Annotated in this window: 52 protein-coding genes; 34 read left to right on the top strand and 18 right to left on the bottom strand. The window is 70.9% G+C overall.

Annotated elements, in window-relative coordinates; genetic code table 11:
• The 12 genes from HHX31_RS32760 to HHX31_RS32705 all read left to right on the top strand — a co-directional run.
• Positions 1-521, top strand: a 521-nt coding sequence (locus HHX31_RS32760; protein ID WP_169953552.1) for an ATP/GTP-binding protein, incomplete at its 5' end; no start/stop codon positions are given.
• Positions 522-643: 122 nt separating this feature from the next.
• Positions 644-2188, top strand: a complete 1545-nt coding sequence (gene ffh / locus HHX31_RS32755) for a signal recognition particle protein (protein WP_169953550.1) — start codon at positions 644-646, stop codon at positions 2186-2188.
• Positions 2189-2485: 297 nt separating this feature from the next.
• Positions 2486-2941, top strand: a complete 456-nt coding sequence (gene rpsP, locus HHX31_RS32750) for a 30S ribosomal protein S16 (protein WP_169953549.1) — start codon at positions 2486-2488, stop codon at positions 2939-2941.
• Between the two features lies 1 nt (position 2942).
• Complete coding sequence (locus HHX31_RS32745; RefSeq protein ID WP_169953547.1) at positions 2943-3185, top strand: RNA-binding protein; 243 nt, start codon at positions 2943-2945, stop codon at positions 3183-3185.
• Between the two features lie 165 nt (positions 3186-3350).
• Positions 3351-3869 carry a ribosome maturation factor RimM gene (gene rimM / locus HHX31_RS32740; RefSeq protein ID WP_169953545.1) on the top strand — a complete coding sequence of 173 codons (519 nt, stop codon included), beginning with the start codon at positions 3351-3353 and terminating at the stop codon, positions 3867-3869.
• 9 nt (positions 3870-3878) lie between these two features.
• Positions 3879-4736, top strand: a complete 858-nt coding sequence (gene trmD / locus HHX31_RS32735) for a tRNA (guanosine(37)-N1)-methyltransferase TrmD (protein WP_169953544.1) — start codon at positions 3879-3881, stop codon at positions 4734-4736.
• 156 nt (positions 4737-4892) lie between these two features.
• On the top strand, positions 4893-5258 hold the full coding sequence (gene rplS / locus HHX31_RS32730) for a 50S ribosomal protein L19 (protein WP_169953543.1): 366 nt from the start codon (positions 4893-4895) through the stop codon (positions 5256-5258).
• 108 nt (positions 5259-5366) lie between these two features.
• The gene (lepB, locus tag HHX31_RS32725) at positions 5367-6212 is read left to right on the top strand and encodes a signal peptidase I (protein ID WP_169953541.1); all 846 of its coding nucleotides are present in this window, start codon (positions 5367-5369) and stop codon (positions 6210-6212) included.
• Between the two features lie 3 nt (positions 6213-6215).
• Positions 6216-6947, top strand: coding sequence for a signal peptidase I (lepB, locus tag HHX31_RS32720; protein WP_311932484.1), 732 nt, complete (start codon positions 6216-6218; stop codon positions 6945-6947).
• Positions 6948-7025: 78 nt separating this feature from the next.
• Positions 7026-7751: a ribonuclease HII gene (locus tag HHX31_RS32715; RefSeq protein ID WP_169953539.1), complete on the top strand. Its 726-nt coding sequence runs from the start codon at positions 7026-7028 to the stop codon at positions 7749-7751.
• A 54-nt stretch (positions 7752-7805) separates the two neighbouring features.
• A complete protein-coding gene (locus HHX31_RS32710; RefSeq protein WP_030511723.1) occupies positions 7806-8129 on the top strand; it encodes a DUF2469 domain-containing protein in 324 nt (107 codons plus the stop codon).
• A gap of 74 nt (positions 8130-8203) precedes the next feature.
• Positions 8204-9031: a murein hydrolase activator EnvC gene (locus HHX31_RS32705; RefSeq protein WP_249347311.1), complete on the top strand. Its 828-nt coding sequence runs from the start codon at positions 8204-8206 to the stop codon at positions 9029-9031.
• On the opposite strand, the gene HHX31_RS32700 is transcribed toward HHX31_RS32705, so the two are convergent.
• From HHX31_RS32700 to HHX31_RS32685, 4 genes are all read right to left on the bottom strand, one after another.
• Entirely contained in the window at positions 9004-9924 is a 921-nt protein-coding gene (locus HHX31_RS32700) for a tyrosine recombinase XerC (protein ID WP_311932482.1), read from the bottom strand. The genes HHX31_RS32705 and HHX31_RS32700 overlap by 28 nt on opposite strands.
• A 328-nt stretch (positions 9925-10252) precedes the next feature.
• Positions 10253-11617 (bottom strand): DNA-processing protein DprA, encoded by a 1365-nt coding sequence (dprA, locus tag HHX31_RS32695; protein ID WP_249347308.1) that lies wholly within the window; start codon positions 11615-11617, stop codon positions 10253-10255.
• The gene (locus tag HHX31_RS32690) at positions 11617-13173 is read right to left on the bottom strand and encodes a YifB family Mg chelatase-like AAA ATPase (RefSeq protein WP_169953535.1); all 1557 of its coding nucleotides are present in this window, start codon (positions 13171-13173) and stop codon (positions 11617-11619) included. The genes dprA and HHX31_RS32690 overlap by 1 nt, the downstream gene beginning before the upstream one ends.
• Position 13174: 1 nt before the next feature.
• The gene (locus HHX31_RS32685; RefSeq protein WP_169953532.1) at positions 13175-13528 is read right to left on the bottom strand and encodes a YraN family protein; all 354 of its coding nucleotides are present in this window, start codon (positions 13526-13528) and stop codon (positions 13175-13177) included.
• A 316-nt stretch (positions 13529-13844) separates the two neighbouring features.
• On the opposite strand from HHX31_RS32685, the gene HHX31_RS34860 reads away from it, so the two are divergent.
• From HHX31_RS34860 to HHX31_RS32650, 6 genes are all read left to right on the top strand, one after another.
• Positions 13845-15404 carry a CoA transferase gene (locus HHX31_RS34860; RefSeq protein WP_311932480.1) on the top strand — a complete coding sequence of 520 codons (1560 nt, stop codon included), beginning with the start codon at positions 13845-13847 and terminating at the stop codon, positions 15402-15404.
• A gap of 384 nt (positions 15405-15788) precedes the next feature.
• Positions 15789-16709 (top strand): 30S ribosomal protein S2, encoded by a 921-nt coding sequence (gene rpsB, locus HHX31_RS32670; protein ID WP_169953530.1) that lies wholly within the window; start codon positions 15789-15791, stop codon positions 16707-16709.
• 192 nt (positions 16710-16901) lie between these two features.
• Complete coding sequence (gene tsf, locus HHX31_RS32665; protein WP_169953528.1) at positions 16902-17735, top strand: translation elongation factor Ts; 834 nt, start codon at positions 16902-16904, stop codon at positions 17733-17735.
• A 51-nt stretch (positions 17736-17786) separates the two neighbouring features.
• Positions 17787-18557 (top strand): UMP kinase, encoded by a 771-nt coding sequence (gene pyrH / locus HHX31_RS32660; protein WP_169953526.1) that lies wholly within the window; start codon positions 17787-17789, stop codon positions 18555-18557.
• A gap of 9 nt (positions 18558-18566) precedes the next feature.
• Positions 18567-19124, top strand: coding sequence for a ribosome recycling factor (gene frr, locus HHX31_RS32655; protein ID WP_169953524.1), 558 nt, complete (start codon positions 18567-18569; stop codon positions 19122-19124).
• A gap of 105 nt (positions 19125-19229) precedes the next feature.
• Positions 19230-20348 carry a phosphatidate cytidylyltransferase gene (locus HHX31_RS32650; protein WP_311932477.1) on the top strand — a complete coding sequence of 373 codons (1119 nt, stop codon included), beginning with the start codon at positions 19230-19232 and terminating at the stop codon, positions 20346-20348.
• 93 nt (positions 20349-20441) lie between these two features.
• On the opposite strand, the gene HHX31_RS32645 is transcribed toward HHX31_RS32650, so the two are convergent.
• On the bottom strand, positions 20442-21473 hold the full coding sequence (locus tag HHX31_RS32645; protein WP_169953522.1) for a suppressor of fused domain protein: 1032 nt from the start codon (positions 21471-21473) through the stop codon (positions 20442-20444).
• Positions 21474-21577: 104 nt separating this feature from the next.
• On the opposite strand from HHX31_RS32645, the gene rlmN reads away from it, so the two are divergent.
• Positions 21578-22690: a 23S rRNA (adenine(2503)-C(2))-methyltransferase RlmN gene (gene rlmN, locus HHX31_RS32640; protein ID WP_169953520.1), complete on the top strand. Its 1113-nt coding sequence runs from the start codon at positions 21578-21580 to the stop codon at positions 22688-22690.
• 16 nt (positions 22691-22706) lie between these two features.
• Here the strand turns inward: rlmN and HHX31_RS32635 are convergent, their stop codons facing one another.
• A complete protein-coding gene (locus HHX31_RS32635; RefSeq protein WP_169953518.1) occupies positions 22707-23378 on the bottom strand; it encodes a hypothetical protein in 672 nt (223 codons plus the stop codon).
• On the bottom strand, positions 23375-24145 hold the full coding sequence (locus HHX31_RS32630; protein ID WP_169953516.1) for an ATP-binding cassette domain-containing protein: 771 nt from the start codon (positions 24143-24145) through the stop codon (positions 23375-23377). The genes HHX31_RS32635 and HHX31_RS32630 overlap by 4 nt, the downstream gene beginning before the upstream one ends.
• 286 nt (positions 24146-24431) lie before the next feature.
• On the opposite strand from HHX31_RS32630, the gene HHX31_RS35450 reads away from it, so the two are divergent.
• The 4 genes from HHX31_RS35450 (at position 24432) to HHX31_RS32615 (ending at position 29354) form a co-directional block, all read left to right on the top strand.
• Positions 24432-24563 carry a hypothetical protein gene (locus tag HHX31_RS35450; protein ID WP_283244703.1) on the top strand — a complete coding sequence of 44 codons (132 nt, stop codon included), beginning with the start codon at positions 24432-24434 and terminating at the stop codon, positions 24561-24563.
• Positions 24560-25381 carry a nitrilase-related carbon-nitrogen hydrolase gene (locus HHX31_RS32625; protein WP_169953507.1) on the top strand — a complete coding sequence of 274 codons (822 nt, stop codon included), beginning with the start codon at positions 24560-24562 and terminating at the stop codon, positions 25379-25381. The genes HHX31_RS35450 and HHX31_RS32625 overlap by 4 nt, the downstream gene beginning before the upstream one ends.
• A gap of 55 nt (positions 25382-25436) precedes the next feature.
• A complete protein-coding gene (locus HHX31_RS32620; protein WP_169953505.1) occupies positions 25437-26090 on the top strand; it encodes a cyclase family protein in 654 nt (217 codons plus the stop codon).
• Between the two features lie 369 nt (positions 26091-26459).
• A complete protein-coding gene (locus tag HHX31_RS32615) occupies positions 26460-29354 on the top strand; it encodes an immunoglobulin-like domain-containing protein (protein ID WP_169953503.1) in 2895 nt (964 codons plus the stop codon).
• A gap of 77 nt (positions 29355-29431) precedes the next feature.
• Here HHX31_RS32615 and HHX31_RS32610 read toward each other — a convergent pair whose 3' ends face one another.
• Entirely contained in the window at positions 29432-29923 is a 492-nt protein-coding gene (locus tag HHX31_RS32610; protein ID WP_169953501.1) for an Lrp/AsnC family transcriptional regulator, read from the bottom strand.
• 224 nt (positions 29924-30147) lie between these two features.
• On the opposite strand from HHX31_RS32610, the gene HHX31_RS32605 reads away from it, so the two are divergent.
• From HHX31_RS32605 to HHX31_RS32580, 6 genes are all read left to right on the top strand, one after another.
• On the top strand, positions 30148-31581 hold the full coding sequence (locus tag HHX31_RS32605; RefSeq protein ID WP_311932474.1) for a gamma-aminobutyraldehyde dehydrogenase: 1434 nt from the start codon (positions 30148-30150) through the stop codon (positions 31579-31581).
• A gap of 51 nt (positions 31582-31632) precedes the next feature.
• The gene (locus HHX31_RS32600; protein WP_169953497.1) at positions 31633-32781 is read left to right on the top strand and encodes an ABC transporter ATP-binding protein; all 1149 of its coding nucleotides are present in this window, start codon (positions 31633-31635) and stop codon (positions 32779-32781) included.
• Positions 32782-32861: 80 nt separating this feature from the next.
• Positions 32862-34121: a spermidine/putrescine ABC transporter substrate-binding protein gene (locus HHX31_RS32595; RefSeq protein ID WP_169953495.1), complete on the top strand. Its 1260-nt coding sequence runs from the start codon at positions 32862-32864 to the stop codon at positions 34119-34121.
• Positions 34118-34981 carry an ABC transporter permease gene (locus HHX31_RS32590; protein WP_169953493.1) on the top strand — a complete coding sequence of 288 codons (864 nt, stop codon included), beginning with the start codon at positions 34118-34120 and terminating at the stop codon, positions 34979-34981. The genes HHX31_RS32595 and HHX31_RS32590 overlap by 4 nt, the downstream gene beginning before the upstream one ends.
• Entirely contained in the window at positions 34978-35769 is a 792-nt protein-coding gene (locus tag HHX31_RS32585) for an ABC transporter permease (protein WP_169953491.1), read from the top strand. Before HHX31_RS32590 ends, HHX31_RS32585 begins: the two co-directional genes overlap by 4 nt.
• Positions 35770-35820: 51 nt before the next feature.
• Complete coding sequence (locus HHX31_RS32580) at positions 35821-37215, top strand: FAD-binding oxidoreductase (RefSeq protein WP_169953554.1); 1395 nt, start codon at positions 35821-35823, stop codon at positions 37213-37215.
• 87 nt (positions 37216-37302) lie between these two features.
• Here the strand turns inward: HHX31_RS32580 and HHX31_RS32575 are convergent, their stop codons facing one another.
• The 5 genes from HHX31_RS32575 to leuE form a co-directional block, all read right to left on the bottom strand.
• On the bottom strand, positions 37303-38172 hold the full coding sequence (locus tag HHX31_RS32575; RefSeq protein WP_169953489.1) for an alpha/beta fold hydrolase: 870 nt from the start codon (positions 38170-38172) through the stop codon (positions 37303-37305).
• A gap of 33 nt (positions 38173-38205) precedes the next feature.
• Positions 38206-39078: an aryldialkylphosphatase gene (locus HHX31_RS32570; RefSeq protein ID WP_169953487.1), complete on the bottom strand. Its 873-nt coding sequence runs from the start codon at positions 39076-39078 to the stop codon at positions 38206-38208.
• Positions 39079-39154: 76 nt separating this feature from the next.
• Entirely contained in the window at positions 39155-39880 is a 726-nt protein-coding gene (locus HHX31_RS32565; RefSeq protein WP_169953485.1) for an SDR family oxidoreductase, read from the bottom strand.
• Between the two features lie 97 nt (positions 39881-39977).
• Positions 39978-40619 (bottom strand): VC0807 family protein, encoded by a 642-nt coding sequence (locus tag HHX31_RS32560; protein ID WP_169953483.1) that lies wholly within the window; start codon positions 40617-40619, stop codon positions 39978-39980.
• Between the two features lie 274 nt (positions 40620-40893).
• Complete coding sequence (gene leuE, locus HHX31_RS32555; RefSeq protein ID WP_169953481.1) at positions 40894-41568, bottom strand: leucine efflux protein LeuE; 675 nt, start codon at positions 41566-41568, stop codon at positions 40894-40896.
• A 121-nt stretch (positions 41569-41689) separates the two neighbouring features.
• Between leuE and HHX31_RS32550 the strand changes: the two genes are divergently transcribed.
• The 3 genes from HHX31_RS32550 to HHX31_RS32540 all read left to right on the top strand — a co-directional run bounded on the left by HHX31_RS32550 (position 41690) and on the right by HHX31_RS32540 (position 45215).
• On the top strand, positions 41690-43078 hold the full coding sequence (locus HHX31_RS32550; protein WP_169953480.1) for a selenium-binding protein SBP56-related protein: 1389 nt from the start codon (positions 41690-41692) through the stop codon (positions 43076-43078).
• Complete coding sequence (locus tag HHX31_RS32545) at positions 43075-43674, top strand: hypothetical protein (RefSeq protein ID WP_169953478.1); 600 nt, start codon at positions 43075-43077, stop codon at positions 43672-43674. Before HHX31_RS32550 ends, HHX31_RS32545 begins: the two co-directional genes overlap by 4 nt.
• Before the next feature lie 332 nt (positions 43675-44006).
• Positions 44007-45215, top strand: coding sequence for a glycoside hydrolase family 18 protein (locus HHX31_RS32540; RefSeq protein WP_169953474.1), 1209 nt, complete (start codon positions 44007-44009; stop codon positions 45213-45215).
• A 28-nt stretch (positions 45216-45243) separates the two neighbouring features.
• Here HHX31_RS32540 and HHX31_RS32535 read toward each other — a convergent pair whose 3' ends face one another.
• From HHX31_RS32535 to HHX31_RS32525, 3 genes are all read right to left on the bottom strand, one after another.
• Complete coding sequence (locus tag HHX31_RS32535; RefSeq protein ID WP_169953472.1) at positions 45244-45594, bottom strand: hypothetical protein; 351 nt, start codon at positions 45592-45594, stop codon at positions 45244-45246.
• Positions 45595-45674: 80 nt separating this feature from the next.
• Positions 45675-47066: an NAD(P)/FAD-dependent oxidoreductase gene (locus HHX31_RS32530; protein WP_211590644.1), complete on the bottom strand. Its 1392-nt coding sequence runs from the start codon at positions 47064-47066 to the stop codon at positions 45675-45677.
• Positions 47067-47351: 285 nt separating this feature from the next.
• A complete protein-coding gene (locus HHX31_RS32525) occupies positions 47352-50228 on the bottom strand; it encodes a BTAD domain-containing putative transcriptional regulator (protein ID WP_169953470.1) in 2877 nt (958 codons plus the stop codon).
• Positions 50229-51000: 772 nt separating this feature from the next.
• Here HHX31_RS32525 and HHX31_RS32520 point away from each other — a divergent pair.
• Positions 51001-52473 carry a carbohydrate-binding protein gene (locus HHX31_RS32520; RefSeq protein WP_169953468.1) on the top strand — a complete coding sequence of 491 codons (1473 nt, stop codon included), beginning with the start codon at positions 51001-51003 and terminating at the stop codon, positions 52471-52473.
• Between the two features lie 494 nt (positions 52474-52967).
• Positions 52968-54335 carry a hypothetical protein gene (locus HHX31_RS32515; protein ID WP_169953466.1) on the top strand — a complete coding sequence of 456 codons (1368 nt, stop codon included), beginning with the start codon at positions 52968-52970 and terminating at the stop codon, positions 54333-54335.
• Positions 54336-54368: 33 nt separating this feature from the next.
• Here HHX31_RS32515 and HHX31_RS32510 read toward each other — a convergent pair whose 3' ends face one another.
• The gene (locus HHX31_RS32510) at positions 54369-54779 is read right to left on the bottom strand and encodes a hypothetical protein (protein ID WP_169953464.1); all 411 of its coding nucleotides are present in this window, start codon (positions 54777-54779) and stop codon (positions 54369-54371) included.
• Positions 54780-54857: 78 nt separating this feature from the next.
• Positions 54858-55946, bottom strand: a complete 1089-nt coding sequence (locus tag HHX31_RS32505; protein ID WP_169953462.1) for an AI-2E family transporter — start codon at positions 55944-55946, stop codon at positions 54858-54860.
• Positions 55947-56517: the final 571 nt, after the last annotated feature.

Here is a 56517-nt window from a genome sequence, read left to right as displayed (position 1 = left end):
GCTTCGGTGTGGGGAAGACGACCTTTGTGGGGGCGGTTTCCGAGATCGTGCCGTTGACGACCGAGGCGGTGATGACGGACGCGTCGGCGGGTGTGGACGATGTGGGGTTGGTGCCGCACAAGACCACCACGACGGTGGCGATGGATTTCGGGCGGGTGTCGCTGGACCGGGATCTGATTTTGTATCTGTTCGGTACGCCGGGTCAGCATCGGTTCTGGTTCATGTGGGATGACCTGGTGCGGGGGGCGATCGGTGCGGTGGTGCTGGTCGACACCCGGCGGCTGGCCGACAGTTTTCCCGCGGTGGACTATTTCGAGGAGGCCCGCCTGCCGTTCGTCATCGGCGTCAACGGCTTCGACGGGGAGTACACCCACAGCGAGGACGAGCTCCGCGACGCCCTGACGCTGTCGCCGCACACCCCGATCGTCCGCACCGACGCGCGGGACCGGGAATCGGTCAAGAGCACTTTGATCGCGCTCGTCGAGCACGCGCTGACGTCCCGCGTAGGCGCGATCCGGTGAATACGGCCCCTTCGTCCGGGATCTCGTCATCGCGGCGCGGGCGTGAAAGCCGTGCGGGCGGATAGTCTGGGGAGACTGACTGTTCACCGACCCGTCCACTCGCTTCGAGGCTGGCCAAACACGTGTTCGAGACGCTTTCCGACCGGCTGACTTCGGTCTTCTCCTCCCTTCGGTCCAAAGGCAGGCTTTCCGACGCCGACATCGACGCGACCTGCCGCGAGATCCGCATCGCGCTGCTCGAGGCGGACGTCGCTCTGCCGGTCGTGAAGGAATTCGTGGCCCGGGTCAAGGAGCGGGCCCGCGGCGTCGAGGTCTCCCAGGCGCTCAACCCCGCGCAGCAGGTCGTGAAGATCGTCAACGACGAGCTCATCGAGGTGCTGGGCGGCGAGACGCGGCGGCTGCGCCACGCCAAGACCCCGCCGACCGTGATCATGCTCGCGGGTCTCCAGGGCTCGGGTAAGACGACCCTGGCAGGCAAGCTCGCCAAGTGGCTGCGCGACCAGGGGCACGCCCCGCTGCTCGTGGCCTGCGACCTGCAGCGGCCCAACGCGGTGCAGCAGCTCTCCGTCATGGCGGAGCGTGCCGGCGTGGCGGTGTACGCCCCGCAGCCGGGCAACGGCGTCGGCGACCCCGTCGAGGTGGCCCGCGACTCCGTGGACCACGCGCGCCGTCAGCAGCACGACGTGGTCATCGTCGACACCGCCGGCCGCCTGGGCATCGACCAGGAGCTGATGAAGCAGGCCGCCGACATCCGCGACGCGGTCACCCCCGACGAGATCCTGTTCGTCCTCGACGCCATGATCGGCCAGGACGCGGTCAGCACGGCCCGCGCGTTCATGGACGGCGTCGGCTTCGACGGCGTGGTGCTGACCAAGCTCGACGGCGACGCCCGCGGTGGCGCCGCCCTGTCGGTGCGGCACATCACCGGCCGTCCGATCATGTTCGCCAGCACCGGCGAGAAGCTCGAGGACTTCGACGCCTTCCACCCCGACCGCATGGCGGGCCGGATCCTCGACATGGGTGACATCCTCACCCTGATCGAGCAGGCGCAGAAGACGTTCGACGAGCAGGAAGCCGCCAAGATGGCGGGCAAGCTCGTCTCCGGGGACGGCTTCACGCTGGAGGACTTCCTCGAGCAGATGATGATGGTCCGCCGCATGGGGCCCATCAAGAACCTGCTCGGCATGATGCCGGGCATGGGGCAGATGCGCGACCAGCTCAACCAGGTCGACGACCGCGACCTGGACCGCATCGCGGCGATCATCCGCTCGATGACGCCCGGCGAGCGCCAGGACCCGAAGGTCATCAACGGCTCGCGGCGGGCGCGCATCGCCAAGGGATCGGGCGTCACGGTCACCGAGGTGAACAACCTCGTGGTCCGCTTCTTCGAGGCGCAGAAGATGATGAAGCGGATGACCCAGGGCATGGGCATCCCGGGTATGCCCGGCGGGCGTAAGCAGAAGGCGCAGAAGCCCAAGAAGGGCCGTCGCGTCAGCGGCGACCCGCGCAAGGCCGCGCTCGGCAAGGCCGCGAGCGAGCCGTCGCAGGACGCCCCGAAGCTGCCCAAGGGCCTGTTCGGCAACCTCGGCGGCGGCCAGTTGCCGCCCGGCCTGGAACTGCCGCCCGGCTTCGACCCCTCGAAGCTGAAGCTGCCCGGCCAGAACTGACGTACCCGCCGGCCGGCCCGCGCGCCGGACCCGCCTGCCGCTCGCGGCAGGCGGGCGGACGATGTGGTGGCCCGTTCCGGAAACATGGGCACATCGGTGCCCGATCGAGGGCGTCGGCGGACCCGTTGTTGCCGGAGCATGGGGAATCATCTGGCAGAATGTCAGGCTGGAACATCGTGACCAGGCGGGTGCCCTCTCACCCCCGCAGGTCGCGCCTGTCCCTCGGGCGGGCTCCCGTCGTGCCCCACTCGATGAGACACCGCTCACCCACGCTCTAATGCAGGAGAGACCACACCCGTGGCAGTCAAGATCAAGCTCAAGCGGCTCGGTATGATCCGCAACCCGCAGTACCGCATCGTCGTCGCCGACGCCCGGAACAAGCGGGACGGCCGCGCCATCGAGGAGATCGGCCTCTACCACCCGAAGGAGAACCCCTCGCGCATCGAGGTGAACTCCGAGCGGGTGCAGTACTGGCTGGGCGTCGGCGCGCAGCCGACCGACCCGGTCCTGAAGATCTTCAAGCTGACCGGCGACTGGCAGAAGTTCAAGGGCGAGCCCGCCCCCGCCACGCCGCTGCTGGTCGCCGAGCCCAAGCCCGACCGGCACGCGGCGTACGAGGCCGCGGCCAAGGAGTCGCTCTCGGGCGACACCGGCGCCGCCGCCACCACGCCGAAGAAGGCCAAGAAGCCCGTGAAGGCCGAAGAGACCGCCGAGGCCCCGGCCGCGGAGGAGAAGCCGGAAGGCGAGGCCTGAGGTGCTCGAGGAAGTCCTCGAGCACCTGGTTAAGGGCATCGTCGAGCACCCGGACGACGTCCGGGTCCGCGCCCGGCGCATCCGCACCGGGCGCGTTCTGGAGGTCGGGGTTCATCCCGACGACCTCGGCAAGGTCATCGGCCGCGGCGGCCGTACGGCCAAGGCGTTGCGCACCGTCGTCAACGCGTTGGCCAACGGCAAGTTCGTGCGGATCGACCTGGTCGACCTGGAAGAGGCGCGCTGAGCCGAGCTGACGCGTCCGGGGGACCCCGCACCGGGGTCCCCCGGCGTGTTTTACGGCCTCGGACCGGTGGCTTCCAGGGGTTTCTTGTGTCAGTACAGTTCGGCGGCGGCGTTCGAGCCGTCCGTGGAGGAACCGCGGAGAAGCGGTGGCGGAGGTAGGCGACAAGTGCAGTTGGTCGTGGGCAGGATCGGCCGCCCGCACGGTGTGCGGGGCGAGGTCACGGTCGAGGTGCGCACCGACGAGCCGGATCTGCGCTTCGCTCCCGGGTCGGCGCTGGCCACCGACCCGGCGTCCGCCGGTCCGCTGACCGTGGAGCGGGCCCGGTGGCACAAGGGGATCCTGCTGCTGACCCTGGCCGGCGTGGCGGACAGGGAGGCCGCGGAGGCGCTGCGCGGCACGCTGCTCGTCGTGGACTCCGCGGATCTGCCGCCGATCGAGGACCCCGACGAGTTCCACGACCACGAACTGATCGGCCTCACGGTGGTCACCACCGAGGGGGAGCGGGTCGGCGAGGTCAGCGACGTACTCCACCACGGTCAGGACCTGCTCGTGGTGTCCCGTCCATCCCGTGACGCGGCGTACGTCCCCTTCGTCAAGGCGCTCGTGCCCGAGGTCGACCTCGGCAAGGGAATCCTCGTCGTCGACGCGCCGCCCGGCCTGCTCGACGCCGAAGAGGCGGAGTAGGGGCCGCACATGCGCGTCGACATCGTCTCGATCTTCCCCGAGTACTTCGCCCCGCTCGACGTGTCTCTCATGGGCAAGGCCCGGGAGCGCGGCATCCTCGACATCCACCTCCACCAGCTTCGCGACTGGACGCACGACGTCCACAAGACCGTGGACGACACGCCGTACGGCGGGGGTCCCGGCATGGTGATGAAGCCGGAGGTCTGGGGCGAGGCGCTCGACGCCGTGATCGAGGACGGGCGCGCCGCCTCCGGGCCGGACGCGCTGCCCCGGCTGATCGTCCCCACGCCGAGCGGCCGGCCGTTCACGCAGGAAGTGGCGCTGGAGTACGCGGGGGAGCCGTGGCTGCTGTTCGCCCCGGCCAGGTACGAGGGCATCGACTCCCGCGTCGTCGCCGAGTACGGCGAGCGGTTGCGCGCCGACGAGGTGAGCATCGGCGACTACGTCTTAGCCGGAGGCGAGGCGGCGGTGCTGGTCATGGTCGAGGCCGTGGGGAGGCTGCTGCCGGGGGTCCTCGGCAACGCGTGCTCCGTCGCCGACGACTCCTTCGCGCCCGGCGCCATGGCCAACCTGCTGGAAGGCCCCGTCTACACCAAACCGCCGGTCTGGCGGGGACACGAGGTGCCCGAGGTCCTGCTGTCGGGCCATCACGGCAGAATCGCCCGCTGGCGGCGCGACGAGGCCCTGCGGCGCACGCTGGCCAGGCGGCCGGAACTGGCCGCCCGGTTCGACCAGGACGATCTCGACAAGCACGACAGGCGCGTCATCGAGGAGTTCGAGCGGTCCCAGGAGCGCCTTGAGGAGGGCGCTTCCACCGCGGGTTCCGGCACTGCGTTTCGCCCAGGGCCGGATCATATGGCAGACTGAATCGCTGCTGCCTGCTTCGGCATGGCCGGGTGGGTCCCGGTCCCAGGCGCGGCAGACAAGACGTATCGAGCCAAGCACGCGTGTCCCCCTCGTCGCAGGGCCTCCGGGCCGGCCGGGTGGACCTCCGTGTGCTCATGTCAGCGAGGAACCGACGCCATGCACACGCAGATCCAGGAGATCGAGAAGGCTGCGCTTCGCAGCGACGTACCGGCCTTCCGCCCGGGTGACACGCTGGAGGTCCACGTCCGCGTCGTCGAGGGCAACCGGTCCCGCATCCAGGTGTTCAAGGGCTTCGTCCTGCGCCGCCAGGGCGGCGGCATCCGTGAGACGTTCACGGTCCGCAAGGTCAGCTACGGCGTCGGCGTCGAGCGCACCTTCCCGGTCCACAGCCCCGTGATCGAGAAGATCACCGTGGTCACCCGCGGCGACGTCCGCAGGGCCAAGCTGTACTACATGCGTGACCTGCGCGGAAAGGCCGCGCGCATCCGCGAGAAGCGCGAGGCGCAGCCGGTCGCCAAGTAAGGCCGTGAAGACCGTGGTCCGTGCCCCAGGCGCGGGCCACTTTCTTTTTGCCGGTGATCCGGTGTCCCCGGCGCTCGCCGTCGTGGACATCATCTAGGCTCAGCAGCGATGGGTAGCGAGGGACAGGGGCCGGGCACGCGTCGCCCTGCCGAGGACGGGGTGGACGTGGTCGCCGAAGACGTCAAGCAGAACGCCGGGGACGGGAAGAAGAAAGGCTCGTTCTGGCGGGAGTTGCCCGTCCTGATCGTGGTCGCCCTCGCTCTGGCCCTGCTGATCAAGTCTTTCGTGGTCCAGGCGTTCTACATCCCCTCCGAGTCGATGGAGAACACGCTTCTCATCAACGACCGGGTGCTGGTGAACAAGCTTGTCTACCACGTGCGCGACATCGAGCGCGGTGACATCGTCGTGTTCTCCGGGGTGGACTCCTGGGACCCCGAGGTGAAGCTCGAGGAACCGTCCAACCCCATCGCGGCGGGGCTGCGCTGGCTCGGCAACGCGTTCGGGGTCGTACCGGGCGAGAAGGACTACATCAAGCGGGTCATCGGCGTGCCGGGCGACAAGGTCAAGTGCTGCGACGCGCAGGGCCGGGTCACCGTGAACGGCGTGCCGCTCGAAGAGAAGTCGTACCTGTATCCCGGGGACGAGCCGTCCGGGCGCGAGTTCGAGGTCACCGTCCCGCCGGACCGGCTGTGGGTGATGGGCGACCACCGTTCGGTCTCCTGGGACTCCCGCCTGCACATGGGTGACCCGGGTGGCGGCACCATCCCCGCCGACAAGGTGATCGGCCGCGCGTTCGTCATCGTCTGGCCGTTCGACCGGGCCACGATCCTGTCGATCCCGGAGACCTTCGCGCAGCCGGCGCTCCAGGCTGCCCTCGGGGCGGCGCCGTTCGTCGCGGGCCTCGCCGGGGCCGTGCCGCTGGTGGCCCTGCGCAGGCGCCTGGCAAGGAGATAGCGCGTGACAGAGCCGGAGGAGACGGCCGCCGTGGGAAAGCCCGACGAGAGCCGCTTAGGAACCGCAGGACCGGCGAGGGCCGCGAGCGGCGACCCGTCGGACGCGGCGGCACCGGCCGGGAACACGGACGAGCGGACCACCGGCGCCGAGAAGGGCCGGCCCGCGAGGAAGAAGGCGTCCGGCCTTCTGGAGACCTTGCTCTACGTCCTCGGCGGGGTCGCCGTCGCCCTGCTGGCCCACGCGTTCCTGCTGCAGTCGTTCTACATCCCGTCGGAGTCGATGCAGAACACGCTCCTGGTGGACGACTACGTGGCGGTCAACAAGCTGGCGTACAAGCTCGGACCGGTGGAGCGCGGCGACATCGTGGTCTTCAAGGGCTGGGACGGCGAGGACACGATCAAGCGGGTGATCGGCGTCGGCGGTGACCGCGTGAAGTGCTGTGACGCCAAGCGCCGCATCACGGTGAACGGGACGCCGCTGGATGAGGAGGACAAGTACCTCTACCCAGGGGTCTATCCCTCCGGCCGCGAGTTCGAGGTCAAGGTCCCCAAGGGACGCCTGTGGCTGATGGGCGACCACCGGAACAATTCGGCGGACTCGCGATCCAACATGGAGGACGGGCACCAGGGCACGATCTCCGAGGACGACGTGATCGGGCGGGCGTTCCTGCGCTACTGGCCGCTGAACCGGATCTCGATCCTGTCCCGGCCTGAGACTTTCTCCGCCGTACGCTGATCTCACCTGGGGCTTTACAACCGCTGGCGGTTCCGGCCGTATCGCCGGTCCCGAATGGGGCGTAATCTGCTAGTCGTCATGACAGCTGTCTATCGCCCGCGCCCGAGTGTCGTACGACGGGACTCCGGACTTTACGGTTACGAGCGGGCCCTGGCCCGGCGGGGCTTCACGCCGGTCGCCGGGGTGGACGAGGCCGGGCGTGGCGCCTGTGCCGGGCCCCTGGTCGTCGCCGCCGTCGTGCTGGGGCGGGACATCGATGGGCTGGGCGATTCCAAGCTCCTGACCGAGGCCGTCCGCGAACGCCTCTACGAGCGGATCACGGCGACCGCCCGGGCCGTGAACGTGGTCGTCATCCCTCCCGGGGAGATCGACGCGCGCGGCCTGCACAAGTGCAACATCGCGGGGATGCGGCGGGCCGTCGCCGGGCTGGGGCTCGACCCCGGTTACGTCCTCGTGGACGGTTTCCCGGTGGCGGGGCTGCCCGCGCCGTCGCTCGCCGTGTGGAAGGGCGACCAGGTCGCCGCGTGCGTGGCGGCGGCCTCCATCGTGGCGAAGGTGACGAGGGACCGGCTGATGCACGGCCTCGACGAGATCTACCCGCAGTACGGCTTCGCCCTGCACAAGGGGTACGTCACTCCCGGCCATCGGCGGGCCCTGGTCCGGCACGGCCCGAGCCCGCACCATCGGTTCTCGTTCGTGACGGTGGCCAGGGTGACTCGTGAGACACAGTTCCCGGCCGAGAGCCGTTGGACGGGGCAGGATGAGGACATGCGCGAGAATGAGGTCGGGGCCTGTGCCGTCTGAACGAGGCCGGTGCCCACGGGGGATCTCGACGGGGCGTGGAAGAGGAGGACCGGGATGAGCGCGGAAGATCTCGAAAAGTACGAGACCGAGATGGAGCTGCAGCTCTACCGGGAGTACCGCGACGTGGTCGGCCTGTTCACCTATGTGGTCGAGACCGAGCGGCGCTTCTATCTGACCAACTCCGTCGATCTCGACGTACGCACAGCCGAGAACGGTGACGTCTTCTTCGACGTGAAGATGCAGGACGCATGGGTCTGGGACATGTACCGCCCCGCCCGGTTCGTGAAGAACGTTCGGGTTGTGACCTTCAAGGACGTCAACGTCGAGGAATTGGCCAAGCCCGACCTGGAAATGCCCAAGGAAGGCTTCTCGAGCTGACCTGACCGTGCCGTCTATCCCCAGAACGGCGTTCGGCCGCTCGGCGGGGGTGCCCTGGGCGGCATCGTCGTGGCATGCGTCTCGTCGCCCGCGTGCTCGTGCTCTCCATGCTGATGGTGGTCCTCGCCAGTCCCCGCGACAGTCCCCGCGACAGTCCGCTGCCCGTCGCCGCCCGCGTCCCGGTGGGCCCTGAGGGGGTCGTCGCGGCGAGGGTGCCTGGGGGCACTCAGGGTGCGGTCGCCATGGCGGAGGCGCCCGGGGGCATGCGGAGGGTCGTCGCCTCGCCAAGGGCCCCTAGGGCCGAGGAGGTCGCGGCGTCCCGGTCTCACAGGCAGGGCAGGACGGGATCGCCCGAGGTGCCCGGATGGCGGTGGCCGATCTCCGGGCCCGCCCGTCCGGCCAGGCCATTCGATCCGCCCGCGCAGCGGTGGCTGGCCGGTCACCGGGGCGTGGACGTGGCCGCACGGCCCGGCGAGAAGGTCATGGCCGTGGGACCGGGCACCGTCGCCCTGGCCGAGCGCGTCGCGGGCCGAGGGGTCGTGACGATCTCCCATCCCGGTGGCCTGCGCACCACCTACCTGCCGGTCCGCGCCCTGGTCCGGCCTGGTGACGTCGTCGTGGCCGGTCAGGTCATCGGCACCATCGATGAGGGCGGAGTCGAGGAGAGCGCCATCGATGCGGGCGGAGCCGAGGGGAGCGGCGGCGAGGGGAGCGGCGGTGAGGAGGGCGGCGGCGCGGCTCACTGCGCCGCGTCCTGCCTGCACTGGGGGCTGCTGCGTGGCCGCCTCTACCTGGATCCGCTCCTGCTGTTCGGCCGTGGACAGGTCCGCCTCCTGCCCCAGTGGCTCGTCGGCGGAGCCCGTCGAAGCCCGCTTCAGGCCCGGGGATGGGCCTGGCGGTAGGCGGCCCGCAGCCGTTCGATGGACACCTGGGTGTAGATCTGCGTGGTGGCCAGGGACGCGTGCCCGAGCATCTCCTGCACTGATCGCAGGTCCGCCCCGCCTTCGAGCAGGTGGGTGGCGGCGGTGTGGCGCAGCCCGTGCGGGCCCATGTCGGGTGTCCCCTCGACCTGTGACAGACGGGCGTGCACGACGCGCCGGACGGTCCCCTGGTCGATCCGGCCTCCCCGGACGCCGAGGAACAGCGCGGGGCCGCTCCCCTCGCGCACCCACAGCGGTCTGCCCCGCACGCACCAGGCGTCGAGGGCGTGCAGTGCGGGCAGCCCGATCGGCACCGTCCGCTCCTTGCGTCCCTTGCCCAGCACGCGGACCGTGCGGCGTTCCCGGTCCACGTCGTCGACGTCGAGGCCGCACAACTCGCTCACCCGCATGCCGGTCGCGTACAGCAGTTCGAGCAGCGCCCGATCGCGCAGGTCTCTGGGGTCGCCCGGGCCCTGCGCGCCGAGGACGGCCCTGGCCTCCGTCTGGTCCAGCACCTTCGGCAGTCGGCGTTCGGCCTTCGCCGTGCCGAGGAGCAACCCGGGGTCACTCGCCAGCCATCCCCGCCGGTGGCAGAAGGCGGTGAAGACGCGGGCACAGGCGGAGCGGCGGGCGAGTGTCGCCCTCGATCGCCCGGCCTGGTGCTGGTCTCCCAGCCAGTCACGCAGGACGACCACGTCGAGAGTGGACACGGTCTCGTGCCCGGCGGCCTTCATGTGCGTGATCAGCGAGGAGATGTCTCCCAGATATGCCCTGGTCGTGTGCGGCGACAGGTCCCGTTCGAGACGAAGATGCCGCTCGAACCGCTCCAGGACGGCGTCGAACTCCCCGAGGCCCTGCCCTTCGCCCGTTGCCACGACGCGTCCCTTCCTTCGCTTCCCGCCCGACGGGCGCGGTGGCCGCCGCCCCGATGACTCCCGGAGCCGGTCTGGGGAGGGGCGCTCGGCCACGATCCGCATGCTATCCACCGGCTTCGTCGCCGAGTACCTGCCGCTCCGGCGGAGCCGCCGTTCCACCCAGGCGCGACGTCTTCGGGACGAGGCCTCCGCCCGTTGGCTCCCCGAGCGCGGGCGGCGCTGGAGAGCCGTGCCGCCCGCTCATGCCCGAAAGCCCGGGTCATCATCGAGATCACAGGTCGTCATTCCCGCGGGCGCGGGCTGACTCGAGGGGCCGCGCGCCGACGGTTCATCCGCGTGCTTCGGGCCGCAGCCGCCACCCCCGGTCCACGTTCTCGACGAATCCTCCGGCGGCCAGCGCGCCGAGGCAGGCGAGTGCGGTCCCGACGTCCACACCGGCGGCGACGGCGATCGTGGCGGGACCCGCGGCGCCCCGGGCGGGGATCGCTTCGAGCACACGCCTGGTCTCGTCGTTCAGCCCGTCACGGGGCCGCACGGGCCCGCGCCGCTCCGGTGCGAGGTCGTCGCCGATGGAGCCCACCAGTTCGACGATCTCCTCGGCCGAGGTGACGCAGACGGCCTTGCCCTGACGGATCAGCACGTGGCAGCCCGCGGAGACCTCCGTGGTGATGGGGCCGGGAACGGCCATGAGATGCCGGTTCAGCTCCCAGGCGTGGGTCGCGGTGTTGAGCGCGCCGCTGCGCGCCGCCGCCTGGACGACAACCGTTCCCCGGGACAGAGCCGCGATCACCCGGTTGCGGATGAGGAACCGCAACCGGGTGGGGTGAGCGCCCGGAGGCCACTCACTGATCACTACGCCCTGCTCGCGCACGGCACGGAACAGGTCCTCGTGGGCGCTGGGATAACACACGTCCGTCCCGCAGGCGAGCACGACGACGGTCGGCGTCCCGGAGGCCAGCGCGCCCCGGTGGGCGGCGCCGTCGATTCCGTAGGCGCCGCCGCTGATCACGGTCCAGCCGCGTCCGCCGAGGCTCATGGCGAACTCGGCCGCCACGGTGGTGCCGTACGCGGTCGAGGCCCTGGCCCCGACGACGGAGACCGAGCGCAGGCAGGAGAACCGCAGGTTCGCCCGTCCGTCCACCCACAGGCCGAACGGCCTGGCGTCTCCCAGGTCGTCGAGCTGCGTGGGCCATTCGGAGTCGCCCGGCACGACGAGCCGCGCGCCTCGCCGTCGTCCGTGCGCCAGGTCGTCCGCCGGGTCCGAGTAGCGAGCCGCCCAGGCGGCCGCATGCCGACCGAGATCGAGATGACGCCGGGAAGCGCTGGCGCGGTCCCTCTCGTCGCGCGCGAAACCGGGATCCAGCACGCCGCGTCTCGCCTGCCGCATCGCGCCCACCGGACCGCAGCGGGCGATCAACCGGCCCATCACCGCGTCGCCCGCCTCGGCCATGCGCATGATCGCCACCCTGGCCAGCCGGTCGGCCTCGTCCCGCCCGGCCGCGCCATCGGCGTCCAGGCCTACCCCATCCACGTTCCCAGCGGTGTCGTCCACGGGCCCGGCCGGCTCGCCGATGTCCGGGGACGGACCTTCGGCGTTCCTGGCGGTGCCGGGGGCGCTCGCCGCCCGTACGGGGGTGTCATCTGCCCGCGCGCCGCCGTCGCCGCGGAATCCGGTCGCTTCCATTGCTTCCATCAGTCGACTCCCAGCCACAGTGCGAGGGCCGCCGAGGTCTCGGCCGGGCCCGGACGGTCTTTGCCGGCGAGATCCGCGATCGTCCAGGAGACGCGGAGCACACGGTCGAGGCCGCGTGCGCTGAGCGTGCCAACGTCGAGGCCCCGGTGCAGCGGGGCCATCGCGGCGTCGGGCAGGCGCAGGTCGCGATGCAGTGCGGACGAGGACACCTCGGCGTTGGTGCTCCACGGAGTGCCGGACAGTCGCCTGGCGGCCCGCTCACGCGCCAGCCTCACCCGCTCGGCCACGGTCGAGGTCGGCTCCACGAAGTGCCGGTCCGCGAGCAGTTCGGCACGGGTGGCCGGACCGATCTTCATCTTCACGTCGACACGGTCGAGCAGCGGCCCCGAGAGCCGGTCGAGATAGCGCCTGCGTCCGGCGGGGGTGCACCTGCAGGGGCGCCCGACCGTTCCTCGCAGGCCGCAGGGACACGGATTGGCCGCAAGGACCAGCATGAACCTGGCGGGGAAGGTGACCGCGCCGACGGCCCGCGCGATCGTCACCGTCCCGGACTCCAGAGGCTGCCGCAGCGAGTCGAGCACGGTGGTGGCGAACTCCGGAGCCTCGTCGAGGAAGAGCACGCCCCGATGCGCGAGCGACACCGCTCCTGGCCGCACGACGCCTCCGCTCCCGCCGCCGACCACGGCCGCCATCGTCGCGCTGTGGTGCGGAGCCATGAACGGAGGACGGGTGAGCAGCGGACGCCCCGCCGGCAGCGTTCCCGCAACGGAATGAATGGCGGAAACCTCCAGCGCCTTCTCCTGGTCGAGCGGCGGGAGGAGGGGTGGCAGGCGCTCGGCGAGCATGGTTTTGCCGCAACCCGGCGGGCCCAGCATCCACAGGTTGTGCCCGCCGGCCGCGCATACCTCCAGCGCCTTGCGGCCCATCGGCTGCCCGGCCACGTCGCACAGGTCCGGCGCCGGAGCGCCCCCGGCCTCGATGCCCGCGGCGTCCCGCGACAGCGACGCGGTCTCCGCCACCACCGGAAGCCGGTGCAGGTCGTCGTCGGAACGCAGCCACCCCACCAGTTCGCCGAGCGTGGTGACGGGAACCACGGTGAGGCCGGGCACGAGAGATGCCTCGGCGGCGTTGAGCGCGGGCACTACGACCGTGCGCACCCCCGCCTGCGCGGCGGCGAGCGCGGCCGGCAGCACGCCTCGGACCGGGCGGACCCGCCCGTCGAGACCGAGCTCGCCGAGGAACATCGGAGCGGCGACCCGGTGCGCGGGCACGGCGCCGGCCGCGCCCAGCACCGCCATCGCGATGGCCAGATCGAATAGCGACCCCCGTTTCGGCAACGCCGCCGGGGACAGGCTCACGGTGACGCGCGCGTCCGGCCACGCGAACCTGCTGTTGATCAGGGCGGACCTCACGCGGCCCCGGGCTTCGCTGATCGCGGTGTCCAGGAGCCCGATGAAGTGCGTTCCCGCGACGCCGGGGCCGACATCGGCCTCGACCTCGACGAGACGCCCGGTGACGCCCACGAGGCCGACGCAGTGCGTGCGGGCGACGGGCATCTCAGACCACCCCGCGTTCGTGCCTGAGCGAGAAGTCGCCCGCGAACCGCTCGATCGCGATCACGTCGACCCGTATCGTGTCGAAGCGCTCGGTGCGGGTGGCGAGCCATCTGCCGGCCAGCGTCCGCAGGCGCAGCAGTTTCGCGCCGTTGACCGCCTCGAACGCGGTGCCGTGGCTGCGCCCCGAGCGGGTCTTCACCTCCACGATCACCAGCGCGCCGCCGTCACGGGCGACGATGTCGATCTCGCCCTCCGCGCAGCGCCAATTGCGGTCGAGCACGCACATGCCCTTCGCCGTCAGAAAGGTCACGGCGAGCTGTTCGCCATGTCTGCCCAGCCGGTCCTTCGCCGCCATGGGATCACCTCCGGCGCAGACGATCGCCGACGCGGACCCCCGCCCGTGTCACCGAACCTCTTTCTGTGGAAAGCGCGGCACGTGGACTGTGGACAGGCGCGGGCCGTGGAACGGCGGCTGTGGACGGACGGAGGAAAGCGCAGGTGGGCTCGGAGAGGGCATTCCCGCCATCCACAGGCGCGGCCGGGGGCGGAAGCGGGAGGGGAGGCGGAGGGCAGACTGCGATCGGCATGGATACTGGCCCGGGTCCCGAGGCGGGGTGGTGGCTTCGCCTCGACGGAGCACGCCGCCGGGCATCGGAAGCGAGGAGACGGCAGTGATCGCGAAACTGATCGGGGAACTGGGCGCGAGCGCCGGAGTGGCCCTTCCCGAGGTCCGGGTCACCGGAGAGGATCCTGTGCTGCCGTCCGTCTTCCGCATCGGCACGATGGCCGCCGCCTCGGCCGGCGCGCTGACGGCCGCCGTCGCCGTGTACGGCGCCCGAACGACCGCGCGGAGCGAGGGGAGAGGTGAGAAGGGGCCAGGCGGCACGGAAGCCTCTCAGCGCCCTCATCGCGCCCCGGACGTGACCGTCGACGTCGGCCACGCCGCCGTTGCCTTCCAGAGCGAGCGGCATTTCCGCGTCGAGGGGAAGGGCATGGACGTCTGGGCCGCGCTGTCGGGGGACTACCGCGCATCGGACGGCTGGGTGCGGCTCCACTGCAACTTCGACCATCACCGCGACGCCGCCCTGCGCGGGCTCGGGCTGGCCCCGGGTTCAGGTAGGGAGGACGTCGTCAGGGCGTGTGCCGGCCGTGCGGCGGCCGACGTCGAGGAGGCCGTGATCCGTGCGGGTGGCTGCGCCGCCGCGATGCGGAGCAGGGCCGAGTGGCTCGCGCATCCTCAAGCCCGGGCGCTGGCCGGTCTTCCTCTCGTCGGCGTCGCCAGGCTGCCGGAAGGGGCGGCGGGCGATGAGCCGGGCCCTGGGGACATGCACCGTTCGGATACAAGCCATTCGGATACAAGCCATGGGAATACAAGCCGTCGAGACACGCGCGGTGGCGAGCCGGGTCGTGACGAGTCGGGTTGTGGTGACCCGGATTGTGGTGACTCGGCCAGGGGTGGGCCGCGTAGGCCGCTCGGCGGGATACGGGTGCTCGACCTGACCCGCGTGATCGCCGGACCGGTGGCCGCGCGTGCGCTCGCGGCGTTCGGGGCGGACGTGCTGCGGGTGGGCGCCGCGCATGTGCCGGAAGTGCCGGGGCTCGTGGTGGAGACGGCGTTCGGCAAGCGGTCGTGTCACCTCGATCTGCGGTCGGAGGCGGACAAGCTTCGGGAGTTGGTCCGTCGGGCCGACGTGGTCATCCAGGCGTACCGGCCGGGGGCGCTGCGGGCCCGGGGGTTCGGACCGGACGACCTCGCGGCCCTGCGGCCCGGCATCGTGTGCGTCGACGTCTCCGCGTACGGCTCGCGCGGGCCCTGGGCGTCGAGAAGAGGATTCGACAGTCTCGTCCAGATGGCGTGTGGAATCGCCCATGAGAACGGCGACGGCCTGCGGCCCAGTCCGCTTCCCGCGCAGGCACTCGACCACGGCACCGGTTATCTGGCCGCGTTCGGCGCGGTCGCCGCGCTGATCAGGCGGGCGGCGGAGGGAGGCTCCTGGCACGTCGAGGTGTCGCTGGCGAGGACCGCGGCGTGGCTCGACGACCTCGGGAGGGTCGAGCCGGCGGGGGCGCGGCAGCCCCGGATCGAGGAACTGCTGGCGACGATGGACAGCCCTTTCGGCACGCTCACCTATGTGCGGCCGCCCGGCGCCGTGGACGGCGTGCGGCCCGGCTGGACGAGTCCGCCGCCCCGGCAGGGGGAGCACCCCGCCGCCTGGGCCCCGCCCGCCTGAGCTCTGTCGCCCTGAGCTCCGTCGCCCTGAGCTCCGTCGCCCTGAACCCGGTCCTCCTGAACACCGTCCATCCGAGCCCGCGCTCCTGCGCTCTGCCGCGCTCTGTCCTGTTGCTCTCTGGCCTGTCGCTCTCTGTCCTGTTGAGCTCCGTCCTTCCTGAACCTCGGTGTCCCGATCCGGCGCGGGTCAACTGAAGGAGCGGATCCGGGTAGACTGTTCGACGGCCTGCTAGACGGGCCGAATTCGCACGCCCACTCACGAGCCGCCTTCTCGGTCCGGACCCTGTCCGGTGGAAGCGGCCCGGGGCGTCAGGGCGCGGGCAAGCCGCCCGCGTGACCAACCGAGACCGTGCCCAAGGGCACACGACCATGGAGGACCATCACCATGGCCCCTGTCGTCACGATGCGGCAGCTGCTGGAGAGCGGCGTTCACTTCGGCCACCAGACCCGCCGGTGGAACCCGAAGATGAAGCGCTTCATCTTCACGGAGCGCAACGGCATCTACATCATCGACCTGCAGAAGTCGCTGTCGTTCATCGACCGTGCCTACGACTTCGTGAAGGAGACCGTCGCGCACGGCGGCACCATCATGTTCATCGGCACGAAGAAGCAGGCGCAGGAGTCGATCGTCGAGCAGGCGTCGCGCGTCGGCATGCCGTACGTGAACCAGCGCTGGCTGGGCGGCATGCTCACCAACTTCTCCACCGTGCACAAGAGGCTCCAGCGTCTGAAGGAGCTCGAGGAGCTCGACTTCGACAACGTGGCCGGCTCCGGGCTCACCAAGAAGGAGCTCCTGATGCGCCGCCGCGAGAAGGAGAAGCTGGAGCGCACCCTCGGCGGTATCCGTGACATGGCCCGCGTTCCGAGCGCGGTCTGGGTCGTGGACACCAAGAAGGAGCACATCGCGATCAACGAGGCCAAGAAGCTCGGCATCCCGGTCGTCGCGATCCTTGACACCAACTGCGACCCGGACGAGGTCGACTACCCGATCCCGGGCAACGACGACGCGATCCGCGCCGTCAGCCTCCTCACTCGCGTGATCGCCGACGCTGTCGCCGACGGTCTCATGACCCGTGCGGGCGCCGGCCGCGGTGACGAGAAGCCCGCGGGCGTCGCCGCCGCCGAGCCGCTGGCCGAGTGGGAGCGCGAGCTCCTCGAGGGCGGCGAGGCCGCTCCGGCCGCCGAGGCTCCGGCCGCTGAGACCGCCGAGGCGCCCGCCGCCGAGGCTCCGGCCGCCGAGACTGCCGAGGCTCCGGCTGCCGAGGCTCCGGCCGCCGAGCAGCCCGCGCAGGACGAGCAGGCCTGAGGGACGACCATGGGTCCCCGCCGGGCGCGGCGCCTACGGCCGGCCGCGACAGGCGGGGATCTCCAGGCAGCGACCTGGTTCCGGTGCGGTAGGGACGACACCTCGCCGCGCTGAGGGCTTCACCGGGTGGGTGCTCGCCACGGGCGCCCACCCCCCAGACGATTCATCCGGGTCCCGAAGAGGAAATTGGACATGGCTTCCGTAAACATGGCCGACGTCAAGCGCCTTCGTGAGCTGACCGCCGCCGGCATGATGGACTGTAAGAAGGCGCTCGAGGAGTCCGAGGGCGACTTCGACAAGGCCGTCGACATCCTGCGTCTCAAGGGCGCCAAGGACGTCGGCAAGCGCGAGGCCCGCACCGCGTCGAACGGCCTGGTCGCCGTCAAGCACGAGGGCGAGTCGCTCGCGGCGCTGCTGGAGCTCAACTGCGAGACCGACTTCGTCGCCAAGAACGAGCGCTTCCAGGAGCTCGCGGCCGAGATCGTCGCGCACATCGTCGCGACCAAGCCCGGCGACGTGCCGACCCTGCTGGAGTCCCAGCTGAACGGCAAGACCGTCAAGGAGCTGCTCGACGAGGCCAACGCCGCGCTCGGCGAGAAGATCGAGATCCGCCGGTTCTCGGTGCTGGAGGGTGGCTTCATCACCTCCTACATGCACAAGACCGACCCGCAGCTCCCGCCGGCCGTGGGCGTGCTCGTGCAGCTCGACACGCAGAACGCCGAGATCGCCAAGGACATCGCCCAGCACGCCGCGGCGATGGCGCCGAAGTACCTCAGCCCCGCCGAGGTGCCCGCCGAGGTCGTCGAGAAGGAGCGGTCGCTCTTCGAGCAGATGACCCGCGAGGAGGGCAAGCCCGAGGCCGCCATCTCGAAGATCGTCGACGGCCGGGTCAACGGCTGGTACAAGGACTTCACGCTGCTCGAGCAGGCGTTCGTGAAGGACAACAAGAAGACGATCAAGAAGGTCGCGGAGGAGGCCGGCGTCAAGGTCCTGGCCTTCACCCGTTACAAGGTCGGCCAGGCTTAGGCTTACTGCCAGGAGCTTTCGACCGCGCTGACATCCGAGGAGGCCGCCGCCGTGCAGGAGAACACCAGACCCGCCACGCCGGCGGCTTCGTCGTACGACGGGACGCTGCGCTGGAAGCGGGTGATGCTGAAGCTGTCGGGCGAGGCCTTCGCGGGCGGCGAGTCGCTCGGCATCGACCCGCGTGTCGTCGCCCAACTGGCGGACTCGGTCGCCGAAGCGGTCCGTGAGGGCGTGCAGGTCGCGGTCGTCGTCGGCGGCGGCAACATGTTCCGCGGCGCGGCCCTGTCGCAGGGCGGCATGGACCGCGCCCGGGCCGACTACATGGGCATGCTCGGGACCGTCATCAACTGCCTCGCCCTGCAGGACTTCCTGGAGAAGCGAGGCATCGACACCCGCGTACAGACCGCGATCACGATGCAGCAGGTCGCCGAGCCGTTCCTGCCGCGCCGCGCGATCCGCCACCTGGAGAAGGGGCGCGTGGTGATCTTCGGAGCGGGCCTCGGCTCGCCGTTCTTCTCGACCGACACCTGCGCGGCGCAGCGTGCGCTGGAGATCGGCGCCGAGGCACTGCTCAAGGGCACCCAGGTCGACGGCGTCTACGACTCGGACCCGCGCAAGAACCCCGACGCGGTCCGGTTCGACCAGCTTGAGTACGGTGAGGTGCTGACGCGGGGTCTCGGGGTCATGGACGCAACCGCGATCAGCCTGTGCATGGACAACGGCCTGCCCATCGTGGTCTTCGACCTCATGGGAGAGGGCAACATCCTGCGGGCGGTCCGTGGTGAGAAGATCGGCACGCTGGTGAGTCCGGCAGGGAAGTAGGGAGCCGCAGTGATCGACGAAACCCTCCTCGAAGCCGAGGAGAAGATGGACAAAGCGGTGACGGTCGCCAAGGAGGACTTCGCGAGCATCCGCACCGGCCGCGTTACGCCCTCGATGTTCAACAAGATCAGTGTTGAGTACTACGGGTCGATGACGCCGATTCAGCAGCTCGTGTCGTTCCAGGTCCCCGAGGCGCGCATGGTGATCGTGCAGCCGTATGACAAGGGCTCGCTGAACGCGGTCGAGAAGGCCATCCGCGACAGCGACCTCGGCGTCAACCCCAGCAACGACGGCTCCGTGATCCGCGTGGTGTTCCCCGAGCTGTCCGAGGAGCGCCGCAAGGAGTACATCAAGGTAGCCCGCAGCAAGGCGGAGCACGGCCGCGTGTCCGTACGGAACATCCGCCGGCACGCCAAGGAGATCCTCGACAGGCTCGTCAAGGACGGCGAGGCGGGCGAGGACGAGGTCCATCGCGCGGTCAAGGAGCTCGACGACCTCACCCAGAAGCACGTCGCGAAGATCGACGAGTTGCTGAAGCACAAGGAAGCCGAGCTGCTCGAGGTCTGACGACGCGGCCCGGCATCCGGGCCCGTGAGGCAAGATCGTGATCCTTGTGCCGCACCGCGAGGGCGGGCGGCGCAAGGATCACGCGTATATAGAGAGTGGGACGCTGTGGACGGAACTGCTGCCTCCGGCGACCGCAACCCGGCAGGGGGCCCGGCGGGCCCCTCCGGCGCCGGACACGGTCCCGGCACGGGGAATCGCACCGGCGCCGGGCACGCTTCCGCGCCGAACGGCGTCGCCGGCACCGAGACCGGCACCGAAGCCGACACCGAGACCGGTACCGAAAACGGCATCGAGACCAGCGCGGGAACCGGCACCGGGACCGGCGCGGGAACCGGCACCGACACGGGCGCGAAAACCGGCATCGGAGCCGGCGCCGCGACCACCACGCCGGGTGGCGTCGTCACGAAGTCGCCGGGCCGTGCCGGCCGCAACCTTCCGGCCGCGGTGGGGGTCGGCGTCGCGCTGGGCGCGGCCGTCATCGGCTCGCTCTACACCGTGAAGGTCGCCTTCCTCGCCGTCGTCCTCGTGGTTGTCGGCGTCGGGGTGCACGAGCTAGTCAAGGCGTTCGGCGGGTTCGGCATCCGGGTGCCGCTGCCGCCGCTGCTCGCGGGCCTGGCGGCCATGGTGGTCGGGCCCTTCTGGGGTGGCACGTCCTTCCTGGTCGGCGCGTTCGCGGTGACCGTGATGGTGCTGCTGACCTGGCGCATGTTCCAGGGAGCGGAGGGCTTCGTCAGGGACGCGACCGCCGCGTTGTTCGTCGCGGTCTATCCGGCGCTGCTCGCCGGCTTCGTACCGCTGCTGCTCGCTCCCGAGGACGGGCCGGACCGCGTGATCGTCTTCGTCGCGGTGACCGTCTGCAGCGACATCGGCGGCTACGCCGCCGGGATCCTCTTCGGCAAGCACCGGATGTCGCCGCTCATCAGCCCGAAGAAGACCTGGGAGGGCTTCGCCGGGTCCACCCTCGCGTGCGTCGTGGGCGGCGCGTTACTGGTCCACTTCCTGCTCGGGGGCGAATACTGGCAGGGCGCCGTCGTCGGCCTGGCGGGGGTCGTGTGCGCGACGCTCGGCGACCTGGTCGAGTCGGTCATCAAGCGTGACATCGGCGTCAAGGACATGGGCACGCTGCTGCCGGGGCACGGCGGGGCCATGGACCGCCTCGACTCGCTGCTGTTCACGCTCGTCCCCGTGTGGCTGCTGCTCACGCTCCTGGTCCCGGTCGCCTGACGCCGCCGCAGCCCACAACCCGCAGCCCACAACCCGCAGCCCACGATCCGCAGCCCACGATCCGCAGCTCACGATCCGCGGCCCGGTCCCGGCTCAGATCCGGCTGGTCACGGCCAGCCGTTCGGTGATCGCCCGATGACCGTGGTCGGCCACGAGGCGCAACTCGGGCTCGGTGAGCGGCAGCAGCCACAGCCACCGTACGGCGTCGCCGCCAAACACGAATCCCGACATGTCCGGGAGGCCGGGTGGGTCGGTCAGCATGAGCACCCCGTGGTGCCCGTCCAGGGGAAAGGTGCGCGGGCTCTGGAACCAGCGGGCCGTGTGCCCGTGTCCCAGCCACGTCACCGACCGCCACGGATACTGCCCGAGCCAGGCGAACAGCCGTGCGGCGACCCTCGGATCCTGCCTGGTCGCCAGCGCGAGTTCCACCCGGCACGCCGTGTCGTACATCTCCGCGGCGGGCATCCGCTGGCAGCTCATGCCCACGGTGGACAGCACCGTGTAGTCCCGGGTGAACGTGGGCGGCCGCTCGCTGACGCCGACCATGGGGAACCGGCCGCCACCGACGTCCCAGTAACGACCGGGCGTCCCCAGCCTGCCGTCGAGGTGGCCGAGCACGAACTGCTGGTAGGTGGCCCAGCTGCCCTCCGCCTGCCGCCACTGCCAGTACGCGCGGGCCTTCGCCACCCGGGGCGACAGGCCCTCCAGCGCCTCGCCGAGCGGCCAGGCGAACGGCGACTCCCCGAGGGCGTCCCTCGCGTATCCGGGCATGCCGCGCTCCAGGTCGGCCCACGCAGGAATGACCGCCAGGAGCACGTCGTTCTCGTACAGGGCGACGCCGTCGCCCTCCTCGAACCACAGCACCGACAGCGCCTCCGGATCGAGGGGCGGGCGGCCGGAGGGGTGCGCGGTGTGCGCCTCCGGCATCACCGGCGGCAGCCCGGCGCCGGCCCTGGCGAGATCGGCCTCCGCGGGCGCGGGCACGTGGTTGGCCAGCCAGACCGCTCCGTGGACGATCCCCTTCGCGTCGCGAAGGTAAGCTACGGAGGAGGTCCGGTCGGCTTCGATCGTCAGTGTGCGGCTCCCGTAGGGATTGGGGCTGGTGAGCACGACAGTGGTGTCCACACCTCACCTCTCGTACGCCTCCGGGATTCGACCGCCAGACAGAATGTAGAACCGCACACGCCAGTCGTTAAGACCATGGCGGCGGGAGATGGGAAGGGTTTTGCGTGAGCGAGCAGCCGAAGACCGGGCAGCTGACCTTCGTGGCGCCCCGCAGGGCCAAGCCGCAGCGCCACCTGGCCGACCTGACCATGGCGGAGCGCAGGGCGGCGGTGGCGGAGCTGGGGGAGAAGCCGTTCCGCGCCGACCAGCTCTCCCGTCACTACTTCACCCGGCTGACCGGCTCCCCCGAGCAGATGACCGACCTGCCCGAGGCGCTGCGTGAGCGGCTGGTCGAGCGGCTCATGCCCCCGCTGCTGACGCCGGTACGGGAGATCACCTGTGACGGCGGCACGACGCGCAAGACGTTGTGGAAGCTGTTCGACGGCTCGCTGGTCGAGTCGGTGCTGATGCGTTATCCCGACCGGGCCACGATGTGCGTCTCCTCCCAGGCCGGGTGCGGCATGAACTGCCCGTTCTGTGCCACGGGCCAGGCCGGGCTCACCCGCAACATGTCCACCGCCGAGATCGTCGAGCAGGTCGTCGCGGGCGCCCGCGCGCTGGCGCGCGGCGAGGTCCCCGGCGGGCCCGGACGGGTGACCAACGTCGTCTTCATGGGCATGGGCGAGCCGATGGCCAACTACAAGGCCGTCATCGGCGCGGTGCGCCGCCTGGTCGACCCGGCGCCGGAGGGCCTCGGCATCTCGGCGCGCGGGGTCACCGTCTCGACGGTCGGCCTGGTGCCGGCGATCGGCAAGCTCGCCGACGAGGGCCTGCCGGTGACGCTCGCCGTCTCCCTGCACGCGCCGGACGACGAGCTCAGGGACACGCTGGTGCCGATCAACACGCGGTGGAAGGTCGCCGAGGTGCTCGGCGCGGCCTGGGACTACGCGGCGAAGACCAAGCGGCGCGTGTCCATCGAGTACGCCCTGATCAAGGACATCAACGACCAGGAGTGGCGGGCCGACCTGCTCGGCCGCCTGCTCAAGGGCAAGCTGGTCCACGTCAACCTGATCCCGCTCAACCCCACGCCCGGCTCGAAGTGGACGGCCTCGCGCCCCGAGGACGAGCGGGCGTTCGTACGCCGCCTGGAGTCGCACGGTGTGGCCGTCACCGTACGGGACACGCGGGGGCGGGAGATCGACGGGGCGTGCGGGCAACTCGCCGCCGCGCCCCAGTAGCGCCCCCAGTAGCGCCTCAGGGCCGGGTGCGGCGCAGCCACGCGTAGGCGGCCAGGCCGATCGCGGGCCACAGCAGCGACTGCACCGAGATCAGGGCCGCCTCGGACAGCAGCACGCCGTGATGGGCGTCGCGCATCCAGCCCATGACCGGCACGGTGAGCCAGCGGGCCCCGGCCATGCTGAGGATCAGCATCGACAGGTACCCGAAGATCAGGGCGATCGTCGAGACCGCCGGGGAGGGCAGGATGGGGCGGCTCGTCAACGCCCCGAGTGCGAGCCCCGCCGTCGCCGACAGCAGATGCAGCCACACCCCGGTCAGGAGCACGGCGACGGTGGGGGAGGTGGTGAGGCGGAGGAGCAGCATGCCCTCGGCGACCGCGGCCAGGACGAGCAGCGAGGAGAACGCCGCGAGCAGCCCGCTCACCAGTTCTCTCGGTCCCAGCGCCGACAGGGCGATGCCGCGCTGCTCGTCGGGTTCGGTGTCGAGCAGGCCGCGCGCGGCCCAGGCGAGCACCGGCACGAGCATGGCCGCCGAGTCGGCGGTGGCGGCGATCTCCTGACCTGCGGGCACCGCCGTCGCGTAGAGGATGGCCAGCAGCACCAGCAGTCCCATGAGCGGCTGCAGCGCCCGGTGGCCGGCGACGTATCCTGCGACGCGGAATCGCGCCAGCGCGAGCACGGCAGTCATCCCGCCTCCTCCCTGACACGCCCGGTGGCCTGTCCCGGCGCCTGCTGGGTCACCCGTACGGCGCAGCCCTCGGCGCGCAGCCGCGCGGCCAGGTCCGCCGCCCGGGAGGCGGGCACCGCCACCTCCAGTGTGGTCAGGGCCTCCTCGGCGGCCTCCTCCTCGGTCGGCTCCGGTTCCCGTACGACGTGGTCGCGGACCTCGCAGCGGCGCAGGCCGGGAAAGGTGCGCAGATCGCCCTGGTGGTCGCTCAGGAGCACGATCCCGCCGCGTGCGCGGACCTCACCGATGATTTCGGGGAGCTCGGCCCGGGTCGCGGCGTCGAGACCGGCGAAGGGTTCGTCGAGCACGAGCAGCCCCGGATCCGCGAGCAGCGCCTGCGCGAGGCCGACCTTGTGCGCGCTGCCCTTGGACAGGTCGGGCAGGCGCTGCCCGAGCAGGTGGTCCATGCCGAGCCGTTCGCTCCAGTGGCCGATGGCGTCGGTGTTCGTTCTCCTGACCGCCGTCATGTGCCGCAGGTAGGCCGCCACGGTGAACGGCTGGTCGGCGGGGAACCGCTCGGGGGCGTATCCGACGACCCGGGGGCGGTCCTCGACGCTGCCGCGTACGGGCCTGAGCAGCCCGGCGGCCAGCCGCAGCAGGGTCGACTTGCCGGCGCCGTTGGGTCCGGTGACCTCGACCACGTCTCCCGGATCGAGGACCAGACGGGCGTCCCGCAGGACCCAGGGAGCTCGCCGTCCGTACCGGAAGGAGAGGCTGGCGATCCGCATAGTTTCTGGAGCTTATCGGGGCGTTTCGCCGTGCGGGCCGGTATCGGGAGATCGGTGAACGGCTGATTTCCGCTGACGACGACCCGCGTGACAAGGTCACCTTCAGATTCGAGGCCACCTTCAGCTTCGAGGCCACCGTGCCAGAAGGGCTGACGGTCCTGGCCGCGGCGAGCCTGTGCACGCCCGGGCTATGGTCACATTGCCGGTTTTGGCGGCGTCGGGCAGCATGCTGAGGGCGCGAGCGCGGAGTCGCCGCGTCCTGAGCGCCGACGGGGGAGAGGATCGCATGACCACCACCACCCACGCGGCCGTCCCTGTGCCGCGCCACGCGCCCGAGACCGCCGCTCGCCCCGCGCCGCCCGGCGTCCGGCCGCGTACGGGGGTCAGGTCAGGGGCGGACGTGGGAGCGCCGCGGTGACGCGTGTCGCCGTGGCGCAGATTCCGCTGCGGGTGGGCGAGCCGGAGGCCAACCGCGCCGCCGCCGAGGCGGCGATCGTGGAGGCGGCCGAAGCCGGGGCCCGGCTGGTCGTGCTGCCCGAACTCGTCAACAGCGGATACGTCTTCAGCGGCGCCGAGGAGGCCAGGAGCCTCGCCGAGCCGGCCGACGGCCCGACCGTCACCGGCTGGGCCCGCCTGGCCCGCGCCCACGACCTGGTCGTCGTCGGCGGGTTCTGCGAGGTGGCGGACGGCGTCCTGCGCAACAGCCAGGTCATGGTCGACCCCACAGGGACCAGGGCCGTCTACCGCAAGGCCCACCTGTGGCACGACGAGCAGGACGTGTTCACGCCCGGCGACGCCGCGGCTCCCGTGGTGGACACCGCGCTCGGCCGGATCGGCATGATGGTCTGCTACGACCTGGAGTTCCCGGAGTGGGTGCGGGCGGTGGGGCTGGCCGGGGCGGACCTGCTCGCCGTATCCACCAACTGGCCGTTGTCGCCCGTGCCCGCCGGGGAACGCCCGGTGCTGGTGGCGTACGCGCAGGTCGCCGCGGCGGCCAACCGCATGTTCGTCGCCGTGGCCGACCGCTGCGCCGCCGAGCGCGGCGTGGACTGGGTCCGCGGCACGTCGCTGATCGGCCCAGGCGGATACCCGCTGGCGGGGCCCGTGCTCAGGGACGGGCCCGCAGTGCTGGTGGCCGACTGCGACCTGTCCGCCGCCAGGGACAAGGCCACCGGCCCGCGCAACGACGTCCACCGCGACCGGCGGACCGACCTCTACTCGTGGCCTACGATCTGATCGGCCCTTTCACGCTGATCGGCCCGCTCGCGCTCGGAGAGGCAGGGAGAAGCACATGATCGTCGACCTGTCGGTGCCCCTCGTGAGCGGCATGCCCGTCTACCCCGGCGACCCGGAGGTGGAGATCGCCCCCGCCCTCACGGTGGCGGCCGACGGGGTGAACGTGCTGGGCCTGCACCTCGGGTCGCAGTCCGGCACGCACGTGGACGCGCCCTACCACGTCGATGACGCGCTGCCCACGCTCGACGCCCTGCCGCTGGAGCGGTTCCTCGGCGCGGCGGTGGTCCTCGACGCGCGGGGCCTGCCCCCGCGCGCGCCGATCACCCCGGCGATGCTCGGCGCGGTGGCCGGGCGGCTGGGGCAGGGGACCGTCCTGCTGATCGCGACGGGCTGGGACGAGCACTGGGCCACGCCCGGATATCTGGCCCACCCCTTCCTGGAGGTGGAGACGGCCCGGCTGATCGTCGCGGCGGGGGTGCGCACCGTCGGCGTCGACGCCCTCAGCGTCGATCCGACCCCGGCTCCGGCCGCCCTACCCGCGCACCGGGCCCTGTGCGGCGCGCACGCGGTGATCGCCGAGAACCTGCGCAACCTCGGTCCGCTCCTCGCGGCCCAGGCCGCCGGCCGTCCGATCGAGGTCTCCCTGCTGCCGCTGCGTCTTCAGGGCGCCGACGGGTCTCCCGTACGCGCCGTCGCCCGGATCGGCTGACCTCCGGGGCCAGAGCACCGGTCCCACATCCCGTCAATGCGCTGACGCGGGCCTTTATCCACATCTCGCCTAGCTTTCATCGGCTAACACACAAAGTGTGCTTTTGTGAGGCTTTCTTTCGCCGGGACTGGAGGTTAGTGTCGGCTTCAAGATCCAGACACCTGTGACATGCAGACAGCCCATCCCCCCAGTTCACGCCGTCGCCCCAACCCCCCAGCGAGGTGGACCTTTGTCTGTGCTGCCCTCGTCCCGTCCGATCGCCCAACGAGGCCCGTCCACAGCGACCGGAGCAAGGAGGACCAATTGAGACCGCGACAGGGAAGGTCACGTAGCGGGCCGAGTCGCAGGGGCAGAGCTATCGCGGGCCTGGTGCTGGGCGCGCTCGTCTCGGTCTCGTTCGCGGCGACGCCCTCGCAGGCCGCCGAGGATCAGCTAAACGAGGGCCTGGTGCACCACTTCGCCCTCGACGAGACCAGTGGGACGACACTGGTCAACTCGGGTAGCGCGGGCTCGGCGGCGAACGCCACGCTCGTGAATCCGGAGAAGGCGACCTTGACCGGCAATGGGGTCAGGTTCAACCCCGGCTCCTACGAGAGCGCCCTCGACGGTGCGTACGTGGCGCTGCCGGACGACATCACCGCCGGCATGTCGAACCTCACCGTCGACTACGACGTGTGGATCGACCCGGCGAACGTCGGCGAGCACCAGATGTGGAGCTTCGGCGCGAAGTCCGGCTCCTGCGACGTCGACACCGGCGCCCAAGGCTCCATCTTCGCGTCGAACACCCAGCGGTTCCGCGTCGCGGTGGGTTCCGCGAACCTCCAGCAGAACCGGGTCCGCATGACCGAGGGGGCGTGGACGCACGTCACCTACACCCAGTCGCAGAACGCGAACGGCACGAGCTGGACCGGCAGGCTCTACCTCGACGGTGTGCTGCACGCGACGGCGACGAACCTGACCACGGCGCCGTCGGTCAACGCCGCGGGGACCAAGTGCAACTTCCTCGCCCGCTCGCAGACGTCGGGCCACTACTCGTTCCGCGGCACGATCCGCGACTTCCGGGTCTACGACCGGGCGGTGAGCGTCGAAGAGACGCTCGCCCTGGCGGAAAGGACCGTCTCCGACGGCGTCCGCGCCGACGCCGCGGCGATCGATCTCGGCCTGACCAGCGCGATCGTCCACGACATCGTGCTGCCCAAGGTGGGCTCCGTGGCGGGCTCGGCCACCACGTGGACGAGTTCGGATCCGTCGGTCGTCCAGGTCTACACGCCGCCGGCCCTCCCCAGCGCGCGCAAGGTCGCGGTGACCGGCAAGATCACCCGGCCCGCGCAGGGGCAGCCCGACGCGACGGCCACGCTCACGGCGACCGTCCGCAAGGGCGCGCAGGAGGTCACCACGCGGGAGATTCCCATCGTGGTGAAGGCCCAGTTCGACGACGCGCAGGCGGTCGACCGCGACACGCTCGACCTGTCCCTGTACGCCACCGACGACGTGCGCGGGAACATCGCTCTCCCCGCCACGGGCGAGTTCGGGTCCACGATCACCTGGAAGTCGACCAGCGACCTCGTCACCCCGACGGGTGAGGTGACCCGCCCGGCGTTCGGCCGTGCGGATGTCGAGGCCGTCCTGACGGCGACCATCAAGAAGGGCTCGGCCTCGAAGACGAAGTCGTTCCCGGTGAAGATCTCCGCGATGCCCCGCTCCGAGGAGTACGAGCGGTACTTCCTCGGCTACTTCAAGGGCGAGGGGATCGCCGACGGCGAGCAGATCATGTTCGCGACGTCCAACGGGAACACCGCGCTGGACTGGACCGGTCTGACCGGAGGCCGGCCGTCGCTGATCTCCCAACTGGGTGACCAGGGTCTTCGTGACCCGCACATCGTCCGCTCACCCGACGGCGACACGTTCTACATGATCGCCACCGACCTGAACTGGTACGACCAGGGCGGATACGCCATCAACGACACCCAGTACATCGAGGTGTTCGAGTCGCACGACCTGGTGAACTGGACTCCTCAGCGGCACGTGAAGGTCGCGCCCGACGACGCGGGCAACGCCTTCGCGCCCGAGTCGCTGTGGGTCGAGGAGATCGGCGCCTACGCCGTGTTCTGGGCGCAGTCGCTGTGGAACAACCCCGTGAACCGCACCGGTCAGGGGAACGCGCAGATGTGGTACGCCACGACGCGCGACTTCCAGACGTTCTCCGCGCCCAAGGTGTGGCAGAACCCGGCCCCTCTGTCGCGGATCGACACGACCGCGATCCGGGTCGGCGACAACTACTACCGCGTGACGAAGAACGAGGCGGGCAACCAGGGCTCGGACATCTTCTCGGAGAAGCACACCGACTTCCTGGACAGCGACATCGGCAACTGGACGTTGCTCGCTCCGGCGCTGGGACGCACGACGTGGGTCGCCAACCAGGGGTACGAAGGGCCGATCATCTTCAAGGCCAACCCCGGCGACACCTCCTGCCCAGGCCAGTTCTACCTCTGGGGCGATCGGTACACGAACGGTGGTGGATACCAGGCCGCGTGCCACGAGAACATCGAGGCGCCGACCTGGAACGCCAAGGCGATCACGATGACCAACGCGGGCGTCGTCCGTCCGCGTCACGGCACCGTGATCCCGCTCACCCTCCGTGAGTGGAACGACATCCGCAAGATCCCGAACGGCGACGTCACGACCACCACCGAGGTGGCCGTCGAGCCGTACGCGAGCGGGGCCCAGACGACCACGGCCACCGCCACGGTCAAGGCGGCCGACGGGTTCGAGACCGGCGGTCAGGTGCGGTTCGGCGTCGGCTCCTGGTCGAAGGTCGTCTACCTCGAGGACGGCGCGGCCACGGTCACGCTGCCGGAGGGGCTGCCCGCGGGCGCCCGGACGGTCAAGGCCGAGTATCTCGGCGTCGACTACCTGAAGGCGTCGGAAGGCACGGCGACGTTCCAGGTGCCCTCCGGCCCTGACGCCGTCAAGGTCCAGGCGAAGACCGCGCCGGCGTCGGTGGTCCGCGGGGACACGTTCACGCTGAACGTGACCGTCGGGCCGGCGGGCGGCCGCAAGAAGGAGGCTCCGACTCCGACCGGTGAGGTCACCGTCACCTTCGGCGGCACCGAGCAGGTCGTGCCGCTGGCGGACGGCAAGGCCGTCGTCACACTGCGGACCGCCGATCTGCCGCGCGGGACGTACAAGGTCCACGTCGCCTACTCCGGCAACCCGTCCTACCAGCCCCACGCCGCCGACTACCAGAGGTTGACGGTGCGGTAGCCGGCCGGTGGCGGGCCGGCGAGTTCGATCTCGTCCGGCCCGCCACGAGCCGACCGGGCGCCCGGTGCCTTAGGAGGTCAGCGGGTGCCCCAGGAGTAGGTCTGCTTGTGCAGCTTGAGATAGACGAACGTCTCGGTCGCCCGCACGCTGGAGATCGCCCGGATCTTCCCCAGGATCTCCAGCAGGTGGCTGTCGCCCTCGCAGACCACCTCGACCATGATGTCGACCGAGCCCGCCGTCAGCACCACGTAGTCGATCTCGGGAATCTGCGCCAGTTCGCCGGCGACCCGCTCCAGATCGCCCTCGCACTTGATGCCGATCATGGCCTGGCGGGGGAAGCCCAGAGTTAGCGGGTCGGTGACGGCGACGATCTGCATGACGCCGAGGTCGAGCAGGCGCTGCACCCGCTGGCGCACCGCCGCCTCCGACAGCCCCACCGCCTTGCCGATGGCCGCGTACGGCTTCCGCCCGTCCATCTGGAGCTGCTCGATGATCTGCTTGGAGATCTCGTCCAGCACCACCGGCCCGCCCTTGGCGGCAGCCGCGCGAGACCTGGGGGGAGTCGTCATCCTCGGGGGGTGTCCTCTCTGGGCGGGCGCCGGCCGCCCTAGCGACCTGGTGTTACAGCTGCGTTCTTGACATGTTGCGATCGTGGTCCGACATGTTGTCAGCTGAGGTGCTTCTGTCAAGCGATTCCGTAGCAATTTGGTATCTTAGCGACGAAATCCCTTGTCTGTGGCTCCTTGCTCTGTCAGAGTCGCGACAACTCAGCCACCTCACATGGAGGTCAACGGTGACCACCCGTCTCCAGAACTTCGTGAACGGGAAGTTCGTCGACGCCGCGAGCGGCCGTTTCTCCGATGTCGTAGACCCTACGACGGGGGAGATATACGCCCAGGCGCCGGTGTCGGGTCAGGAGGACGTCGACGCCGCCTACGCCGCCGCCGCGGCCGCGTTCGAGACGTGGGGGCAGACGACGCCGGGCGAGCGCGCGGCGCTGCTGCTCAAGGTCGCCGACGCGATCGAGGCACGCGCGGACGAGATCAACGAGGCCGAGTGCCGCAACACCGGCAAGCCGCGTGCCCGCATGGCCGAGGACGAGACCCCGGTCGCCGCCGACCACTTCCGGTTCTTCGCCGGTGCGGCCCGCACGCTGGAGGGCCCCACCGCCGGGGAGTTCCTCGCCGACCACACCTCGGTGATCCGGCACGAGCCGATCGGCGTCATCGGCCAGGTCACGCCGTGGAACTACCCGATGATGATGGCCGTGTGGAAGATCGCCCCCGCGCTCGCGGCCGGCAACACCATCGTGCTCAAGCCGTCCGACACCACCCCGGCCTCCACGCTGAAGCTCGCCGAGATCCTCGGTGACGTCCTGCCGGCCGGCGTCTTCAACGTCGTCACCGGCGACAGGGAGACCGGCGCGCTGGTCGTCGGCCACCCGGCCGCGAGCATGGTCGCGATCACCGGCTCCGTCGGCGCGGGCATGGCGGTCGCCAGGACCGCCGCCGAGGACCTCAAGCGCGTCCACCTGGAACTGGGTGGCAAGGCCCCGGTCGTGGTCTTCGAGGACGTCAAGGACATCAAGGCCGTCGCCGAGGCGATCGCCGGAGCGGGCCTCTACAACGCCGGGCAGGACTGCACCGCCGCCTGCCGCGTGCTGGTGCAGGAGAGCATCCACGACGAGTTCGCCGCGGCGCTGGCCGAGGCCGCCGCCGCCACCAAGATGGGCGGCCTCGACGAGGAGGACGCCTACTTCGGGCCGCTGAACAACCCCAACCAGCTCGCCCGGGTCGAGGGCTTCTTCGAGCGGCTCCCCGAGCACGCGAAGGTCCTCACCGGCGGCGCCCGCGTCGGCGACAAGGGCTTCTTCTTCGCCCCGACCGTCGTGGACGGGCTGAAGCAGGACGACGAGATGGTGCAGGACGAGATCTTCGGTCCCGTCATGACGATCCAGACGTTCACCGACGAGGCCGACGCGCTCGCCAAGGCCAACGGCGTCCGCTACGGCCTGTCCGGTTCCGTGTGGACCTCCGACCACGGCCGCGCGATGCGGATGTCCAAGCGGCTCGACTTCGGCGTGGTATGGGTCAACACCCACATCCCGTTCGTGTCCGAGATGCCGCACGGCGGCTTCAAGCACTCCGGCTACGGCAAGGATCTGTCCGTCTTCGGCCTGCACGACTACACCCGCGTCAAGCACGTGATGCACTACATCGGCGAATAGGTTCCCCGGCGCGAGCCGTACGACCTATTGATAAAGAGGGATAAGCCTGGAATGACAGACATCCAGGCGGGCCCGGGGGCAGCCGTCGCGGCTGCCCCCGTATCAGGAGACGTGCCCGCCATCGAACTCGACAACGTGGTGAAGGAGTACGTCTCGCACGGCGAGGTCGTACGCGCGGTCAAGGGCGTGAGCCTCGCCATCGCGGAGGGGGAGTTCTTCTCTCTCCTCGGCCCATCAGGCTGCGGCAAGACCACCAGCATGCGAATGATCGCCGGGTTCGAGGAGCCCACGCAGGGCGTCGTCAGGCTCCATGGGGAGGACGTCACGAACGTCCCGCCGAACAAGCGTGACATCAACATGGTGTTCCAGTCCTACGCGCTGTTCCCGCACATGAACGTCTGGGACAACGTGGCGTTCGGGCTCAAGCGCAGGAAGGTCCCCGACGCGGAGATCAAGCGCCGCGTCGGCGAGATCCTGGAGGTGGTGGACCTCACCGGCCGCGAGAAGCGCCGGCCGCGAGAGATGTCGGGAGGCCAGCAGCAGCGAGTCGCGCTCGCCCGCGCCCTGGTCAACCGGCCCCGCGCGCTCCTGCTCGACGAGCCGCTCGGCGCGCTCGACCTCAAGCTCCGCCAGGCCATGCAGATCGAGCTCAAGCGCATCCAGCGCGAGGTCGGCATCACGTTCGTCTACGTGACGCACGACCAGAGCGAGGCGCTCACGATGAGCGACCGCATCGCGGTCATGAACGACGGCCTCGTGGAACAGCTCGCGGACCCCCGTGAGATCTACGAGCGGCCCGCCAGCAAGTTCGTGGCCGGGTTCATCGGCACGTCGAACCTGCTGAGCGGCACGGTCCAGCGAGTCGACGGCGACACCGCCGTGCTCGCCTTCGGCGACAGCGATCGGATCCTCGTCCCCTCGGACGGCGCCTTCTCCGCCGGGCAGACCGTCGACCTCACGGTCCGGCCGGAGAAGATCAAGATCGCGAAGACCCAGCCGGAGGGCGACCTCAGCGCCGTACGGGGAACCGTGGCGGAGGTCGTCTACCTCGGCACCTACAACAGCTACGTCGTGGTGCTCGGCGACCGCACGGAGATCACGGTCTTCGAGCAGAACGCGAACGACAGCACGATCACCGCCGAGCGAGGCGACGCGGTCTGGCTTTCCTGGCAGCCCTGGCACTCGTACGCGCTGCGGTAACCCCCCGCGGTACGTCCCCCACGTCGTTCCCCCGCGACGATTCCCCGAACCGGTACAGCGAACCCGGAGCACGAACCCCTATGAACGACCCATACATGCAGGACCCCGTCATCCTCCGCGGCATGACCCAGCGCCGGCTCGCCAGGCGTGACGCCTTCCGGCTCGCGGGTCTGTCGGCCGCCGGGCTCGCCCTCGCGGCCTGCGGCGTGCAGGGCAAGGGCACGGCCAAGCCGACCTCCTCCGCCCAGGCGCAGTCCGAGGTGGAGAAGTTCTGGTCGGGCAAGGTCAAGAACGGCCACGTCGACTTCGCCAACTGGCCGCTCTACATGGACCCCAAGCGGCCCGAGCTCAAGCTGTTCACCGAGCGGACCGGCATCACGGTGAACTACAAAGAGGTCATCCTCGAGATGCCGAGCTGGTTCGCCAAGGTCCAGCCGCTGCTCGCCGCCGGCCAGTCGATCGACTACGACCTCATGGTCGTGACCAACGGCCTGCAGTTCGGCCAGTTCGTCGAGCTCGGCTACCTGGCGCCGCTCGACCACTCCAAGCTGCCGAACTTCGCGGCCAACGCGGGCGCGCAGTACAAGAACGAGTCGTTCGACCCCGGCAACGTCTACAGCATCCCCTGGGCGTCCGGCATGACCGGCATCGCGTACAACCCGAAGTACGTCGACACACCGCCGACCAGCATGGCCGACCTGTGGAACCCCAAGTACAAGGGCAAGGTCGGCATGATGTCCGACTCGCAGGAGATCGCCAACTTCGGCATGTTCGCGCTCGGCATCGACCCGGACAAGTCGACGGAGGCGGACTGGGAGAAGGCCGCGGCCAAGCTCAAGGAGCAGCGCGAATCCGGCATCGTCCGCAAGTACTACGACCAGGGGTACACCGACCCGCTGGCCAAGGGCGACATCTGGCTCACGATGGCCTGGTCGGGCGATGTCTTCCAGAAGAACGTCTCCGACGGCACGGATCTCAAGTTCGTGATCCCGCAGGAGGGCGGGACGATCTGGACCGACAACATGACGATCCCGAAGACGGCGGCGAACCCGGTCGACGCGATCATGCTGATGGACTTCTTCTACGACGTGGACGTGGCGGCGAAGCTCGCGGAGTACATCAACTACGTGACGCCCGTCCCGGCCGCCAAGGACGTCATCGTCGCCGACGCCGCGAAGGCCTCGGGCGACGACAAGAAGCTCCTCGAAGAGATCGCGGCCAGCCCGCTGGTGTTCCCCACCGCTGAGGACTCCGCCCGGCTGCGCAGCTACGTCAAGTTCAAGACGCCGCAGGAGCAGAAGAAGTTCGAGTCCATCTTCCAGGCGATCACGACGTCATGAGCAGGCTCAGGGCTTCGCTGACGCCGTACCTGCTGCTGTTCCCCGGCACGCTCTGGCTGGCGATCTTCTTCGTCGTCCCGACGGTCGTCATGCTGTCGCTGTCGCTCCAGTCGGGCGACGTCGTGAACGGCTACGCGTTCACGTTCAACTGGCACAGCTACGTCGACGGGATCGCGACCTACCACGACCAGATCGTCCGGTCCCTCGTGTACGGCCTGATCTCGACGCTGATCCAGATCGTGATCGGGTTCCCGGTGGCGTACTGGATCGCCTTCAAGGGCGGCAGCCGCAAGTCGGTCTACCTGTTCCTGCTGCTGCTGCCCTTCCTGGTGTCGTTCGTGCTGCGGACCATCTCCTGGCAGTTCTTCCTGTCCGACAACGGCATGCTGCTCGGGCCGCTGAAGTCGCTGGGGCTGCTGCCGGAGGACTTCCACATCCTGGCGACGGGCGCGGCGGTCGTCGGCGGCCTGGCCTACAACTTCCTGCCGTTCATGATCCTGCCGATGTACGTGGCGCTGGAGCGGATCGACCCCCGCGTGCTGGAGGCCGCCCAGGACCTCTACGCGAGCAAGCTGCAGACCTTCCTGCGCGTCGTGCTGCCGCTTTCGCTGCCGGGAGTGTTCGCCGGCGTGCTGATGACGTTCGTGCCGGCCACGTCCGACTACGTCAACGCCTCCGTGCTCGGCGGCACCGGCAACACGATGGTCGGCAACGTCATCCAGAACCAGTTCCTGGTCAACCAGGACTATCCGACCGCCTCGGCGCTGTCGTTCACGCTGATGGCCCTGCTGCTGGTGGGCATCTTCGCGTACGCCAAGGCGCTCGGCACCGAGGACGTCCTGGAGGTGGCGGCCCGATGAGGGGTGGCCTGCTGCGCGGGCGCGGCCTGCAGATCTACACCTGGCTGGTGATCGCGTGGCTGCTGCTGCCGATCGCCGTGATGATCCTGTTCGGCTTCAACGACACCAAGGGCCGGTACAACACGGCGTGGCAGGGCTTCACGCTCAAGTGGTACGGCAAGCTGTTCGAGATCGGCGACCTCACCCAGGCGCTGGTGAACTCGCTGCTCATCGCCGTGCTGACGATGCTGATCGCCGGGGTGCTCGGGTCGCTGATCGGGCTGGCGCTCGGCCGCTACCGCTTCCGCGGCTCCGGGGCGATGAACCTCGTGATGTTCGCGGCGATCTCCTGCGCCGAGATCGTGATGGGCGCGTCGCTGCTGTCGCTGTTCGTCACGCTCGCCGTGCCGCTCGGCTTCTGGACGATCGTGATCTCGCACGTCATGTTCTCGATCTCGTTCGTGGCCGTGACCGTGCGGGCCCGGGTGATGACGCTCGACTCCTCCCTGGAGGAGGCGGCCCGCGACCTCGGCGCGGGACCGTGGACGACGTTCCGGCTCGTCACCCTGCCCATGATCTTCCCCGGCGTGCTGGCGGGCTCGATGCTGGCCTTCGCGCTGTCGATCGACGACTTCGTCATCACCAACTTCAACTCCGGCGGCACGATGACGTTCCCCCTGTGGATCTGGGGCGCCACCCGGGTGGGCCTCCCGCCGCAGGTGAACGTCATGGGCACGCTGATCTTCGCGGGCGGTGTGCTGATCGCCGTGACCAACCTCGTCATCGCGCGCCGCCGCGCCAACGCCTAGCCGGGCCGCTCAGGGCGGCCGCTGCCCGCAAACCTTGAGGAAGTGAAATCCGTGGTTCCGTCGCAGGCGCTCGCCGACGCGGAGCGCAAGCCGTACTGGCTGGACCGGCCGGACGCGCCCGAGCCGCTGCCCCCGCTGACGGGAGACGTCACGGCGGACCTCGCCGTGGTCGGCGGCGGCTTCACCGGCCTGTGGACCGCCCTGATGGCCAAGGAGCGCGACCCCTCGCTCGACGTGGTCCTCCTGGAGGGCCGCGCGGTCGGGTGGGCCGCCTCGGGCCGCAACGGCGGGTTCTGCGCGGCGAGCCTGACCCACGGGCTCGGCAACGGCCAGGACCGCTGGCCCGCGGAGATCGCGACCCTGGAACGGCTCGGCAGGGAGAACCTCGACGAGATCGAGCGGACCCTCGACAGGTATGGCGTCGAGTGCTCCTTCGAACGCACCGGGGAACTGCGGGTCGCCACCGAGGAGTGGCAGCTCGCCGGGCTCGACGAGGAGGTGAGCGGGGCGGCCTCGCTCGGCCTTCGGCTGGAGCGGCTCGACCGCGACCAGGTGCGGGCCGAGGTGGACTCCCCGACCTACCTCGGCGGCGTGTGGGACCGGCAGGGCGTCGCCATGGTCGACCCGGCGCGGATGGCGTGGGGGCTGCGCGACGTGTGCGTGCGGCTCGGCGTGCGGGTCTTCGAGCACACGCCGGTGCGCTCCCTGCACGACGACGGCGTGGCGCTCGAACTCGGCACGCCGAAGGGCCGGGTCAGGGCCGGGCGGGTGGCGCTCGGCACCGGCGTGTTCCCGCCGCTGCTGCGCCGCCTCAGGCACTTCCTCGTGCCGGTGTACGACTACGCGCTGATGACCGAGCCGGTGCCGGACGACCTGCTGGCGGAGATCGGCTGGCGTAACCGCCAGGGCGTCGGCGACTCGGCGAACCGGTTCCACTACTACCGGCTGACCGACGACAACCGGATCCTGTGGGGCGGCTACGACGCCGTCTACCACAACGGCGGCCTGGTCAAGCCGGAGTACGACCAGCGCGACGCCACCTTCGAGAAGCTCGCCACGCACTTCTTCGAGACGTTCCCGCAGCTCCACGGCCTGCGCTTCACCCACAGGTGGGGCGGGGTCATCGACACCTGCAGCCGGTTCAGCGCCTTCTACGGCACGGCGTACGGCTCGCGCCTCGCGTACGCCGCCGGATACACCGGCCTCGGCGTGGGGGCGACCCGATTCGGGGCCAACGTCATGCTCGACCTGCTGCAGGGCAGGGTGACCGAGCGTACGGACCTGCGCATGGTGCGGGAGAAGCCGATGCCCTTCCCGCCTGAGCCGGTGCGGTCCGGCGTCATCCAGCTCACCCGCTGGGCCATCGCCCGCGCCGACGAGCACGAGGGCCGCCGCAACGCCTGGCTGCGCACCCTCGACGCGCTCGGCGTCGGCTTCGACTCCTGAACCCGCCCGGCCGGTTCCGTTCACATCAGGTTCGCGCGGGGGCCGTACGTTTCCATCGCCGTCCGGGCGGGCCGGGCGGCGGCGCCCTCACGGCCGGGGGAGGAAGGCGAGCAGGGCCTCGGTGATCGCGCCGGGGGCCTCCTCCATCATGTGATGGCCCGCGTCGAGCGCGTGACCGGACAGGTCGGCGGCCCACGGCCGCCACACGCCGAGGACGTCGTCGTCGTACAACTCCGCCAGGTCGTCCTTGGCGCCCCACAGGACGAGCAGCGGGCTCGTGATGCGCCGTCCGGCGGCCCGGTCGGCGTCGTCGGCGGCCCGGTCCACGCCGAGCCCGGCACGGTAGTCCTCGCACATCGCGTGCCGCACCTGGGGATCGGCTATCGCGGCGGCCACGTCCGCGTGGTTCTCCCGGCCCATCAGGGCCGGGTCGAGCGTGTACCAGGCGTCCAGGTCGGCGGCGATCAGCCGCTCGGGCAGCGGCGCGGGCCGGCCCATGAAGAACCAGTGATACCAGGCCTGGGCGAACCTGGCGTCGCAGCGGGCCAGCGCCTCACCGATCGGCACGTCGCCGAGGACGACGACGTGGTCCACGCGGTGCGGATGGTCGAGCGCGAGGCGCTGTACGACGTAGCCGCCGCGGTCGTGGCCCACGGCGTGGAACCGCTCGTGGCCGAGTTCCCTCATCAGCGCGACCAGGTCGCCGGCCATGGCGCGCTTGCCGGCCTGGGAATGGTCGGGCTCGTCGGGAGGCGCCGACGAGCGGCCGTAGCCCCGCAGGTCCGGGCAGACGACGCTGTATCCGGCGGACGCGAGAGCGGGCGCGACCAGGTGCCAGGTGGTGTGCGTCCTCGGATGCCCGTGGACCAGCAGCACCGCTGGTCCACGGCCTCCGTGCCGCACCCGGAGGCGCACGTCCCCTACTTCGACGTAACTGAGCTCGAATCCCGCGAACATGACCACGCCTCTGCCCGCGGAGGCTCGATCAGATCACGGCGTGAGCCACCTGAGGGGATTCTCGTGGGTGATGAGGCGGAGCGTCTCGTCGTCCACGCCCGACTCCCGCAGGGCCGGGAGCACAGAGGAGAACAGCCGGCCGTAGCCCTGCCCGCCGTAGCCCGACAGGTGCTCCCGCCGGCGCACGCCGCTGCTCAGCAGGACGCGCTCGGCGTGCCCCGCGTCGAGAAGGGCGAGGACGTCCTCGGCGTCGTCCACGCTCACGTACGCCCCTGTCTCGGCGATCTTGCGCTGGGCCAGCGGGTCGGCGGTGCGGGCGGCGAGGCGCCGGGCGGGCACGTTCTGCGCGAGCAGCAGTTCCAGCAGTTCCAGGCCGCCCGTCGCGACCGGGAGGTCGGTGCGCAGCGAGGCGCGGGCCGCGGCGGTGACGGCCCGCTCCTCCGCGGGGGTGGGCTTCTCGTCCCACGAGGCGGTGACGATGACGCCCGGACGCGCGCCCGTCCCGTCCAGCCCGGCGCCGATCTCGTGCAGCAGATCGGCGGTGAGGTCCTCCACGCCGTACCGCGTGATGGCCTCACCCGCGAACGGCTGCGCGGCGAAGCCGGTGGCGGCCACGATCGGCACCCGCGACGACATGGAGATCCGGGCGAGCGCGGCGGGGTCGCGGGCCATGCCGATGCCGCTGTGCTCCACCACGAGGCCCAGCGCCTGCTCCCTGCCGAGGTCCTTGACCTCGGCCAGCACGTACCGCTCCTCGTCCAGCCAGCGGCAAGGGTCGGAGTCCACGCCGACACCCCAGCGGGTGTCGGTGCGCAGGTGCTCGTACGGGAGCACAGGGCCGTCGATCTCGGAGACGGGGACGGCGCCCGTGACGGTCTGGATACGGGGAAAATATGCGCCGGACATGAACGGACATTAACTGATTTTTAGCCGAAACTGCTTCTGTGTCGCATGATTCTTTGGTGTGGGAGCCTGAACGCGCTCAGCTCATGGTCTTTCCACCGTTGACGGCGAGTCGCTGACCGGTCACGAACCTGGCGCCGGGGGAGGCGAGGAACGCCACCGTCTCGGCGATGTCCGCCGGGGTGCCCATGTGCCCGAGCGGCACGTCGCGCAGATAGCCGGTGTAGTCCTCCGGGGGGACGTCCGCGTGGCGCTCCACCGGGATCCAGCCGGGCTCGACGGTGTTCACCGTGATCCCGTACGGCCCCAGCTCGCGGGCCCACGACCGGGTGAGCCCGTGCATCGCGGCCTTGGCCGACGCGTAGTGCCCGAACTCCGGGTTGCCCAGGTCGGCGACCTCGCTGCCCACGTTCACGATCCGGCCCGCGCCGGCGTCGCGCATGCCGGGCAGCACGGCCTGCAGGATCAGCAGCGGGGCCTTCACGAAGAAGCGGAGCTGGCCGAGGTGGTCGTCCCAGGTCTGCTTCTCGACGGGGATCAGCGGCTGCGGGCCGGTGGCGTTGTTGACGACCACGTCCACGGGCCCGATCGCGGCCACGCCCTCCCGTACGGACTCCTCGTCGGTGACGTCGAACCTGGCCGTCCGGGCCGAGCCGCCTGCGGCGGCGATGCGGTCGACGACGGCGGAGGCTCCCGCGGTGTCGTGCGCGTAGTTGACGGCGACGTGCCAGCCGTCGGCGGCGAGCCGTTCGGCGATGACGGCGCCCAGACCTCGTGAGGCGCCAGTGACCAGTGCGGTACCCATGAGAACCCTGCCTATCACAGATCGCGTGGGGCGGGACGACGCGGATCGGCGCGAAGGCCCCGCGGCGGCGCGGACACGGGGGAGTGCCGGGCGCTCCCTACGCGGTTATCGCGGGGGCCTCGGTGTGCAGGCGCCGCAGGACCCGGCGGAACGCCCAGACCGACCCGAGGAAGGCCAGGCCGGTGACGACGGCGACGGCGGCGGTGCGGATGATCAGGTAGTCGCCGATCGACTCGTTCAGCAGCAGCCAGATGCTCATGGCCGAGTTGACCAGGAGCACGAAGGCCCACAGCAGGGTGATCCGGGCGAAGAAGGTGCGGACGCGCTCGTGCCGCAGCACGAACGACGGCAGGTGGATGTAGTCGAGCGTGAGCCGCTGGACCAGCGGGCGGCGCATCCGCACCGATGCCAGGAGCACCATGCTGATGCAGATCGTGCCGAGTTCCGGCTGGATGAAATAGGCGACGGGGCTACCGGTCCACAGCCCGATCACGGTGCGGAAGGTGATCGCGATCGTCGCCATGATCATCGTCCCCGGCACGGGCTGCCGCCGGACGAGCCGCCACAGGACGCCCAGGTAGACCCACGACACGGCGGCCATCAGCGCGCCGCGCAGACCGAGTAGCGCGAGGGCCGCGTAGAAGACCGCGAGTGGAGCGACCACGCCTTCGAGGAGCCGGGGCACAGCCTGCTTGAACAGCGCGGTGAGCCGTGGCATTGCGAAGGGCGTGTGATTCATGGCAACTCCAACGGGGCCGGCAGGGGAGACCGACGCTGTGGTTGGGCAACGCGCCTACCCGGACATCGTGGGTGGAAACGCCCGAGGGAAGGCTCTTCGTCGGTGGCTCACGGTACCCGACGCCCGGCCCTGCGGGGCCCGAACATGGAGGGCCGGTCTCCGGGTCATAACCGTACGGCATGGCCGCGCCCGCCCGGCGGAACCGGACGGACCCCTGGCCGCCGTTTTACCCCGAGGCGGTGAGCTCAGCGTGGCAGTGAGCTCAGTGTTGCGGTCAGCTCAGCGTGGCGGTGGCCAGCTTCGCGCCGAAGCCCAGGAACAGCGCGCCGACCCCCGAGGTGAGCCCGGCGGCCAGCTTGCGGCGCTCCCGGAAGTGGGTCGCGAGGAACGTGCCGCCGAAGATGAGCGTGCTCAGGTAGGTCATGCTGAACACCTGCACGATCACCGCGAGGACCAGGAACGACAGCGCGGGCGCGCCGTACGACGGGTCCACGAACTGCACGAAGAACGCGACGAAGAACAGGATCGCCTTGGGGTTGAGCAGACTGATCGTGAACGCCTTGCGGAACGGGTCGCCCGCCGGGGGCGCGGCCGCCTCCACGGCCCCCGCCGCCTCCGCCGGATCCGTGGGCGCGGAACGGGTGGCCCGCAGGGAGCGCCAGGCGCCGCGCAGCATGCCGAAGCCGATCCACGCCAGGTAGACGGCGCCGGAATACTTCACGATCGAGAACAGGACGGGCGTCGACTTCAGCAGGGACGCGACCCCGGCGGCCGACAGGAACATGAGAACCGAGTCGCCGGCGAAGACCCCGGCGGCCGCGCGGTAGCCCTGCCGCACGCCGCGCCGGGCGGCGGTGGAGAGGACGAACAGCGAGTTCGGCCCGGGGAGCAGGATGATCAGAAACGAGCCGACGATGTAGGCCCAGATGTTGGTGATCCCGAGGAACAACCCTGCCTCCGTAAAGCGTGATATTGCAGGGTATAGCTCTTCACGGTCTGTGGTCACGGCAGGGTACGGGTACGAAGATTCCTATTGACCCTATGGGGAATGGGGGACAATCCTAGGGTTCATGACGCTGTGGAAGCCCGATCCGACCTTCTACCCCTCGCCCCGCGACGCCGCCGAGGCGCCGCCGGAGAAACTGGCCTACGTCGCCGCCTTCGACCGGTCGGCCCAGCGGCCCGACGCGCTCGCCGTCCTCGACACCGATCCCTCGTCCCCGTCGTACGGGACCGTGGTCGGCTGGACGGACCTGCCGCACACGGGGGACGAGCTGCACCACTTCGGCTGGAACGCCTGCAGCAGCGCGTTGTGCCCCTACGCGCCGCACCCGCACGTGGAGCGGCGCTACCTGATCGTGCCCGGCCTGCGGTCCTCGCGGATCTATGTCTACGACACCAAGGACCGGGTCAGCCCCGAGCTCGTGAAGGTCATCGAGGCCGAGGAGCTGGGCAAGCGGGCTGGCTACTCCCGCCCGCACACCGTCCACTGCGGCCCCGAGGGCCTGTACGTCAGCGCGCTCGGCGGCTACGGCGACGACGGGCCCGGCGGCATCGCGATCCTCGACCACAACTCGTTCGAGGTCCTCGGCCGGTGGGAGGTCGACCGCGGCCCGCAGTACCTCGCGTACGACTTCTGGTGGCACATCAACCACGACGTGCTGATCAGCTCCGAGTGGGGCACGCCCTCCATGATCGAGGACGGTGTGGTCGGCGAGTTGCTGCTCGGCCGCAAGTACGGCCACAAGCTGCACTTCTGGGACCTGCGCAAGCGCAAGCACGTCCAGGAGGTGGACCTCGGCGACCAGCACCAGATGGCGCTTGAGCTGCGCCCCGCGCACGACCCGACCAAGACGTACGGCTTCGCCAGTGTCGTCGTCAGCGTCGAGGACCTGTCGGCCTCCGTGTGGCTGTGGCACAAGAACGGCTCTCGCTGGGCGGCGGAGAAGGTCATCACGATCCCGGCCGAGCCGGCCTCGCCCGACGACCTGCCCGACGTGCTCAAGCCGTTCGGCGCGGTGCCGCCGCTGGTCACCGACATCGACCTGTCGGTCGACGACCAGCGGCTCTACGTGTCGTGCTGGGGCACCGGCGAGCTCAAGCAGTATGACGTGTCCGACCCGTTCAAGCCGGTCGAGATCGGCTCGGTCCGCCTCGGCGGCATCGTGCGGCGGCAGGCGCATTCCGCAGCGCCGGACGAGCGGCTCGCGGGCGGCCCGCAGATGGTCGAGGTGAGCCGCGACGGCCGCCGGGTCTACGTCACCAACTCCCTGTACGGGTCGTGGGACGACCAGTTCTACCCCGACGGCGTCGGCGCCTGGATGGCGAAGATCGACACCGAGTCGTTCACGCTGGACGAGCGGTTCTTCCCGCACGGCGACGACTTCCGCGGCCTGCGCCCGCACCAGACCCGGCTCCAGGGCGGCGACGCGTCCTCCGACTCCTACTGCTACCCGTGACCCTGACCGCCGTCATCCTGCTCGGGGCCTTTCACGGGATCAATCCCGCGATGGGCTGGCTGTTCGCCGTCGCCAGGGGACTGCAGGAGCGCAGCCGCGACCTGATGCTGCAGTCCCTGCCGGTCATCGCGCTCGGCCACCTCGCGTCGGTGGCCGTCGTGGTGGCCGTCGTGTCGGCGACCGGGTCGCTGGTGACGGCGACGGCGCTCGCCATCGGGGCGGGCGTCGTGCTCGTCGGGTTCGGCCTGTGGCACCTGCTCGCCCGGCGGCACTTCCGCTGGGTGGGCATGCGGCTGTCGCTGCCGCAACTGGCCGCCTGGTCGTTCCTGATGTCGTCGGTGCACGGCGCGGGCCTGATGCTGCTGCCCGTGCTGACCCGAATGCCGGCGGGCCACCACGGGCACGCCCTGTCGGGCGGCATGCTCGTCGCCGGGGTGCACACGCTGGCGATGTTCCTCACGGCGACCGTCGTCGCCGTCGTGGTGTACGAGTTCCTCGGCGTCGCCGTCCTGCGCCGTGCCTGGTTCAACCTCGACAGGATGTGGGCGTTCGCCTTGGTGGGCGCGGGCGTCATCACCCTGGTCGGCGCCGTCTGAGACGGCCGTTCGGGGGAGGCGGGGGCGCGGGGCGTCGCGAGGCAGCCCCGCGCCCCCGCCTCCCGCGCGCTACGCACTCGCCGTCCCGCGCCCCGCCTCCCGGTGCCGGCCCCGCCGGCCACGGCCGGGGTGAAACTTGCAGAGAAGCGGGGCATCATGGATCACCGCAGGTGGCGTCGCTGGAACGCGCCCACCTGCGACATGAGCCGCGCATAATCCGGGCTTAAGACTGCGCTCCTTGTCCGCCCTGCTGTGACGTCACTACGCTCCCGCGGCATTCCTCCTCTCGCCTCCGTGCCTGGCCGCGGCGGCTCGTCCTGTTCGGAGCCCACATGGGAGCGATCACGCGTGGCGCCTTCATCGTCGTGGTCCTGAGCGCCCTGCTGTCCTCGCTGTTCGTCGCGTGGTACGGCCCCGCCCGTGCCACCGAGGCCGGCGCGACGGCCGCCGGTGAGACCAGGTCGCGGGTCGTGGCGCCGCGGCCCGCGACGCCGGCGCGGCCCGCGGTCGCCCCCGTGGACGATGCCCGCCCGCAGGCCGAGAACGCGCGGACGGCGCCCTCGCACGCCCCTGTGCACACCGCCCCTGGGCACACCGCCCCTGGGGACACCGCTCCCGCGCACGCCGAGAGCGCGCACGCCGCCGTCGTGCACGCCGTGACGGTCCAGAACGCCGCTCCCGTACCGCGGGTGACGGTCACGGTGACCGTCACTCCGTCGCCGTCCCCCTCACCGGGCCGCATCAGGGTCGGCTACGTCGCGCAACGCGGCGCGTACGGCGCCACGTCCACCGTGCGCGACCTCGACGCCAACGGGCTGGCCGGCAGGTTGACCCACGTCCTCTACGCGTTCGCGAACATCGACCCCGAGTCGCTGACCTGTCTCACCGGGGTCACCCGGCCGCCCGCGCCCGACCCGAACGACCCCGACCAGGGCGACGGCGCGGGGGACGCGTGGGCCGACTACCAGCGCGGCTTCACGGCCGCCGAGTCGCTGGACGGCGTGGCCGATCCCCCCGACGCCCCACTCGCCGGGAACTTCAACCAGCTGAAGAAGCTGAAGGCCCGCCACCCCGGCCTGAAGACGTTGATCTCGATCGGCGGCTGGACGTATTCCAAGTACTTCTCCGACGTCGCGCGGACCGCCGCCACCCGGCAGAGGTTCGTCAAGTCGTGTCTCGACGCGTACATCAGGGGTGATCTGCCGGGCCTCGGCGTCAGGGGCGGGCCGGGAAGCGCGGCGGGCGTCTTCGACGGCGTCGACGTCGACTGGGAATGGCCCGGCGGCGAAGGACACCGGGGCAACCACACCAGCGCCGACGACAGGCGGAACCTGACGGCCCTGCTGGTCGAGTTCCGCGCGCAACTCGACGCGCTCGGCGCGGCGACGGGCCGCCACTATCTGCTCACGGTCTATGTCCCCAGTGGCCCCGACCGCATCGACGCCGGGTTCGAGCTGGAGAAACTGGTCGGCGTCGTCGACTTCGTCAACGTGCAGAGGGACGGCAGGCACGCCGTTCGCGAGGGCGCGGTGCTCCGCTGAACCGCGCCCCGGGCACCGGAGGGACAGATCAGCTCGTGCACGAGGCCGTGACGGCCACGTAGGCGCTCGCCGAGGTTCCGTTGACGGCCGTCACCTGGAGCAGGTCGCGGTGGAAGACGTCGGAGTCGCGAATCAGGCTGGTCGAGATCGACACCCCGGCCGGGGCGGTGATCTCGATGGTGTCGGCCAGCAGGTGCGGCGCGTACGAGGGGCAGATCGACTGGAAGGTCCAGGTGGCGCCGGGGGCGACCCTGCCCGATTTGCCCGTGCTGCCCGTGGCCGCCGAGGCCGGGGCGGCGGTGGCCGCCAGCCCGCCGGCGACGGCGGCGGTGGTGGCGACGGCGGCGAGGGCGAGGCGGAGGGAGGTGCGCTTCATCATGAGAGGTGTCTTTCTTTCCGGTCCCTTCGGGACCGCTCTGGTGGGGGAAATAGGTGGGGGAACAGGCTCGGGTGAGCCGTTCAGGCCGGGATCCGCTCCTCGGCGGTGAGCCGGGGCTCCACCGTGGCGCGGCCGGCTCGGGGCCGGAGCACCCGGGCGAGGACACCCGGCGACATCAGGCGCTGCGGAGGCGCCTGGAGGTTGGCGACGCTCAGGAACGCGTTCCCGACCACCGGGTCCGCCTCCGCCGCGACGTGCAGCCGCGAGATGTAGCGGTTCAGCAGCCGGGTGCGCGGCGTGCGCGGCCCCTCGACCGACGGGAACCGCAGGTCGCCGCCGACCGACATGTCCCACGGCACGTCAATGATCCGCGCGGCGCGCTCGAAGAAGCGGCGGGCCAGGCCCGCACTCCCGTCGGCCAGGCATTCGCGCAGCGCGGCGGCCTCGCAGGCGGCGACCGTCATGCCCTGTCCGTACGACGGGTTGAACTGGCACAGCGCGTCGCCGAAGACCAGGTAGCCCTCGGGGAAACGGTCCAGCCGCTCGTACCGGCGGCGGATGCTCACCGGGATGCGCATGAGCCTCGGCGCGGTGAGCGGCTCAAGGTGCTCCAGGAGGTGGTGCAGGTCCGGCACCGGCAGCCGGGCGGCGAACCGGTGGTAGCCGTCCGGGTCGACGGGCGGCACGTCGTCGCCCATGCCGAACAGGGTGACCAGCCAGCGGTCGCCCTCGCCGCTGAGCGCGACGCCGCCCCTCGGGACGGACGCGGTGTGCCCCACGATGATGGAGACGAAGTCGGCGTCCCCGGGACGGCGCCGGTACTCGCGCGAGACGTACACCAGTCGCGAGTCGACGCGCTCCTCGGGAGCGGGCTCGTATCCGAGCCTGCGCAGCCACTCGGTGCCCCGGTTGCCCCGGCCCGTGGCGTTCACCACGAGGTCGGCGGGCAGGTCCTCCGGCTCGTGTCCGGGGCCGGCCAGCCGGACGCCGGTCACCGCGCCGCCGGCACCGGTGATCGGTTCGACCACCTCGCGGCGTTCCAGGATCGTCACGCCGGGAAGGGCCGCGACCCGGGACAGCAGGGAGGCCTCCAGCCCGGGCCGGCTCACGTTGATGCCGCGCAGCCGGGAGGGCGCGGGGCGCAGCCGCCGCCCGTCGTTGTACCAGCGGACGTCGTTCTGGATGTCGCAGAGAGTGGCTCCCGCGGCGACCAGGTCAGCGGTCAGGCCGGGGAACAGGTCCTCGAGGATCTCGGAGCCCCGGGACAGCAGCCCGTGGGCGTGGTGGCCCTGCGGTATGCCCCGCCGGGGTACACCGTGGCCGGGTAACCCGTCACGGTCGATCACCGTGACCCGGCCGAACGTCTCGGTCAGCACCCGGGCCGCCAGCAGTCCGCCGATCCCCGCCCCGGCGACGACGGCGTGCCCGTCCGGCCGGGTCTCCGCCGTGGTGCGCGTCACTCGCTTGTCCATGGTCTTCCTCGTCGTCAGGCCGCCCGGGTGGGGCGGCGCCCGCTCACGATGACGAGGATGTGCGGGGCTGCTTGGCGGCCGCTTGGATCCGGCTTTCCCAGCGGTTCTGCGCCGCTTGGATCCGTGCTCCCAGCGGTTTTCCCGGCGATTCGGCTGCGCTTGGACCCGGTTTCCCAGCGGTTTCCCAGTCGCTTTCCCGGGTTCCCAGCGGCCGCCCGCCGGCTGGGAACGGCTCGGCTCCAGGGAAGGCCCCGGTCATGGGGAAAGCGCTGGCCGCCGTCGGGGTCAGCGGGACCGGCGCCCGGGGACGAGGGTCCTGACCAGCAGGCTTGTCTCCTCCTTGGACAGCTCCCGCCCCCGGGCCGCATGGCGTTCGTACTCCTGTGGCGGCAGCGCCTCGCGGACCGCCGCGGCCTCACGCGGGCCGTCCAGCGGGTGCATCAGCTCAGGGGACACGCCCGCCCTGGCGCCGATCGCCTCGACCGCCCCCATCAGCACGGCGGCCTCCTCGGCCCGGCCGGTCAGCGCCAGCGCCCGCGCCGTGCTGTGCACCGTGACCAGCCAGAAGGAGATGTCTCCGTAGCGGTCCATCGCCGCCAGGAGGTCTCCCGCGACGGCCAGCGCCCTGGCGCCGTCCCCGCGGTCCGACGCGGTCTTCATGTCGCACCAGGCGGCGCCGTCCGCGGCCCAGTCGTGTCCGCTGGCGTGGGCGGCGGCGATCGCGTCCTGGAACACCGCGTCGGCGGCCTGAAGGTCTCCGAGGGCCCGCAGCGCCATGCCGCGCACCATGAGCGTCTCGGCCTCCAGCCACGTCTGGGCGGAGCGCCTGGCGATCTCGACGGCCCGCCCGGTCAGGGCCTCGGCGTCGACCGGCGCGCCCGCCAGCACGCCCGTGTACGCGCCGTACGCGGTGGCGCTCGCCTCCGTCACCGGGTCACCGGCCTCGCGGGCCTCCTCGACGGCCGTACGGGCCACCTCGTGGGACCGCGCGGGCTGTCCCGCCAGGTAGAGCAGCCCAAGCAGGGCCAAGCGGGCGCGGGCGCGGACTCCGGGCCCGGCCTCCGGGGCGGCCGCGAACGCCTCCGACAGCCAGGCCAGGCCCTCCGCCACGTGGCCCATCCGGAACCAGAACCAGAACAGCGCGCCGCCCAGCCGCAGGGCGTAGTCGCCGTCGCCCGCCGCGAGAGCGGAGGAGAACGCGGCCCGGAACTCCGGCTGGTCGCGGCTGAGCCCGTCGAGCAACGCCGCGCCCTGCGGGCCGCGCAGGTGACGTTCGGCGCTCTCGGCCCGTGCCAGCGCCCAGGCGCGATGGCGTGCCCGCGTCTCCTCCAGTTCGCCGGGGGAGAGTGCGGCCAGGGCGTACTGGCGCACGGTCTCCAGCATCCGATAGCGGCGCGGCGCAGTGCCGGGCTCTGCGGTGACCAGCGACTTGCGCACCAGCGCCGACAGCGGGGGGAGAACGGGCGTGATCCCGCCGACGGCGGCCGCCGTCTCCAGGTCGAAGCCGCCGCCGAGCACCCCGAGCCGGTGGAAGAGCAGGCGTTCCGCGGGCAGCAGCAGGTGGTCGCTCCACGCGATCGTGTCCAGCAGGGTCCGATGGCGGTCGGGACGCCCGGCCGGGCCGCCGACGAGCAGGGTGAAGCGGTCTTCGAGCGCGCCGGCGATCTGGTCGACCGACAGGGTGCGGCACTGCGCGGCGGCGAGCTCGACGGCCAGCGGGATCCCGTCGAGCCCCGCGCACAGGGCGGCGATCCTCTCCCTGTCGTCCGGCTCCGTCGTCCAGCCGGGCACGGCGGCGGACGCACGGCTGAGGAAGAGGTCGGTGGCGTCCGTGGCGGCGTCCAGAGGCGGCACCTCGTAGACCATCTCGCCGGTGAGGCCCAGCGCCTCGCGGCTGGTGCCGAGGATCCGTACGGCTCCGCAGCGGGTGAGCAGGGTGTGGGCGAGCGTCGCGGCGGGAGCGAGCAGATGCTCGCAGTTGTCGAGGACGATCAGCGTGTCGCGCCCGGCGAGTATCGCGGCCAGCTGGTCGGCGGACGACGTGGCGGGCAGGCCCAGGGCGGTCGCGACGGTCGCCGCGAGCAGTTCCGGGGCGCGCAGCGCGCCGAGCTCCACCAGCCAGGGCCCGTCGGCGCTCTCGCGGGCGCCGGCATGATCTCTGGCGACCTCCAGGGCCAGCCGGGTCTTGCCCACCCCTCCCGGCCCGGTGAGCGTGACGAGCCGGTGCTCCGCGAGCAGACCGGCGACGGCCGCGCGGTCGGCACGGCGGCCGACGAAGCCGGACAGCGCGAACGGCAGGTTGCCCGAGGACCCTGTGGGCTCCGAGGACCGCGCGGGCTCCACGGCCCGAGGGGAGTGGGCGGGGCCGGGCCGCGCGGGCGGCGGGGCCAGCCGGGGGTCCTGGGCGAGCACGGCCGCCTCCAGGTCGCGCAGGCCGGGGCCGGGCTCGACGCCGAGCTCGTCCGCGAGCACCCGGCGCACCCTCCGCAGCGCGGCGAGCGCGTCGGCCTGCCGCCCCGACCGGTAGAGGGCGAGAGCGAGCAGCTCCCAGCCGCGTTCCCGCAGCGGCTGCTCGGAGACCAGCGCCTCCAGCTCGCCCACGGCGGCGACGTGCCGCCCCGACGCGACGACGGCGGCGAGCCTGTCCTCGCGTACGGCGGCCCGCAACTCCTCCAGCCGGGTCGCGTCGGGCACCGCGAACGCGGACCCGGCCACGTCCGCGTAGGCCGAACCACGCCAGAGCTCGAGCGCCTGCCCGAGCAGGTCCGCCGCGTGGTCGGCCTCGCCGTTCTCCAGAGCCCGCCTGCCGCGGGCGGCCAGGTCGGTGAAGCGCTCGGCGTCGACCATGGCGGGGGCGGCACGCAGGGCGTATCCGGCTCCCTCGCGCACCAGCAGCCTGGCCGGGGCGCCGGGAGCCCGCTCCGGCTCCAGCGCCCTGCGCAGGTCGGCGACGTATCCGTGCAGGGTCGTCATGGAGGGCGGCCGGGAGTCCCCCCAGACGTCCGTGAGTATCCGCTCCGCGGAGACGTTCCTGCCCCGCGCGATCAGCAGCATCGCCAGCACGGCCCGCTGCCGGGGGCCGCCGAGATGCGCCGGGCGTCCGTCCACCTCCGCGCGCAGCGTGCCGAGCACACCGAAGCGCACGCTCTCGGCGACGCTCACCGCCGGGCCCTTCCCCGTTCACCGGCCGGGACGCCGGAACGCGGCGGCGGCTCCGCCCCTCCATGAGAGGCCATGGGGACGGCGGTCCTGGGGACCTGTGGGCAGCCGCATAACGGCACCGGTTCGGCCATAGGGCAATGATGCCGCGAACCCGATCGCGGGACACTCCCTTGATCGATCGATGCTTGTCGCCGCCGTGCCGAGCCATACCGTGCCGAGCCATACCGTGCCGAGCCATACCGTGCCGAGCCATACCGTGCCGAGCCATACCGTGCCGAGCCATACCGTGCCGAGCCATACCGTGCCGAGCCATACCGTGCCGAGCCGTGCCGTGTGTGTCGTGCATGCCGTGCCGTGCCCTCCCCTGCCGGGCGGCCGGGCCGTGCTCGCGGTGCGAGGCGTGGCGGGGCTGCCCGGTCGACGGACGGACAGCCCGTCCGCGACGCCCGCATGACGCGCCCGGCGACTCGACCCCGGGCCTGACAGCCCTCGTAAGAAACGCTGTCGAATTAGGTCTTGTGGACCCGCGACCGCGAGGTTACGATCCGTACAACTCTTAGGAAACTTTACTAATAGTGCGAACTTCGGGAGTCGGCATGGCCTCTTCCCGTCCCTGACCTGTCCTCCTCCCACGTCCTCCCCACACGTCCGCGCCGCGAGTCCCCCACGACGTGCGCCTCTCACCCGGGACGGCGCGTGAGACAGGCGTGGCGGCGTCCCGCGTCGCACCGGAACGGCCCCACTCACCCCCCAACCCACCTTGTGAGGAAGCATGCAGCTTCGCCTCCGTACGGGCCGGCGTGCCAGGACGTTCGCCGCCCTGCTGGCCTCCCTCCTCCTGGCCGTCGCCGGACTGGTCGCGGGAACGGCCGCGTCCGCCTCGGCCGCCCCGAGCAGCCTGGTCATGCTGGCCTATCCGGCCTGGGCGCCGAACACCTGGTACGCCATCGGCTCCCGGGTGACCTACAACGGCGTCGACTACGAGTGCATCCAGGCGCACACGTCCCTGACCGGCTGGGAGCCGCCGATCGTCCCGGCGCTCTGGAAGCCGGTCAGCGGCGGAGGAAACCCGAGCCCCTCGCCGACACCGCCGTCGGGCGCGCCCGGCAAGCCGGGCAACCCGTCCGTCACCGGCACCGCGAACGCGTCGATCTCGCTGTCGTGGTCCGCGTCGAGCGGCACCGTGTCCGGCTACCGCGTCTACGAGGGCAGTTCCGTCAGGGCGACGGTCGGCGGCACCAGCGCCACGATCTCCGGCCTCGGCACCTGCACCACCCACACGTACACGGTCAAGGCGTACAACAACAACGGCGAGTCCGCGGCGAGCGGGTCGGTGACCGGCACGACGACGGGCTGCCCGTCGAGCGGCGGCAAGCTCCCGGGCGCGCCCTACCTGTACGAGGGCTGGGGCAACCCGCCGAACCCCGTCACGGTCATGAACGCCACCGGAGTCAAGCAGTTCACGATGGCCTTCATGCTCTCCGGCGGCGGCTGCACCCCGGCGTGGGACGGCTCCCGCCCGCTGTCCGGCAGCCCCGACGCCGCCGCGATCTCGCAGATCAAGGCCGCGGGCGGCAACGTGCAGATCTCCTTCGGCGGGTGGTCGGGCAACAAGCTCGGCCCCAACTGCTCCAGCTCGTCCGCCTTCGCCTCGGCCGTCCAGCAGGTCATCAACGCCTACAACCCGGCCGCGGTCGACTTCGACATCGAGAACAGCGACGAGTTCGAGAACGAGGCCGTCCAGGACCGCATCCTCGGCGGGCTGAAGATCGTCAAGCAGAACAACCCGAACACCAAGGTCGTCGTCACCTTCGGCACCAGCACGACCGGCCCGAGTTGGTGGGGCACCCGGCTGATCAACCAGTCGAAGGCGCTCGGCGTCAACATCGACAACTACACGATCATGCCGTTCGACTTCGGCGGCGGCGCGAACATGTACCAGAACACGGTCAACGCGTCCGAGGGCCTGAAGAACGCGCTCAAGGCGGCGTGGGGCTGGAGCGACAGCCAGGCGTACGCGCGCATGGGCATCTCGGGTATGAACGGCCTGTCCGACCAGCAGGAGCTGACCTCGCTGTCCACCTGGACGCAGATCCGCGACTGGGCCAAGTCGAAGGGCCTGGGCCGGCTCGCCTTCTGGTCGGTCAACCGTGACCGCGGCTGCCCGGGCGGCGGTGTGGTGTCGAACTGCAGCGGCATCGCGCAGAACGACTGGGACTTCACCCGGGTCACCGCGGGCTTCTGACCCGCGTCGTACCTCCGGGACGGAGGGATCCGGCGCCGGCCCCCTGCCGGACCGGATCCCTCGCCGTCGCGACGCCGCAGCCGCGCCGCGGTGCGCGGCTGCGGCGCGGCACACGGCGCGGTGCACTACGTCCGGACTCCAGGCGCGCCCGCGCGGTGTCAGCACCCCGGGCGCGCCCGCGCGGTGTCAGCACCCCGGGCGCGCCCGCGCCGCTTCGAGCCGGGCGCCCATGAGCGGGCGGCCGGTCCGGCGGGGACGACCCCCCTACCCGCCGGACCGGTCGCCTCCATGCGTCGGGGCGAGCAGGCCGATCAGCATTCCGACGATCATGGCCACGGCAAGGGTGGTCCACAGGCGAATTTTCATCGAAGTCTCCTGAATGTCACGCTGCGTGGTCACAATACCTCGAATCGTGACGGATGGCGATGGTGTGGTCACCGAATCCGGGATCAAGTCGCCTGCTGCGCCGTTCGTCCGGCAGTCTTGGCACCGTCATGGAATACGCGATCCCCACCAGCATCGTCCTCGTCGCCGGCGTCGCGCTCGCGCTCGTCGCCCAATGGAAGGGCTGGCGCCCCTCCCTCGCCGTCACAATCACGCTCGGCGTCGCCGTACGCGTACTGATCATGGTGTTGTCCGCCAAGGACACCCAGTGGCAGCCGATCGACTACGTCAACAGCTTCCAGCCCGCCGGCGTGGCGATCCTGGAACACCGGGACCCGGTGCTCGAAAGCAACGGCGGATGGCACTTCCTCCCGATGATCCCGTACATGTACGGGCTGCTGCTGTGGCTCGGCATCCCCTGGGAGTACGCCGGCCGCATCGTCACGGTGGTCGCCGACGTCGTGCTGATCCCGCTGGTCGGCAAGCTGGCCGGGAGGCGGACCGAGAAGCTGCGCGCCTTCCAGTACGCCTGCAACCCCCTGGCGATCCTGGTCGCCTCCGTGCACGGCCAGGTCGAGCCGGTCTCCCTGGTCTTCGGCGTCGCCGCTTACGTCGTGGCGCGCGGCCCCCGCGACGAGGGACGGCCGGCCCCGCTGCCGTGGGCACGCCTGCGGCTCGCGAACCGTGACCTGCCGCTGCCCTGGATCCCGCCGGGTGAGATCGTGCGGCGCCTCGTGCGCCCGTCGGATGAGGACCGCGCGGCGACGGGCCGGGCCATCTGGGCCGGCCTGCTCATGGGGCTCGCGCTCTGCGCGAAGAGCTGGCCGGTGATCCTCGTGCCGGCCATGCTCATGTTCCTGCCGGGGCTGCGCAGCCGCCTGGTCTCGCTGGTCGCCGTCGGCGCGTCCCCGGTCTTCTTCCTGCTGACGCTCCCGCTCGGCGGCTGGACCGAGTGGCGGCAGCTTCCCGAGGTGCTCAACACGATCGGGCTGCGGCCCAGCGACGTACGCCCGATCACGGGCGACTGGGGCTGGACCACGCTCGTCAGCGGCGGTAACTGGAACCTCGACCCGCTCCCCGCGAGGATCGGGCAGTACCTCATCTACGCCGCGATCGTCGCCTGCCTCGTCTGGTGGCGCAAGGCCGACCCGGTCGACGTCACGATCGCGATCCTGCTGTCGTTCATGATCTTCACGCCGCGCCTCGGCGCGCAGTATCTGCTGTGGTTCATGCCGTTCCTGGTGGCCAGGCCCACCCGCTGGGCCTGGCCGGCGATCCTCGGCAGCACGTTGTGGGCCGCGGTCGGATACATCGTGCTCACCCAGTTCCCCGGGCCCAAGTGGGGCGAGCTGCACGCGCCCTGGGCGATCAGCTCGCTGGTGCTGTTCCCGGTGCTGATCGCGGCCATCCCGTGGCGGCGCAGGCACGCGGAGACCTCGTCGAGGCCGGAGGAGAAGGAGAGCGTTCCCGCCACCTGAGACCGCGCCCTCCTCCCACCGGGGAGGGCGTGCTCAGGTCACGATGAGGCGGACCATGTGGCCGTGACTCGCGTAGCCGGGCGGGTCTCCGTCGAGAACCCCGGTCACGCACTCGAACACGCCCGGCGCGGCCTGCCGTACGAAGAAGACGGTCTCGGCGATCGACGACAGCAGCCGGATCACGTCGCGGTGCACGTGGACGCCCTCCCTGTCGCCGGACAGCGACACCGTCACCTCGTACACGCCGTCGTCGAGCAGGCGTTCGCGGGTCAGCAGCCACTCCGACCCGCATGCCCGGCGCAGGTGGGGGAGCAGGTGCGCCTCGGGTCGCTCCGTCACCCACCCGCTCCGGGACATCGCGTCCAGCAGGGCGGAGACCCGCGGCTCCATCGCCGAGGCGTCCGCGATCCCGGTGAACCGCTCGTCGCTATCCCATCGCCGCATGGTCAGACTTTAGGCCGGAGCGCCGTACGGCACCCCGCGAAACGTCCCGTGTCGGGTCACGCGGGCGGAGGGACCACCTCACCGGGGCTTGGGCTGCTCCGGCTGCGGGCCGGCGCCCGACGCCGGTGCGGCTTCCGGCAACCGCCCGGAGATGAGCGCGGCGGCCCAGGCGCCGTTCGGATCGCTGTCGACGAGCAGCGCGCGTACGAGCAGGCTCAGCGGGATCGCCAGCAGAGCGCCGACCGGGCCGAGCACCCACGCCCACACGATCAGCGAGAGGAACGTGACCGTAGTCGACAACCCCACGGCGTCACCCAGGAACTTCGGCTGGATGAACGACTGGATGACCACGTTGATCGCCATGTAGGCCACGATCACCAGCAGCATGGTCTTGGGCCCGCCCTCCAGCAGCCCGAGCAGCGCCGGCGGGATGAGGCCCAGGATGAAGCCGATGTTGGGAATGTAGTTCGTGATGAGGGCGAGCACCCCCCACAGCAGCGGGAGCGGCACGCTCAGCATCCACAGCGCGGCGACGTCCAGGACCGAGCAGATGAGGCCGAAGACGGTCGAGACGATCAGGTAGCGCCGGGTCTTGTAGGTGAAGGTCTTGAGAGCGCGGGCGAGCGCGGGCCGCTCGGACGAGGCGGCGTCCACGATCCGGGCGAACATGGGAGCGTCCAGGCTCATCGCCAGCAACAGCACGACGATCAGGAACAGGCTCGACAGCACTCCCAGCAGGCTGGACAGCACGCTCTGCGCGACTCCGATGAACTTGCCGGGATCGAGCGTGGAAAGCGCGTTGTTGAGCTGCTCGCTGCCGTAGCCGAGTCCCGCCGCCCACCGCTGGAGGTCGCCCACCATCGCGTTGAACTGGACCGCGTACGTGGGGGCCAGGATGGCGAGTTGCGCGGCGGCGATGCTGAGGACCGCGACCATGCCGAGCAGGACCAGGAGCACCACGGCGAGAGGAATGGCGACCTGCAGCCACACCGGGGCCTTGCGGCGGGCCAGCCAGCCGCGCACGGGGGAGACGGCGATGACGAGAGTCAGAGCCAGGACGACCGGGCCGACGATGGAGCCGACCGCCTGGACACCGGCGAGAGTGACCACCGCGGCGGCGGTGCCGGCCAGCACGATCAGGGCGCGAGGGAACCCCTGTCGAATCACGTCCCGTTCCTACCCCTTCTTCTTGGCAAGGCTGCGCAAGATGGATCAAGTCCTAGCACGATCGGCCCTCTACCCCAGGGCGTGTGCGTGACTCGTGACGCGAACGAGGCCAGAAGCCCGCGTCGTCGCGGGTACGGGCGCCCGCACAGTGATTTCATTTGATCGGTGAGCTGCGGGAATAGGCCCGAGGCCTGGTGCGTTGAAACGAGCCGGGCCAAGTCGTCGGCAGGGCCTGGTAATCTTGTGGTGTCGGCGCGGTTCGGCGCACTCCTCTTCAGTCACTTCGGTGGTTGTGTTGGCTGTGCGCGGGCCGGTGGTCGGTGTTCTCCTCGTGGTCTTGCTGGGGTTGCTGGTCCGGTTTTGCGTCGGGCTGGGGGTTCGGGTAAGTTCGAGGGGTTGTCCCGGAAACGGGGCGGTCGAATTCCTGTCGATTGGCGGGTTTCGGGTCAAGTTGGTCCCGGCGGGGCGGATTTGACAAGGAACTGCGGGTCGGGAAGGATTAAGACATAACGAACGAAGCGAAACGCCCCGGAGCGTGGGACCTGGTTGACGGGTTTCGGGTGATGGTGGT

Source organism: Microbispora sp. H11081, from assembly GCF_012999535.1.
GTDB lineage: Bacteria > Actinomycetota > Actinomycetes > Streptosporangiales > Streptosporangiaceae > Microbispora.
This window is presented reverse-complemented; position numbering and strand designations above follow the sequence as displayed.

Bases quoted from the DNA above. Each gene is read 5' to 3' on its own strand.
- HHX31_RS35450 (WP_283244703.1), top strand. From the start codon at position 24,432: ATGACCACCACCACCCACGCGGCCGTCCCTGTGCCGCGCCACGCGCCC.
- HHX31_RS32635 (WP_169953518.1), bottom strand. From the start codon at position 23,378: ATGACTGCCGTGCTCGCGCTGGCGCGATTCCGCGTCGCAGGATACGTC.
- HHX31_RS32690 (WP_169953535.1), bottom strand. From the start codon at position 13,173: ATGCCCGTCGCCCGCACGCACTGCGTCGGCCTCGTGGGCGTCACCGGG.
- HHX31_RS32630 (WP_169953516.1), bottom strand. From the start codon at position 24,145: ATGCGGATCGCCAGCCTCTCCTTCCGGTACGGACGGCGAGCTCCCTGG.
- HHX31_RS32510 (WP_169953464.1), bottom strand. From the start codon at position 54,779: ATGCGGCGATGGGATAGCGACGAGCGGTTCACCGGGATCGCGGACGCC.
- trmD (WP_169953544.1), top strand. From the start codon at position 3,879: ATGCGCGTCGACATCGTCTCGATCTTCCCCGAGTACTTCGCCCCGCTC.
- HHX31_RS32535 (WP_169953472.1), bottom strand. From the start codon at position 45,594: ATGATGAAGCGCACCTCCCTCCGCCTCGCCCTCGCCGCCGTCGCCACC.
- tsf (WP_169953528.1), top strand. From the start codon at position 16,902: ATGGCTTCCGTAAACATGGCCGACGTCAAGCGCCTTCGTGAGCTGACC.
- HHX31_RS32715 (WP_169953539.1), top strand. From the start codon at position 7,026: ATGACAGCTGTCTATCGCCCGCGCCCGAGTGTCGTACGACGGGACTCC.
- HHX31_RS32595 (WP_169953495.1), top strand. From the start codon at position 32,862: ATGAACGACCCATACATGCAGGACCCCGTCATCCTCCGCGGCATGACC.
- HHX31_RS32530 (WP_211590644.1), bottom strand. From the start codon at position 47,066: ATGGACAAGCGAGTGACGCGCACCACGGCGGAGACCCGGCCGGACGGG.
- HHX31_RS32685 (WP_169953532.1), bottom strand. From the start codon at position 13,528: ATGGCGGCGAAGGACCGGCTGGGCAGACATGGCGAACAGCTCGCCGTG.
- HHX31_RS32710 (WP_030511723.1), top strand. From the start codon at position 7,806: ATGAGCGCGGAAGATCTCGAAAAGTACGAGACCGAGATGGAGCTGCAG.
- HHX31_RS32590 (WP_169953493.1), top strand. From the start codon at position 34,118: ATGAGCAGGCTCAGGGCTTCGCTGACGCCGTACCTGCTGCTGTTCCCC.
- HHX31_RS32600 (WP_169953497.1), top strand. From the start codon at position 31,633: ATGACAGACATCCAGGCGGGCCCGGGGGCAGCCGTCGCGGCTGCCCCC.
- HHX31_RS32550 (WP_169953480.1), top strand. From the start codon at position 41,690: ATGACGCTGTGGAAGCCCGATCCGACCTTCTACCCCTCGCCCCGCGAC.
- HHX31_RS32575 (WP_169953489.1), bottom strand. From the start codon at position 38,172: ATGTTCGCGGGATTCGAGCTCAGTTACGTCGAAGTAGGGGACGTGCGC.
- HHX31_RS32570 (WP_169953487.1), bottom strand. From the start codon at position 39,078: ATGTCCGGCGCATATTTTCCCCGTATCCAGACCGTCACGGGCGCCGTC.
- HHX31_RS32565 (WP_169953485.1), bottom strand. From the start codon at position 39,880: ATGGGTACCGCACTGGTCACTGGCGCCTCACGAGGTCTGGGCGCCGTC.
- HHX31_RS32540 (WP_169953474.1), top strand. From the start codon at position 44,007: ATGGGAGCGATCACGCGTGGCGCCTTCATCGTCGTGGTCCTGAGCGCC.
- HHX31_RS32560 (WP_169953483.1), bottom strand. From the start codon at position 40,619: ATGAATCACACGCCCTTCGCAATGCCACGGCTCACCGCGCTGTTCAAG.
- HHX31_RS32515 (WP_169953466.1), top strand. From the start codon at position 52,968: ATGGAATACGCGATCCCCACCAGCATCGTCCTCGTCGCCGGCGTCGCG.
- HHX31_RS32520 (WP_169953468.1), top strand. From the start codon at position 51,001: ATGCAGCTTCGCCTCCGTACGGGCCGGCGTGCCAGGACGTTCGCCGCC.
- HHX31_RS32705 (WP_249347311.1), top strand. From the start codon at position 8,204: ATGCGTCTCGTCGCCCGCGTGCTCGTGCTCTCCATGCTGATGGTGGTC.
- HHX31_RS32620 (WP_169953505.1), top strand. From the start codon at position 25,437: ATGATCGTCGACCTGTCGGTGCCCCTCGTGAGCGGCATGCCCGTCTAC.
- HHX31_RS32585 (WP_169953491.1), top strand. From the start codon at position 34,978: ATGAGGGGTGGCCTGCTGCGCGGGCGCGGCCTGCAGATCTACACCTGG.
- dprA (WP_249347308.1), bottom strand. From the start codon at position 11,617: ATGGAAGCAATGGAAGCGACCGGATTCCGCGGCGACGGCGGCGCGCGG.
- lepB (WP_169953541.1), top strand. From the start codon at position 5,367: ATGGGTAGCGAGGGACAGGGGCCGGGCACGCGTCGCCCTGCCGAGGAC.
- HHX31_RS32610 (WP_169953501.1), bottom strand. From the start codon at position 29,923: ATGACGACTCCCCCCAGGTCTCGCGCGGCTGCCGCCAAGGGCGGGCCG.
- rplS (WP_169953543.1), top strand. From the start codon at position 4,893: ATGCACACGCAGATCCAGGAGATCGAGAAGGCTGCGCTTCGCAGCGAC.
- rpsB (WP_169953530.1), top strand. From the start codon at position 15,789: ATGGCCCCTGTCGTCACGATGCGGCAGCTGCTGGAGAGCGGCGTTCAC.